Origin of the sequence: Catellatospora chokoriensis (assembly GCF_011297315.1) — a bacterium.
Taxonomy (GTDB): domain Bacteria; phylum Actinomycetota; class Actinomycetes; order Mycobacteriales; family Micromonosporaceae; genus Catellatospora; species Catellatospora citrea.
The window spans coordinates 1-55,558 of the sequence record NZ_JAAOTI010000023.1 but is presented as its reverse complement, the minus strand read 5'-3'; the positions used below and the strand labels follow the sequence as shown (position 1 = coordinate 55,558).

The 55,558-nt window shown below is 72.1% G+C and carries 60 protein-coding genes; 25 read left to right on the top strand and 35 right to left on the bottom strand.

Going from position 1 to position 55,558, the window contains the following annotated elements:
• Nucleotides 1-99: 99 nt before the first annotated feature.
• The 3 genes from HAV39_RS29465 to HAV39_RS29455 are packed head-to-tail and all read right to left on the bottom strand — an operon-like array spanning nt 100 to nt 3,942.
• Nucleotides 100-1,347, bottom strand: coding sequence for an MFS transporter (locus tag HAV39_RS29465; RefSeq protein ID WP_239120565.1), 1,248 nt, complete (start codon nt 1,345-1,347; stop codon nt 100-102).
• Nucleotides 1,348-1,355: 8 nt separating this feature from the next.
• Complete coding sequence (locus tag HAV39_RS29460) at nt 1,356-2,615, bottom strand: MDR family MFS transporter (RefSeq protein WP_191842516.1); 1,260 nt, start codon at nt 2,613-2,615, stop codon at nt 1,356-1,358.
• 40 nt (nt 2,616-2,655) lie between these two features.
• Nucleotides 2,656-3,942 carry an MDR family MFS transporter gene (locus HAV39_RS29455; RefSeq protein ID WP_373311748.1) on the bottom strand — a complete coding sequence of 429 codons (1,287 nt, stop codon included), beginning with the start codon at nt 3,940-3,942 and terminating at the stop codon, nt 2,656-2,658.
• A 133-nt stretch (nt 3,943-4,075) separates the two neighbouring features.
• Between HAV39_RS29455 and HAV39_RS29450 the strand changes: the two genes are divergently transcribed.
• The gene (locus HAV39_RS29450) at nt 4,076-4,831 is read left to right on the top strand and encodes a phosphoglyceromutase (RefSeq protein ID WP_275413925.1); all 756 of its coding nucleotides are present in this window, start codon (nt 4,076-4,078) and stop codon (nt 4,829-4,831) included.
• A 385-nt stretch (nt 4,832-5,216) separates the two neighbouring features.
• Here the strand turns inward: HAV39_RS29450 and HAV39_RS29445 are convergent, their stop codons facing one another.
• Complete coding sequence (locus tag HAV39_RS29445) at nt 5,217-6,860, bottom strand: helix-turn-helix transcriptional regulator (RefSeq protein ID WP_191842435.1); 1,644 nt, start codon at nt 6,858-6,860, stop codon at nt 5,217-5,219.
• A 163-nt stretch (nt 6,861-7,023) separates the two neighbouring features.
• Here HAV39_RS29445 and HAV39_RS43380 point away from each other — a divergent pair, with 163 nt between their 5' ends.
• From HAV39_RS43380 to HAV39_RS29425, 4 genes are all read left to right on the top strand, one after another.
• Complete coding sequence (locus HAV39_RS43380; protein ID WP_191842434.1) at nt 7,024-8,322, top strand: hypothetical protein; 1,299 nt, start codon at nt 7,024-7,026, stop codon at nt 8,320-8,322.
• Between the two features lie 219 nt (nt 8,323-8,541).
• Entirely contained in the window at nt 8,542-10,251 is a 1,710-nt protein-coding gene (locus HAV39_RS29435; protein WP_191842433.1) for an FHA domain-containing protein, read from the top strand.
• Complete coding sequence (locus tag HAV39_RS29430; protein WP_239120564.1) at nt 10,248-11,864, top strand: serine/threonine-protein kinase; 1,617 nt, start codon at nt 10,248-10,250, stop codon at nt 11,862-11,864. The genes HAV39_RS29435 and HAV39_RS29430 overlap by 4 nt, the downstream gene beginning before the upstream one ends.
• Before the next feature lie 15 nt (nt 11,865-11,879).
• Complete coding sequence (locus HAV39_RS29425; RefSeq protein ID WP_191842432.1) at nt 11,880-13,451, top strand: protein kinase family protein; 1,572 nt, start codon at nt 11,880-11,882, stop codon at nt 13,449-13,451.
• A 55-nt stretch (nt 13,452-13,506) separates the two neighbouring features.
• Here the strand turns inward: HAV39_RS29425 and HAV39_RS29420 are convergent, their stop codons facing one another.
• Both HAV39_RS29420 and HAV39_RS29415 read right to left on the bottom strand, forming a co-directional pair.
• Nucleotides 13,507-13,698 (bottom strand): hypothetical protein, encoded by a 192-nt coding sequence (locus tag HAV39_RS29420; protein ID WP_191842431.1) that lies wholly within the window; start codon nt 13,696-13,698, stop codon nt 13,507-13,509.
• Nucleotides 13,695-13,922: a hypothetical protein gene (locus HAV39_RS29415; protein ID WP_191842430.1), complete on the bottom strand. Its 228-nt coding sequence runs from the start codon at nt 13,920-13,922 to the stop codon at nt 13,695-13,697. The genes HAV39_RS29420 and HAV39_RS29415 overlap by 4 nt, the downstream gene beginning before the upstream one ends.
• Nucleotides 13,923-14,079: 157 nt before the next feature.
• Between HAV39_RS29415 and HAV39_RS29410 the strand changes: the two genes are divergently transcribed.
• From HAV39_RS29410 to HAV39_RS29400, 3 genes are read left to right on the top strand one after another with little or no spacing between them, the layout of a single operon-like run.
• The gene (locus HAV39_RS29410; protein ID WP_308440872.1) at nt 14,080-14,964 is read left to right on the top strand and encodes a helix-turn-helix domain-containing protein; all 885 of its coding nucleotides are present in this window, start codon (nt 14,080-14,082) and stop codon (nt 14,962-14,964) included.
• A gap of 2 nt (nt 14,965-14,966) precedes the next feature.
• Nucleotides 14,967-15,161 carry a DUF397 domain-containing protein gene (locus HAV39_RS29405; RefSeq protein ID WP_191842428.1) on the top strand — a complete coding sequence of 65 codons (195 nt, stop codon included), beginning with the start codon at nt 14,967-14,969 and terminating at the stop codon, nt 15,159-15,161.
• Nucleotides 15,162-15,176: 15 nt separating this feature from the next.
• Nucleotides 15,177-15,692, top strand: coding sequence for an O-acetyl-ADP-ribose deacetylase (locus HAV39_RS29400; protein WP_191842427.1), 516 nt, complete (start codon nt 15,177-15,179; stop codon nt 15,690-15,692).
• Between the two features lie 78 nt (nt 15,693-15,770).
• Here HAV39_RS29400 and HAV39_RS29395 read toward each other — a convergent pair whose 3' ends face one another.
• From HAV39_RS29395 to mshA, 7 genes are all read right to left on the bottom strand, one after another.
• A complete protein-coding gene (locus HAV39_RS29395) occupies nt 15,771-16,127 on the bottom strand; it encodes a hypothetical protein (protein ID WP_191842426.1) in 357 nt (118 codons plus the stop codon).
• Complete coding sequence (locus tag HAV39_RS29390; RefSeq protein WP_191842425.1) at nt 16,124-16,591, bottom strand: hypothetical protein; 468 nt, start codon at nt 16,589-16,591, stop codon at nt 16,124-16,126. The genes HAV39_RS29395 and HAV39_RS29390 overlap by 4 nt, the downstream gene beginning before the upstream one ends.
• A gap of 81 nt (nt 16,592-16,672) precedes the next feature.
• Nucleotides 16,673-17,365 carry a GNAT family N-acetyltransferase gene (locus HAV39_RS29385; protein WP_191842424.1) on the bottom strand — a complete coding sequence of 231 codons (693 nt, stop codon included), beginning with the start codon at nt 17,363-17,365 and terminating at the stop codon, nt 16,673-16,675.
• A 100-nt stretch (nt 17,366-17,465) separates the two neighbouring features.
• Entirely contained in the window at nt 17,466-18,494 is a 1,029-nt protein-coding gene (gene cobC, locus HAV39_RS29380) for an Rv2231c family histidinol phosphate aminotransferase CobC (RefSeq protein WP_239120562.1), read from the bottom strand.
• 5 nt (nt 18,495-18,499) lie between these two features.
• Nucleotides 18,500-19,468 carry a cobalamin biosynthesis protein gene (locus HAV39_RS29375; protein WP_191842514.1) on the bottom strand — a complete coding sequence of 323 codons (969 nt, stop codon included), beginning with the start codon at nt 19,466-19,468 and terminating at the stop codon, nt 18,500-18,502.
• 38 nt (nt 19,469-19,506) lie between these two features.
• Nucleotides 19,507-20,058 (bottom strand): type III secretion system chaperone family protein, encoded by a 552-nt coding sequence (locus tag HAV39_RS29370; RefSeq protein WP_191842422.1) that lies wholly within the window; start codon nt 20,056-20,058, stop codon nt 19,507-19,509.
• Between the two features lie 15 nt (nt 20,059-20,073).
• Nucleotides 20,074-21,363: a D-inositol-3-phosphate glycosyltransferase gene (gene mshA / locus HAV39_RS29365; RefSeq protein WP_239120561.1), complete on the bottom strand. Its 1,290-nt coding sequence runs from the start codon at nt 21,361-21,363 to the stop codon at nt 20,074-20,076.
• 100 nt (nt 21,364-21,463) lie between these two features.
• On the opposite strand from mshA, the gene HAV39_RS29360 reads away from it, so the two are divergent.
• The 3 genes from HAV39_RS29360 to HAV39_RS29350 all read left to right on the top strand — a co-directional run bounded on the left by HAV39_RS29360 (nt 21,464) and on the right by HAV39_RS29350 (nt 23,463).
• Nucleotides 21,464-22,210, top strand: coding sequence for an SDR family NAD(P)-dependent oxidoreductase (locus tag HAV39_RS29360; protein WP_191842420.1), 747 nt, complete (start codon nt 21,464-21,466; stop codon nt 22,208-22,210).
• A 165-nt stretch (nt 22,211-22,375) separates the two neighbouring features.
• The gene (locus tag HAV39_RS29355; protein ID WP_191842419.1) at nt 22,376-23,149 is read left to right on the top strand and encodes a class I SAM-dependent methyltransferase; all 774 of its coding nucleotides are present in this window, start codon (nt 22,376-22,378) and stop codon (nt 23,147-23,149) included.
• A 155-nt stretch (nt 23,150-23,304) separates the two neighbouring features.
• Entirely contained in the window at nt 23,305-23,463 is a 159-nt protein-coding gene (locus HAV39_RS29350) for a hypothetical protein (protein WP_191842418.1), read from the top strand.
• A 199-nt stretch (nt 23,464-23,662) separates the two neighbouring features.
• On the opposite strand, the gene HAV39_RS29345 is transcribed toward HAV39_RS29350, so the two are convergent.
• Entirely contained in the window at nt 23,663-24,718 is a 1,056-nt protein-coding gene (locus tag HAV39_RS29345; RefSeq protein ID WP_191842417.1) for a UDP-N-acetylmuramate dehydrogenase, read from the bottom strand.
• A gap of 67 nt (nt 24,719-24,785) precedes the next feature.
• Between HAV39_RS29345 and HAV39_RS29340 the strand changes: the two genes are divergently transcribed.
• On the top strand, nt 24,786-25,544 hold the full coding sequence (locus tag HAV39_RS29340) for a maleylpyruvate isomerase family mycothiol-dependent enzyme (RefSeq protein WP_191842416.1): 759 nt from the start codon (nt 24,786-24,788) through the stop codon (nt 25,542-25,544).
• A 12-nt stretch (nt 25,545-25,556) separates the two neighbouring features.
• Nucleotides 25,557-26,555, top strand: a complete 999-nt coding sequence (locus tag HAV39_RS29335) for a LacI family DNA-binding transcriptional regulator (RefSeq protein ID WP_191842415.1) — start codon at nt 25,557-25,559, stop codon at nt 26,553-26,555.
• A 183-nt stretch (nt 26,556-26,738) separates the two neighbouring features.
• Here HAV39_RS29335 and HAV39_RS29330 read toward each other — a convergent pair whose 3' ends face one another.
• From HAV39_RS29330 to HAV39_RS29285, 10 genes are all read right to left on the bottom strand, one after another.
• Complete coding sequence (locus HAV39_RS29330; RefSeq protein ID WP_191842414.1) at nt 26,739-28,601, bottom strand: endonuclease/exonuclease/phosphatase family protein; 1,863 nt, start codon at nt 28,599-28,601, stop codon at nt 26,739-26,741.
• Between the two features lie 11 nt (nt 28,602-28,612).
• The gene (locus HAV39_RS29325) at nt 28,613-29,377 is read right to left on the bottom strand and encodes an EI24 domain-containing protein (protein ID WP_191842413.1); all 765 of its coding nucleotides are present in this window, start codon (nt 29,375-29,377) and stop codon (nt 28,613-28,615) included.
• A gap of 81 nt (nt 29,378-29,458) precedes the next feature.
• Entirely contained in the window at nt 29,459-30,349 is an 891-nt protein-coding gene (locus HAV39_RS29320) for an alpha/beta fold hydrolase (protein ID WP_191842513.1), read from the bottom strand.
• A gap of 7 nt (nt 30,350-30,356) precedes the next feature.
• Nucleotides 30,357-30,641 (bottom strand): DUF2516 family protein, encoded by a 285-nt coding sequence (locus HAV39_RS29315; protein ID WP_191842412.1) that lies wholly within the window; start codon nt 30,639-30,641, stop codon nt 30,357-30,359.
• 111 nt (nt 30,642-30,752) lie between these two features.
• Nucleotides 30,753-31,268 carry a hypothetical protein gene (locus HAV39_RS29310; protein WP_191842411.1) on the bottom strand — a complete coding sequence of 172 codons (516 nt, stop codon included), beginning with the start codon at nt 31,266-31,268 and terminating at the stop codon, nt 30,753-30,755.
• Between the two features lie 2 nt (nt 31,269-31,270).
• Nucleotides 31,271-31,729 (bottom strand): helix-turn-helix domain-containing protein, encoded by a 459-nt coding sequence (locus tag HAV39_RS29305; protein WP_373311752.1) that lies wholly within the window; start codon nt 31,727-31,729, stop codon nt 31,271-31,273.
• A 291-nt stretch (nt 31,730-32,020) separates the two neighbouring features.
• On the bottom strand, nt 32,021-32,968 hold the full coding sequence (locus HAV39_RS29300; protein ID WP_191842409.1) for an asparaginase: 948 nt from the start codon (nt 32,966-32,968) through the stop codon (nt 32,021-32,023).
• 29 nt (nt 32,969-32,997) lie between these two features.
• Nucleotides 32,998-33,834, bottom strand: a complete 837-nt coding sequence (locus HAV39_RS29295; RefSeq protein ID WP_120317309.1) for a beta-keto acid cleavage family enzyme — start codon at nt 33,832-33,834, stop codon at nt 32,998-33,000.
• A gap of 20 nt (nt 33,835-33,854) precedes the next feature.
• Nucleotides 33,855-34,922, bottom strand: a complete 1,068-nt coding sequence (gene ygfZ / locus HAV39_RS29290) for a CAF17-like 4Fe-4S cluster assembly/insertion protein YgfZ (RefSeq protein WP_239120560.1) — start codon at nt 34,920-34,922, stop codon at nt 33,855-33,857.
• Nucleotides 34,922-35,344, bottom strand: a complete 423-nt coding sequence (locus tag HAV39_RS29285) for a Fur family transcriptional regulator (protein WP_144127817.1) — start codon at nt 35,342-35,344, stop codon at nt 34,922-34,924. Before HAV39_RS29285 ends, ygfZ begins: the two co-directional genes overlap by 1 nt.
• Nucleotides 35,345-35,540: 196 nt before the next feature.
• On the opposite strand from HAV39_RS29285, the gene HAV39_RS29280 reads away from it, so the two are divergent.
• From HAV39_RS29280 to HAV39_RS29270, 3 genes are read left to right on the top strand one after another with little or no spacing between them, the layout of a single operon-like run.
• Nucleotides 35,541-36,422, top strand: coding sequence for an aminotransferase class IV (locus tag HAV39_RS29280; RefSeq protein WP_239120559.1), 882 nt, complete (start codon nt 35,541-35,543; stop codon nt 36,420-36,422).
• Between the two features lie 31 nt (nt 36,423-36,453).
• Nucleotides 36,454-37,629, top strand: a complete 1,176-nt coding sequence (locus HAV39_RS29275; protein ID WP_191842407.1) for a thiolase family protein — start codon at nt 36,454-36,456, stop codon at nt 37,627-37,629.
• Complete coding sequence (locus HAV39_RS29270) at nt 37,619-38,200, top strand: NUDIX hydrolase (RefSeq protein ID WP_191842406.1); 582 nt, start codon at nt 37,619-37,621, stop codon at nt 38,198-38,200. Before HAV39_RS29275 ends, HAV39_RS29270 begins: the two co-directional genes overlap by 11 nt.
• A gap of 75 nt (nt 38,201-38,275) precedes the next feature.
• On the opposite strand, the gene pstB is transcribed toward HAV39_RS29270, so the two are convergent.
• The 7 genes from pstB to HAV39_RS29235 form a co-directional block, all read right to left on the bottom strand.
• Complete coding sequence (gene pstB, locus HAV39_RS29265; RefSeq protein ID WP_239120576.1) at nt 38,276-39,067, bottom strand: phosphate ABC transporter ATP-binding protein PstB; 792 nt, start codon at nt 39,065-39,067, stop codon at nt 38,276-38,278.
• 59 nt (nt 39,068-39,126) lie between these two features.
• A complete protein-coding gene (gene pstA, locus HAV39_RS29260) occupies nt 39,127-40,038 on the bottom strand; it encodes a phosphate ABC transporter permease PstA (protein ID WP_191842404.1) in 912 nt (303 codons plus the stop codon).
• A gap of 64 nt (nt 40,039-40,102) precedes the next feature.
• Nucleotides 40,103-41,089 carry a phosphate ABC transporter permease subunit PstC gene (pstC, locus tag HAV39_RS29255; RefSeq protein ID WP_191842403.1) on the bottom strand — a complete coding sequence of 329 codons (987 nt, stop codon included), beginning with the start codon at nt 41,087-41,089 and terminating at the stop codon, nt 40,103-40,105.
• A gap of 90 nt (nt 41,090-41,179) precedes the next feature.
• Nucleotides 41,180-42,256, bottom strand: a complete 1,077-nt coding sequence (gene pstS, locus HAV39_RS29250; protein WP_191842402.1) for a phosphate ABC transporter substrate-binding protein PstS — start codon at nt 42,254-42,256, stop codon at nt 41,180-41,182.
• A 166-nt stretch (nt 42,257-42,422) separates the two neighbouring features.
• Entirely contained in the window at nt 42,423-43,988 is a 1,566-nt protein-coding gene (locus HAV39_RS29245) for a hypothetical protein (RefSeq protein WP_191842401.1), read from the bottom strand.
• A gap of 70 nt (nt 43,989-44,058) precedes the next feature.
• The gene (mshD, locus tag HAV39_RS29240; RefSeq protein ID WP_191842400.1) at nt 44,059-45,000 is read right to left on the bottom strand and encodes a mycothiol synthase; all 942 of its coding nucleotides are present in this window, start codon (nt 44,998-45,000) and stop codon (nt 44,059-44,061) included.
• A gap of 102 nt (nt 45,001-45,102) precedes the next feature.
• A complete protein-coding gene (locus tag HAV39_RS29235; protein WP_191842399.1) occupies nt 45,103-45,849 on the bottom strand; it encodes a winged helix-turn-helix transcriptional regulator in 747 nt (248 codons plus the stop codon).
• 396 nt (nt 45,850-46,245) lie between these two features.
• Between HAV39_RS29235 and HAV39_RS29230 the strand changes: the two genes are divergently transcribed.
• The 6 genes from HAV39_RS29230 (at nt 46,246) to HAV39_RS29210 (ending at nt 50,216) form a co-directional block, all read left to right on the top strand.
• Nucleotides 46,246-47,229, top strand: coding sequence for a hypothetical protein (locus HAV39_RS29230; RefSeq protein ID WP_239120798.1), 984 nt, complete (start codon nt 46,246-46,248; stop codon nt 47,227-47,229).
• The gene (locus tag HAV39_RS29225) at nt 47,226-47,933 is read left to right on the top strand and encodes an LmeA family phospholipid-binding protein (RefSeq protein WP_191842398.1); all 708 of its coding nucleotides are present in this window, start codon (nt 47,226-47,228) and stop codon (nt 47,931-47,933) included. The genes HAV39_RS29230 and HAV39_RS29225 overlap by 4 nt, the downstream gene beginning before the upstream one ends.
• 105 nt (nt 47,934-48,038) lie before the next feature.
• A complete protein-coding gene (locus HAV39_RS43665) occupies nt 48,039-48,116 on the top strand; it encodes an Ms5788A family Cys-rich leader peptide (RefSeq protein WP_330164811.1) in 78 nt (25 codons plus the stop codon).
• Nucleotides 48,117-48,364: 248 nt separating this feature from the next.
• Complete coding sequence (locus HAV39_RS29220) at nt 48,365-49,213, top strand: sulfurtransferase (protein ID WP_191842397.1); 849 nt, start codon at nt 48,365-48,367, stop codon at nt 49,211-49,213.
• Between the two features lie 5 nt (nt 49,214-49,218).
• Nucleotides 49,219-49,551: a DUF1416 domain-containing protein gene (locus HAV39_RS29215; protein ID WP_155391979.1), complete on the top strand. Its 333-nt coding sequence runs from the start codon at nt 49,219-49,221 to the stop codon at nt 49,549-49,551.
• A gap of 146 nt (nt 49,552-49,697) precedes the next feature.
• On the top strand, nt 49,698-50,216 hold the full coding sequence (locus HAV39_RS29210; RefSeq protein WP_191842396.1) for a hypothetical protein: 519 nt from the start codon (nt 49,698-49,700) through the stop codon (nt 50,214-50,216).
• Between the two features lie 36 nt (nt 50,217-50,252).
• On the opposite strand, the gene HAV39_RS29205 is transcribed toward HAV39_RS29210, so the two are convergent.
• Nucleotides 50,253-50,624 (bottom strand): DsrE family protein, encoded by a 372-nt coding sequence (locus HAV39_RS29205; RefSeq protein ID WP_373311816.1) that lies wholly within the window; start codon nt 50,622-50,624, stop codon nt 50,253-50,255.
• 40 nt (nt 50,625-50,664) lie between these two features.
• Here HAV39_RS29205 and mtfM point away from each other — a divergent pair, with 40 nt between their 5' ends.
• The 3 genes from mtfM (at nt 50,665) to HAV39_RS29195 (ending at nt 52,564) form a co-directional block, all read left to right on the top strand.
• Complete coding sequence (gene mtfM, locus HAV39_RS43375) at nt 50,665-50,769, top strand: small membrane protein MtfM (protein WP_269059029.1); 105 nt, start codon at nt 50,665-50,667, stop codon at nt 50,767-50,769.
• A gap of 105 nt (nt 50,770-50,874) precedes the next feature.
• Entirely contained in the window at nt 50,875-51,468 is a 594-nt protein-coding gene (locus HAV39_RS29200; protein WP_191842394.1) for a heme-binding beta-barrel domain-containing protein, read from the top strand.
• A gap of 130 nt (nt 51,469-51,598) precedes the next feature.
• Nucleotides 51,599-52,564, top strand: a complete 966-nt coding sequence (locus HAV39_RS29195) for a Gfo/Idh/MocA family protein (protein WP_191842393.1) — start codon at nt 51,599-51,601, stop codon at nt 52,562-52,564.
• A 105-nt stretch (nt 52,565-52,669) separates the two neighbouring features.
• Here HAV39_RS29195 and HAV39_RS29190 read toward each other — a convergent pair whose 3' ends face one another.
• The 3 genes from HAV39_RS29190 to HAV39_RS29180 form a co-directional block, all read right to left on the bottom strand.
• A complete protein-coding gene (locus tag HAV39_RS29190; RefSeq protein ID WP_373311815.1) occupies nt 52,670-53,677 on the bottom strand; it encodes an inorganic phosphate transporter in 1,008 nt (335 codons plus the stop codon).
• Nucleotides 53,678-53,765: 88 nt separating this feature from the next.
• Nucleotides 53,766-54,392, bottom strand: a complete 627-nt coding sequence (locus tag HAV39_RS29185) for a DUF47 domain-containing protein (RefSeq protein ID WP_120317326.1) — start codon at nt 54,390-54,392, stop codon at nt 53,766-53,768.
• A gap of 117 nt (nt 54,393-54,509) precedes the next feature.
• Nucleotides 54,510-55,403, bottom strand: coding sequence for a PPK2 family polyphosphate kinase (locus tag HAV39_RS29180; protein WP_191842391.1), 894 nt, complete (start codon nt 55,401-55,403; stop codon nt 54,510-54,512).
• Between the last annotated feature and the right edge of the window lie 155 nt (nt 55,404-55,558).

Below are 55,558 nucleotides of genomic sequence, written 5' to 3'. Positions count from 1 at the left end.
ATGAGCTGAGCCCCTCATCAGCCATTCGGTGGAGTCGATGTCACCCGGTTATCACAGCACAGCGGCTCACTCCAGTGATGCGCCGCGATCCGGTGCGGGTCAGGCGAAAGCGGGCTCGACCGTCGCTTGTGGGGTGATTTCCGCATCGCGGATCGATGCCGCCCTCGCCTCGCGCCGGCGGGCCGTCCACAGGTGACCCGCCGCGCCGAGCAGACCCAGCGCGCCGCACGCGAGCCAGTGCCACGCGCCCAGGTGCTGCAGGCTCCAGCCGCCCACCGACGGCGCGACGAAACCCGCCGCCGGGAACACGAGGAAGAAGACACCCTGGTAGCGGCCGCGCAGCGCGGTCGGGGCGAGCTCGGCGATGATCGAGGCGTTCGGCGGCGCGGCCAGCATCTGGCCGACCGTCCACACCGACGCCGCGGCCACGTACACCCAGAGCCGGTCGGCCAGGAACACCGTGCTGTAGCCGAGCGCCAGCAGCGTGAACGCCGCCGCCAGCACGACCGCGTGGCGGCGCGCGCCGATCAGCCGGGGCACGAACAGCTGCCCCACCACGATCATCGCCCCGCCGAGCGAGACGACCAGGCCGTACGCCGACGGCCGCAGCCCGTCGCCCTCCATCGCCAGCTGCAGGATCGACTGGCCCTGCACGGTGAGCAGGGCCAGCACGAAGGTCAGCCCGACGAAGGTCAGGAACACCCGGTCCCGCAGCACGACGGGCAGCCCGCCCCGCTCGCCGGGCGCCGGAGCCGCTGCGGGCCCGCGGCGCCGCAGGGTCTCCGGCACGAGCCGCCAGACCAGCACCGCGGTCACCGCCGTCATGCCCGCGTCGATGAGGAACAGGGCGAGGAAGCTGAACTCCGCGATCACGCCCGCCAGCGCGGCGGCGATCGCGCTGCCCATGTTGAACGCCCAGAACTGCAGGTTGAAGGCGCGGGAGCGGTCGGCCTCGGGCAGCACGTCGACGATCGCGGCGACGGTGGCCGGGCCGGGCAGCGAGTGCGCCAGCCCGACGGCGGCGGCCAGCACCGCGATGAGCCAGATCGGCCGGGCCAGGCCGAGCCCGACCATCAGCGCCGCCGCCGTGCTGGTGCCCGCGAGGTACGTCGCCTTGCGCCCCCAGCGGTCGGCCAGCACCCCGCCGAGCAGCGTGCCACCCGCGCCACCGGCCCCGTACGCGCCGACCACGAGGCCGGCGACGGCGACCGACGCGCCGCGCGCGGTGGTCAGGTAGATCGGCAGCAGCAGCATGCCGAACGCGCCCACCCGGTTCACCAGCATCGCCGAGAAGAGCATCCAGAAGGTACGCGGCAGCCCGGCCACCGACTCCCGAACGAACCGCATACCTGTCCTCACGCAGCCTGTAGTGCTTCGGCCCGGCGCTCGCGGGCCGGGCCCGACCAGAGCTGACCGGCCGCCGCGACGATAGCGATCACGCCGCAGCCCAGCCACAGCGCCTCGTCGCCGAGGTGCTGCTGCACGTATCCGCCCAGCACCGGCGCGGCGAACCCGGCCACCGACCAGGACAGCGACATCACCCCCTGGTAACGACCGCGCAGCGCGGCCGGGGACAGCGCCGCGGTCAGCGTCGAGTTGGAGGGCGAGTTCAGCATCTCGCCGACCGTCCAGATCAGCACGGTCAGCGCGTAGAACGCGGCCGAGTCGGCGAACGCGGTCAGCCCGAAGCCGAGCCCGACGATCAGCGCCGCCACGGCGAGCACGCGCGAGCGGTCGTACGACTTGATCAGTTTGGGGACGAACAGCTGCCCGGCCACGATGAGCACCCCGTTGAGCGCGATGACCAGGCCGTACTGCTGCGCCGGGATGCCGTCGCCGGTCATCGCGATGGGCAGCGTGGACAGGTGCTGCATGAAGACGAACGAGATCAGCAGGTTCACCGCGACGAAGCCGAGGAAGACCCGGTCGCGCAGCACTGTGCCGATACCCGCCCGCTCGACCGGCGCGTGCGGCGCGACGGCGGGCCGCTCCCGGTGCGGCTCGCGCACCTTGAGCAGGATGAACAGGAACGGTGCGAGCGCCGTCCCCGCGTCCACCAGGAAGATCAGCTTGGGGTCGGCCGCGGCGGCCAGCCCGGCCAGCGTCGCCGCCACGGCGAAGCCCACGTTGACGGCCCAGTAGTTGAGCGTGAACGCGCGCAGCCGGTCCTTCGCGGGCACCACGTCGACCATCAACGCCTGGAACGCCGGCCGCGAGGCCTCGCCGACCAGGCCGAACAGGAACGTCAGCGGCGCGATCACCCAGAAGCCCTGGGCGAAGGCCAGCGACACGAGCAGCACCACGCCGCCCAGGTGCGCGACGAGCAGGGTGATCCGCCGCCCGATCCGGTCGGCGGCCACGCCGCCCGCCATGGTGCCGATCGCACCGCCCGCCGCCCACAGGCCCAGCACCAGACCGGCCTGCGACGGGGTGAAACCCTGCACCCGGGTCAGATAGATGGTCAGGTAGACGATGACGAAGCCGCCGGCCCGGTTGATCAGCGAACCGGTCCACAGGTACCAGTACGTCGCGGGCAGCCCGCCGACCGTCTCCGCGAACCAGCGCCGCGCGCCGCCCCGGTCGCCCGGCCCGGGTCCGGCCGAGCCGGTCGCCACCGGGACCGCGTCGGCCGGGCCGGTGGCCGGGCGGGAAGCCTCAAGCCGCGACGGGGGCAAGGTCTGCTCCTTCCACGACGGGCTTGGGCTCGGTCAGCGCACGGGCGCGGCGCTCGCGCACCGGGCCGCTGAGCAGCTGGCCGATCGCGACGACGACGCCGAGCGCGGCCAGCACCAGCCACAGCGTGGCGGGCGGGGCGTACTGCAGCAGCGCGCCGCCGGCAACCGGGGCGACGAAGTTGGCCGCGGTGAAGCCCATCGAGGCGACACCCTGGTAGCGCCCCCGCATCGCGGGCTGGGACAGGTCGGCGATCAGCGTGCCGTTGACCGGCGCGTTCAGCATCTCGCCCGCGGTCCACACCACGACGGTCAGCATCAGCAGGGGCACCGTGCCGGCGATCGCGGTCGCGCCCATGCCGACGCCGACGAGCAGCGCCGCCAGCGCCAGCACCCGGCTGCGGTTGCGTCCCGCCAGCAGCTTGGGCACGAACAGCTGGAAAGCGACGATCATGATGCCGTTGACGGCGATGACCGTGCCGTAGTCGGCCGCGTCCATGCCCCGCTGGTGCATCGCGATCGGGATCAGCTTGCAGGACTCGATGATGATCCACAGACCGAGGTTGAGCAGCACGAACATCATGAAGACCCGGTCGCGCAGCACCGTGACGATGCTGCCCTCGACCGGCACGCGGACGGCCGCGGACCGCGCCGGAGCGGAGCCTGCCGGGCTGGGCACGACGGCCCTCGGCTGGGTCTCCGGCACCCGCCAGAACACGATCGCCGCCATGATCAGCTGCGCGGTCGCGTTGAGCAGGAACACGGTCAGGTGCGGGGTGCGCGCCAGCACGCCGGCCAGCACCGCGGCGCAGGAGAAGCCCAGGTTGATGGCCCAGTAGTTGAGGTTCATGCCGCGCATGCGCAGGCTGGGGCCGAGCACGTCGACCATGGTCGCGGAGAAGGCGGGGCGGCCCAGCCCGTTCCAGAAGCCGTACACGGCAGCCAGCAGCGCGACCGCGACCGGCTGGAACACGAAGCCGAGCACCACTGCCGTCGCCGCGAGCGCGACGTTGGACAGCAGCAGCGAGGAACGGCGGCCCCAGCGGTCGGCCAGCACCCCGCCGGCCAGCGAGCCCAGCGCCATGCCGCCGCCGAACAAGCCGAGCACGAGACCGGCGAAGGTCGGCGAGAAGCCGTACTCGACCACCATGTGGATCTCGAGGTACAGCATCACGAACGCGCCGGTCCGGTTGATCAAGGTGCCGGTCCACAGATACCAGAAGATCTTCGGCAATCCGCCTGCCGTCTGCGCCAACCAGCCCCGCAACACGCACCCCTGTAATGCTCGTAAACCATCTGGTGCCTTACAACCTATGGCGCGGGTACGACGAAAGTCACCTCGGATTTCACGTGGTGGTCGTCACGTGGGGCTGGTCACAGGGCCTTGACTGCCATCGGGAAAGATGGCGGGCATGGTTGGAACACTGGTGCTGCTGCGGCACGGCTACAGCGAATGGAACGCCAAGAACCTCTTCACCGGCTGGGTCGACGTGGACCTGAACGCCCAGGGCGAGGCCGAGGCGCGCCGCGGCGGCGAGCTGCTCAAGGAACACGGACTGCTGCCCGACGTGGTGCACACCAGCGTGCTGCGGCGCGCCATCCGTACCAGCGAGATCGCGCTCAACACGGCGGACCGGTCCTGGATCCCGGTGTCGCGCAGCTGGCGGCTCAACGAGCGCCACTACGGCGCGCTGCAGGGCAAGGACAAGAAGCAGACCCTCGACACGTACGGCGAGGAGCAGTTCATGCTCTGGCGCCGCTCGTACGACACCCCGCCCCCGCCGATCGCCGACGACGACGAGTTCTCGCAGGTGGGTGACGCCCGTTACGCACTGCTGCCGGACGAGCTGAAGCCGCGCACGGAGTGCCTCAAGGACGTCGTGGGCCGGATGCTGCCGTACTGGTACGACGCGATCATCCCGGACCTGCGCGCGGGCCGCACGGTGCTCGTGGTGGCGCACGGCAACTCGCTGCGCGCCCTGGTCAAGCACCTGGACGGCATCTCCGACGAGGCGATCGCCGCCCTCAACATCCCGACCGGCATCCCCCTGCGCTACGACCTGGACGAGAACCTGCGCCCCACCGTCAAGGGCGGCACCTACCTCGACCCCGCCGCGGCCGCCGAAGCCGCCGCCGCCGTCGCCAACCAGGGCCGCTGACGCGCCGCTCTTGCTTGATCGTCGAACTTGCCTGGCACATGGGCGTATCAGTGCGCAAGATACGCACAGGTGCCAGGCAAGTCGGGCGATCTTGGGTGGCCCGGCGGCGGGTGGTAGGGGCTGGACATGCCGGTGACCGGCGGCGACGCTCACCCCCGTTAGCGTCGCCGGCCGGCCGACCGGTCTCAGGTGGCGGCCGTCCCCCAACGGCGTGGTGCCACCCATCCCCCGGCGCATCCGCTCGGCGCCACAACCGATAAATGATCGGCTGGGCCATCCCCCGGGTTTCATCGAGCGATGCGCTTGAAAGAGACGCTACGCCGCTGGTCAAGGGGCCGTCCAGTCATTTGCGAATCTCTTTCGTAACACTTCGTAACGACTACCTCTACGATGAGCTACCGTCTCCCAGCTTTCTGATCAACTCCAGCCGGGTCCGCACCCCGAGCTTGCGGTAGATGCTGGCCAGGTGGGTCTCCACGGTCCGCTCGCCGAGGACCAGCCCGCTCGCGATCTCCTTCGCGGGCGCTCCGCGCAGGGCCCACGCCAGCACCTCGCGCTCCCGCGCGGTCAGCCCGCCGGGCCCGGTGTCCGGGACCGACCAGGCCCGCAGCGCCCGATCGGCGACCTCCGCCGCGGCCGGATCGACGAGCTGCCCCGCGGCCATGGCCCGGTCGGCCGCCGCCGGATCGGGGCGGCCGCGCAGGGCGGCCAACTCCGCCACGGCCCGCAGCGCGTACCAGCGCACCAGCGCCGTGGGACGCCCCTCCCCCAGTGCCGCCGTCTGCGCCAGCAGCGCCATGGCACGGCTCTTCTCGCCCCGCCGCACCGCGTCGGCCGCCGCCAGGTCGTACGCCCGAGCCTGCAGCTCCGCGTCGCCCAGCGCGGCGGCCTCCCGTACCACCTGGTCCAGCTGACCGCCCGCGGCCAGCAGCGCCTCCGCCACGGCCCGCGGGTCGCCACCGGCGCGGGCCAGATCCAGCGCCCGCTCGGCCAGCTCGGCTTGCCCCAGCTCGTCGGCCAGCCGCGCCATGAGCCGCGCAGCGGCCGAGTGCTGCTCCGGCGGCAGCCCCGTGGCGGGCAGCGCCGCGCAGGCGTCCCGCAACGCGGCCGCCCGCACCGGATCGACCGGCACGAGACCGGCCCCGGCCAGGGCACCGGCACTCGGGCGGGAGCCCAGCCCCAGCGCGGCGGCGGCGATCAGGCCGAGGTCCCCGGCGCGCAGGCCCAGCCGCAGCGCGCCGGTCAGCGACGCCCGGCCCGCCTCACGGGCCGCCGAGCTGCCCGCACCGCGCAGCCGGGCCGCGCCGGAGGCGGCGAGCAGCCGCCCGGCCTGCGCCGGCGTCCACCCGGCCCGCCCGGCGAACAGCGCGGCCTGCGCGAAATAGCCTGCGGCCAGCTCGTAGACGCCCTCCTCGTCGGCGGCGGCCGCCGCGGTGGCCGACGCGGCGACCGCGGCGTCCAGGCGCGCGGCGCCGCCCAGCGCCGCCGCCTCGGCGGTGTGGTGCGCCAGCTCCGGCAGGGTCGCCGCGCGCGTCCCGCCGAGCGCGCCCAGCCGGGCCAGCACCCCGGCGACCCGCTCGTGCAGCGCCGCGCGGGAACGCGCGCCGAGCGTGTCGTAGCAGACCTCGCGGTCCAGCGCGCGCACGAAGCCGTACACCTGGGGGCCCTGCTCGCGGACCAGCCCGGCCGCGGCGGCGTCGTCCAGCCCGCTCAGCACGTCCAGGTCGGGACATACCCCCTCCAGGATGGACAGGTCGAACTCGCGCCCGATCACGGCGGCGGCGGTCACCGTCTCGCGCGCACCCGGCTCCAGCGACCGCAGCGCCGCGCGCACCGGCTCGGCCAGTTCCTCGGGCCAGCGCAGCGGCACCCGGTACAGCCCGTCGCCGTCGCCGTCGACCTGATCGGCGATCGCCGCCAGCACTGTCGGGTCCGCGTCCGTACGCCGCAGCAGCTGCTCCACGAGACGGGGCGCAGGTGCCCGGCCGATGCGTTCCCGCAGCAGCTCGGTGGCCTGACGACGATCCACGACGCCTCCCCTCTCCGGGTCGGTACGCAGCACCCCCGATGCAGAAGTTACGTACTCGCCGCGATGTGCGCAGTCCCCTAGCGGACCTAGCGTGAAGTCACTTCGCAACGCCCTCGCACCAACGCCCCCGCACGAACGTCCTCCCATCGAAAGGGAGCCTCCGATGTCCCAGTTCCGCGATCTCATCGCCAGGATGGCGGTGGACCCGGAGTTCGCCCGGCACGCACGGGCCAATCCGGACGCCGTCGCCGCCCAGTACGGCCTCACCCCCGACGAGACCGACCAGCTGCGCGGCCTCGCCGACGCCTCGGCAGGCGCCGGGCCCACCGCCCTGGGCGTGCGCCTGTCCAAGTCCGGCATCGGCACCGGCGGCCTCGGCAGCCTGATCTCCCCCGCCGACCTGGCCCCACAGCTGCCGGACCTGCCGGACGTGCCCGACGACGAGCCGACGGCGCCGCTGCCGCCCGCCGACCTGACCCCGGTCGAGGTGGCGCCGATCCACCTCACGCCCGCCGACCTCACGCCGGACGCCGAGGAGCCGCCGCCCCCGCCGCCGCTCCCACTGCCCGAGGAGCCGTTGCCCCCGCCGCCGCTGCCGCTGCCCGAGGTCGGCCTGCACCTGCCGGACCTCGACCTGGTGCCGCTGGACCCGGACCCCGAGCCCGTGGTCCCGCCGATCATCCACCTGCCCCCGGACTTCCAGCTGCCCCCGGACCTCGACCTGCCGCCCCTGGAACCGGACCCGGACCCGATCGTGCCGCCGATCATCCACCTGCCCCCGGACTTCCAGCTACCGCCGGACCTCGACCTGCCGCCGCTGACCCCGGATCCCGACCCGGGCCCGTGGATCCCGCCGATCCACCTGCCCCCGGACTTCGACTTCCCGCCGCTCGACCCCGACCCCGAGCCCGAACCGCCGGGCCCGTGGATCCCGCCGATCCATCTGCCGCCGGACCTCGACCTGTTCCCGCTCGACCCGGACCCGGACCCCGAGCCGGCCGAGCCTGCGGAACCGGCCGAGCCCGCGGAGCCCGCCGAGCCCGCGGAACCCGCGGAGCCTGCCGAGCCCGCGGAGCCCGCACCGCCGCCGCCGGCCCCTGGGCCCGCTCCGGCTCCCGACCCGGCTCCGGCACCGCCCGCACCGGCCCCTGCGCCGGCCGCGGACCCGGTGGTCGCGCCGGTTGAGGACGCCGGCCCGGTCGTCGTGGTCGTGCAGTCCGGCGACCCGACCGCGCCCGCTCCCGGCACGGACCCGGCCCAGGCCGGTGCCGCCCAGGCGGACGCCGTCCAGGCCGACCTGGCCGCCGCGAGCGAGAGCTCGGACGGCATCGGCGCCGAGGAGCTGATCATCGGCGGAGCCGGCCTGGCCGCGGGTGCGGTCGCGGGCGGCGTCGCCGGCGCGGTGGCGGGCAAGGCCTTCAAGTCCGGCGAGGACGGGACCGAAGCCACCGCGACGGCCTGACCGTCCGCACCAGACACCGGGCAGCAGGGGTGTGCGCCCCCGTCGCACCTCTGCTGCCCGGGCACATCGGCCGCCCACCCATCGACGAACCGCCTGAACGGATCACCGTCGTAAAGCAGTCAGCCGAGAGCGTGCAGCCGTTCGGCCGCCTATGATTCGGCTCGCCGCACGGCTCCATACCCCTTGAAAGGCCGACCGATGTTGTGCCACGCCTGCCATGTGCACCTGCGGCGGGACTACCCGTACTGCCTGCACTGCGGCACGCTGCGCAAGGGCGCCGTCGTGGACTCGTACGCGGCGCCGGAGCTGCGGTGGGCCGACGCCGCGGGTGAGCGGGTCCACCCGCTCGTCAAGCCCACCACCACGATCGGCCGCAGCCCCGACAACGACATCGTGCTCGACGACGCCAGCGTCTCGCGCCACCACGCCCGGGTCGTGCGCAACGCCGAGGGCTTCCACCTCGAAGACCTCAACTCGTTCAACGGCACCACGATCGGCAGGCGCACCTTCCACGGCGACTGGGCACCGCTGCCCGATGAGTCCAAACTGCACATCGGCGACATACCGCTGCGATTCGCCCAGCCGCGGTCGGCGGCGATCGGCTCCAAGACGATGGTGCGCGGCGTCGAGCACAGCATCCTGCTGCCCGCCCCGGAAACCGAGGAAGCCCCGACGGCCACCGGCCCGCTCACGGCGCGGCCGCGGCGGCGCAGCGGCTGGGCCCTCAAGCAGGTGCCGGACATGCGCGGCGACCAGCAGTGGGTGCTGCGCAACACCCGCACCGGCCAGTATCTGCAGCTCGACGAGCGCGACGTGTTCCTGTGGCACCAGCTCGACGGCGAGAACACCGTGCGCGACCTGCTCTTCGCGTACGCCCAGCGCTACGGCGAGCTGGCGCTGCCCCGCATCGAGCGCACCCTGCGCACGTTCGCGGCACTGGAGCTGGTGCGCGGCCTGCACGGTCAGCGCGAGGCGGAGAAGCCGCCGCTGCTCAAGCGCTTCGGACAGGCGGTGCTGAAGACGCTGCTGCGTATGGAGGTGTCGGTCAAGGGCCTCGACAGCGTGTTCGGCCGGATGTACCGGTCGTTCGGCTGGCGCTTCTTCACGCGTACCGGCGTGGTCGGGCTCTGGTTGTGCATCCTCGGCGGCATCTACGCGATGGCCGTGGCCGGCGCCCACCAGAACCTGTTCGACATCAACGGCGCGGGCGTCTGGGGCGCGGTCGTCATCGCCGCCGGCTACCTGGTCGCGCTGATCGTGCACGAGTCGGCGCACGCGCTGGCCGTCAAGTCCTACGGCCGCACCGTCACCCGCGGCGGGTTCATGCTGATGATGGGCATGCCGTTCGCCTTCGTGGACACCTCCGACATGTGGTTCGGCAGCCGCTGGTCGCGCATCGTCGTGACGCTGTCCGGGCCGCTGTCGACCGCGGCCATCGCCGGGATGCTCGCCGCGGTCGCCGCCTGGGTGCCCGCGCCGCAGGTGTCCGGCATCGCCTACCAGCTGGCCTTCGGCCTCTACCTGAACACGCTGTACAACCTCAACCCGCTGATGCCGCTCGACGGATACCAGGCGCTCGCGGATGCGCTGCGGCTGCCGCGCCTGCGCGAGGAGGCGTCGGCGTACTTCACCAAGGGCATCTGGTCCGACATCAAGGCCGGTCGCAAGCCCGGCATCAAGCAGATAGGCATGGCGGCGTACGGCTTCACCGCCGTCGTCGGCACCGGCCTGTTCGTGCTGCTGGGCTTCCTCGCCTGGCGCGACCGGCTCGGCGGGCTCGTCGAGGAGTACCTGCCGCCCGGCATCGACGTGCTGGTCATCGTGCTCGGCATCGGCCTGATCATGTTCCCGATCTGGTACCGGCTGTTCCGCAAGCTGACCGGCTTCATCAAGTCCCGTAAGGCCGCAACGGCGGAGGTGGCGGCATGAGCCAGCCCATGTGGACCGTTCCTGGATACGTCGAGATCCGCGAGCTGGGGCGCGGCGCGTCCGGGCTGGTGGTGCTCGCCGAGCACGAGGCGACCCAGGTCAAGGTCGCCATCAAGTACCTGGCCGAGCAACTGCGCGACGACGAGACCTTCATCCGGGCGTTCCGGGCCGAGGCCCGGGTCATGGCCGAGGTGGAGTCGCCGCAGGTCGCGCGGTTGTACGAGTACATCGAAGCGCCCGGCGGCGCGGCGATCGTGATGGAGCTCGTCGACGGCGTCGCGCTGCGCGCGATCCTGCGCGAGCAGGGCCCCACCGAGCCCGAGGCGGCCCTGGTGGTGCTGAAAGGCTCGCTGCTCGGCCTGGCCGCCGCCCACGACCGCGGCGTCGTGCACCGCGACTACAAGCCCGAGAACGTGCTCGTCAACGGCGAGGGCCAGAGCAAGCTGGCCGACTTCGGCATCTCCGCGCGCAGCGGCCGCCAAGGCCCGCTCGCGGGCACGCCGTCGTACATGGCGCCCGAGCAGTGGGCCGGCGCTCCGGCCAGCCCGTCGACCGACATCTACGCGGCCACCGCCACGTTCTTCGAGTGCCTGGCCGGGCAGCCGCCCTTCCGCGCCCCCGGCGACATCCAGGGCCTGCGCCGCCAGCACGAGCAGGCACCGGTCCCGGTGGAGCTGGTGCCCGAAGCGGTACGCGGCCTGGTGCGACGGGGCCTGGCCAAGGACGCCAAGCAGCGCCCCAAGGACGCCGCGACGTTCCTGCGCGAACTGGAGGCCGTCGCCGGAGCCGGATACGGGGCCGAGTGGGAGGAGGAGGGCCGCAGCAAGCTGGCCCGCCGCGCCCTGCTGCTGGCGCTGCTGTTCCCGCTGGCCGCGGTGCAGGCCAACGCCACCGCCATCGGCACCACGATCCTCGGCATGTCCCGCAAGGCGTTCACCCTGGCGGCCAGCATCACCGCACTGGTGCTGATCCTGGGCGGCGCCGGAGCCGCGGCCCTGTGGCCGACGAGCACCAGCCCGACGCCACTGCCCAGCGTGAGCGCAGCAGCGGACGCATCACCGTCGCCGAGCGAGTCGCCGTCACCCTCCCCGTCGCCGAGCGAGTCGCCGTCGGAGAGCCCTTCCCCGTCGCCCTCCCCGTCCGACGAGCCGGAGCCGAGCCCCAGCAAGAAGCCGTCCCCCAAACCTTCGCCGTCTCCGTCGGCCTCACCGGTGACCCCGGCCGCCCCGATCGTCGCGTTCCTGCGCCCCAGCACATGCTGGCTGGTCAAGGGAATCTGCAACGGCACCTCGGCGGCCAGCGCGGGCAAGGAGTCCCGCACCACGGTCATCGTCAACACCGAGAACGCCGGTCGATACAACTACACGCTGCGGTTCACCGTGATCGACTACAACAACCAACCGATCGGCACCATCTCGCAGAAGACCCATGCCGTCCAGGGCATCACCGATGGGACCAGCACGACGGTCTCCACCAGCGTCGACATGAGCGGCCTTCTGCAGTGCAACACCCAGATCCGGGTGACCATCGAGACGACGCGGGGCGGCCCCGCTATTCCCACGAAGGTCTACTCTGCTCCCATCATTCAGAACGCCAACTGCATCATCGGCTGAGAAGGACGCGCTGCGGTGACCGACACCATCGGTGGCAAGTACACCCTGCTGGATGCGGGGCGGGCCGGACGGCTCGGCACGTGGCACACGGTGTCCACAGCGGAGGGCAAGCAGCGCGGCGCGCTGCGCCTGGAGGACCGGGGCCTGACCGACCCGGCGGCGGCACAGCGGCTCGCCGACGCGGTCAGCGCCCAGGCCCGCCTGCGCGTGCCCGGCCTGCTCAACGTCATCGACCAGGTGACCGAGGGCAGGCACAGCTGGCTGATCACCAACGCGGCACCGTCGCCGACGGTGGCGCAGGCGCTGGCGGCCGGGGTGACCCTGCCGCCCGCCGTCGCCGCGCTGATCGCCACCGACACCGCGCAGACGCTGCTCCGACTGCACCAGGCGAGCCTCGCGCACGGCGAGCTGAACACGCACGGCGTGGTGGTCAGCGCCGGAGGCGCGGCCCTGCTGTCCGAGGCCGGTTACGGGCACGCGGTGCTCGGCACGACCCCCGGCCCCGGCCATGACGCGGCAGGCTGGTCCCGGCTGCTGGCCGAGCTCGCCGACGCCTGCCGTGACGCCGAGACCCGGCAACTGCTGCGCCAGGCCGGGCAGCAGGCCGAGGCGGTCGGCGGCAGCGCCGGCCTGACCGCCGCGTTGAACACGCTGAGCGCTGCGGCGCAGCAGATCACCGGCTTCGGCGACCGCGCCGCGCTGAAGGCGCTCGCCGCACAGATGCACCCGATGTCCGCCGCGCCGGTCTCGGCACCGCCTGTCTCCGCGCCGCCCGCCGCCACCACGCCCGTATCGGCTCCTCCCGTCTCCGCGCCGCCCGCCGCTCCGGCGGGCGGGATGCCCGGTGGCGTCCCGGCGGCCGAGGAGACGGTGCAGCTGCCCGGCGGCTCCCACTCCGGGCCGCCGGTGCCGCAGCAGACGCCGCGGGCCGCACCCCCGACCGCGGTGATGCCGGTGGTGCCGCCGGACGGGGCGACCCGGCTCGGCAACCGTGCCGCCGAGGAGCAGCGCAAGTCCGGGGCGTACCAGGTCGGCCGGGCCGTCCCGCCCCCGGTGCACCAGCCGCAGCCGGACGTGAACCTGCGGTTCGGGCAGGGTGTGCCGCCCGCGCCGCCCGCCTGGCAGATCGCCGCCGCGCAGGCCGCCCCGCCGCCCCGCCGCAAGAAGTCGGTCGGCAAGCGCATCGCCGCGTTCTTCAGCGCGCTGACCACGGTCGCGCTGCTGGTCATCGCGGGCTATGTCGCCTGGACCTGGTGGCAGGAGAACAACAACGCCGTCCAGGTCACCAAGGTCACCGTCACGCCGGTCATCCCGCCGACCACCGCCGAATGCGACGTGAACGTCGACGTGGTGGGCCTCATCGAGACCGACGGCCAGGCCGGGAAGATCACGTACGAGTGGCTGCGCAACGACGGAGAGACCTCCGGCGCGCTGGAGCAGGCCGTCAAGAAGGGCCAGCGCAGCGTCCAGGTGCACCTGTTCTGGCGCTTCCAGGGCAAGGGCACCCGGGACGCCGAGGCCACCCTGCGCATCCTGAAGCCCACCGTGAGCCAGGGTTCGTCGAAGTTCACGTACTCCTGCAAGTGACGCACGGACACTGAGCCCACCCGCTGTCCGGCGGGTGGGCTCAGACGTGCGGCGATCAGGTGTCTCTGTCCAACAGGTCAGCCAGGATCAACTGCTCCACGGCGTACGCCCATTCCGGGCAGCGATGCCGTCGGCAGTGCACGCACATGTCGGTGGCCGGGTCGTCGCCGTGGACGGCGACGGCCTGCCAGTAACGTCTTGCCAGCTCATCCGGGATCGGGGCGTGACCCTGCGGAATGGTGCTCACGCCGACACCGCCTCGGCGTCCGCCCGGTGCCGGACGAGCCGGGGCGAGTGGGTGCGCAAGACCTGCTCACGCGCCACGCGATGGGTGCACGCGCCGCAGACCGAACCGACCGCGCCGCCGCAGGACGAACACCAGCTCGCCGCATGTCCGCGCAGCGCCCAACCGGCCAGCATCGCCAGCACGACGACCGCGCCGAGCCCGGCGACGGCCAAGTAGACTGCCATGAACCACCTCCGATGGAGTTGTGGGGGAGGCGGGGCACCGGGGACCAACCAGTGAGCCCCGCCTCCGGCTTTGGCCGCCCGTTCTCCAGGCAGCCCTTCGAGCGATCAATCGGTCGACATTCTGCCCGACGCAATCTGCGCCCGGCACGATTCATTCATGAGCCACCTTTACAGCCCGGTCCGATCACGACAGACTGGCTCAATGCCTGCGAGCCCCACCGCGATCCGGCGACGTATCGGATACAGATTGCGCGAGCTTCGAAACCGTGCTGGCATCACGACAGTTGAAGCAGCCGCCACAATCGGCGCCTCGGACGCAAAGATCAGCCGACTGGAACGGGGGTTGACCCCACTCCGACCTGGCGATGTAAGGCTGTTGCTCGACAGCTACGGCGGGCTCGACGAATCCGAGCGCGATCTTCTTGTACGCCTCGCAGCAGAGTCTGGCCGACGCGGCTGGTGGCAGGACTACGACCTGCCGGAATGGTTCAACGCCTACGTAGGCCTCGAAAGTGCGGCCTCCACCGTGGCCAACTTCGAGACCCACCTGATCCCAGGCTTGCTGCAAACCCCGGCATACGCGCAGGCGCTCATCCATCACGCTCAGCCGACCATGGCCGCCGAGCGAGTAGATCTCCTGGTCAGGGCTCGACTGGTCAGGCAGAAGAGGCTTGTCAACGACGACCCGCTGCGTCTGCGAGCCTTGATCGGTGAAGCAGCCCTGCACTGCGTCGTCGGCACTCCCGACGAGATGCAGGAGCAGTTCACGCACCTCGCAACCATGAGCCGGGCTGCCAATGTCGAGATCCGCGTCGTGCCGTTCACCTCGCCCGCTTACGCCGTACACGGTCGCTCGGTGGTCATCCTCGACTTCCCCGGAACTGGAGATCCCGGGCTGGCTTACTTTGACCACCTCGGCAAGGGATCATATGTTGAGGACGACGCCCAAGTCGCCGCACACCGTATGGCGTTCGAACTGCTTGTCGGATCTGCGCTGAGCGTCGAGGAATCCGCCAAGCTGTTCTTGGATCGGGGGAAGTGACCATGTTCGACAACGCCGTCTGGGTGAAGAGCAGCCGCAGTGACAGTCAGGGCGGCCAGTGCGTCGAGGTGGCTGTTACCCCGACGGCCGTCGGTATCCGCGACAGCAAGGACCGGGACGGCGCGGTACTCACCTTCGCCACCGACGACTGGACGGCATTCCTGACCGGCGTCAAAGCCGGCGAGTTCGACCGCTGACCGCTGGAGCACGCCATGCAGGTGAACCTCGTACAGGGCGACATCACGCGCCAGGAAGTGGACGCGATCGTCAATGCGGCCAACTCGTCGCTGCTCGGCGGCGGTGGCGTCGACGGCGCGATCCATCGCAAGGGCGGTCCGGAGATCCTTGCCGAATGCCGTGCGCTGCGGGCGTCCCACTACGGCCGAGGCCTGCCCACCGGCCAGGCCGTCGCCACCACCGCAGGCAAGCTGCCCGCGCGCTGGGTGGTGCACACCGTGGGACCCGTGTACAGCGCCACCGAGGACCGCGCCGAGCTGCTGCGCGACTGCTACCGCAACGCGCTGCGGGTGGCGGGCGAGCTGGGGGCGCGTACCGTCGCGTTCCCGCTGATCTCGTCGGGCATCTTCGGCTGGCCCATCGACGACGCCGTACGCCAGGCCCTGGCAGTGCTGGACAGCGCCGAGACGACGGTCGAGCAGGCCACCTTGGTCCTCTTCGACGCCGCCACCTACCAGTCCGCCCTGTCCGTGCGCGGCGCCCCAGCATAATCGCCGTCCGCGGTCAGGATGTCAGGTGACACCACGTCTTCTGACCACAAACGGCGATCATGAACAAGGGTTACCCGGCTAGCGGTCCGTGACTTTGGGGTGACCGGTGCCAGCATGTTTGATCCAGCAGATGCGGGCCTCATGGTCGACCACGTACCAGATGCGGCCACCCGCAGTCACCTCGTATTGCCACTGCTCAAGGCGTTCGCCGTCGTGGCTCGCCCAGGCTAGGTCGTACTTGGGACGGTGCTGCCGGTCGGTCTCGGGTTTGGGGCAGGGACTGTCGCGTAACGCCTCATACGCCGTCCGGGTGTTGCCGGCCGCTTGGCGGCACAGCTCCTCCCAGCCTTTCGCGGCGTCGTTGGCCGCGAACCTGATCGAGTACTCCCCTGGCAGCGCGGGTGGCGCGGCACGGTCGCCGCGCTTGGGCGTCATGCGGCCTCCGGCATCGGCACCGGGCCGTAGTCGCCGCTGGTCTCACCGGCGAGGATCGTGTGCAGGTCGGGGTCGGAGTGAGCCTCGGCCGTGTGCCGCCACGCGGTGAGCAGCACCGACACCGCGGCCATGTTCCCGAGTGCGCTGGCAGCGCCAGCCGTGGCGACGAACTCCTGGGCGAATTCATCAACGGCCGGGGCCGGGAGGAAACGCACCCACGGCAGCACGCGGGGCAGCACCTCGGCGATCACCTGCGGCTCGCGGCGGGCGATCTCCGCCAGCAGACGGGCGGTCATGTCGATGACCTGGCCCTCTTGCTCGGCGCGCGCGGCGGTCATGAGCACGAGGTCGTCCGCGTCGCGTCGGCGCAGCCGCACCGCACGCACCCGCGAGAGCCGGTCCGCCGTCGCCGACGGCTCCCGCAGCAACTCGGAGAACGGCACGCTCTCCACTGGAACAGTCATACTTCAACACTACTTCAGTAGTCGGCTCGACAACAGCATCCGGCCAGGAAACGCCGTAGCGGCTTCCGACGGCCCAGGACGTCACCGCGACGAGTAAAGGGGCGGCTCCGGTTCGGGTACGTAGGCGGCAGCGATGGGGGTCCGCACCGTCCAGCCGAGGGTGCTGTACAGCTGGCGTCCGTCGTCGGTGGCGACCAGGGCGCCGGTACGCATGCCGAGTCGAACTGCATGGTGCCCGAGCAGGCGCATCACTACCCTGCCGAGCCCGCGTCGCCGGTGCGCGGGGTCCGTCTCGACCTGGTCGATCACTCCGACCTCCCCGGCCGGCCCGAGCCTGCCGGAGGCCACGGGCGTGCCCGTCGCGTCGAGGACCGTCGCGACGACGACGTCGTCGGTCGTGGTTCGGATGGTGTACGGCGTGGGCGGCTGGTCGGCTTCGCCGGTGAACGTCGTGGTCATGAGGTAGCCGGTGTCGGCCATCGTCCACTGGGGCGGGAGGGCCGCGCGCAGGTACGCCGGGTCCGCGGCGACCTTGATCCACGTTCCGGGTGCGTCCTGCCGCTCGCCCAGCCGCGACAGCGACCGCTCATCGGGGGTGTGCAGGACGTAGCGCAGCCGATGGCCGGGAGCTCCGACGTCGATGCGCCATCCCTGCGGCACTGCCACCGGCACGGATGCGGCACGCGAGACAGCCCAGCCGTGGACCCAGCCGGCCATGAGGTCCGGCAGGTCGCGACGCCCGGCGGCAATGGTCCGGTCGTGCTGCTGCGTCATTTCCGCCTCCGTGAGCCGCCTTGTTGCAAGCTTATGGCAATAAGGACGGCGGCGGTCGGCGGGCACCATCATGGGACCGCCGTGCCGGAGCCCTCGGCGGTCAGCGAATCACCGCAGTCAGCGCCGCAACGAAGGCATCCGTGGTGCGTTCGTCCCGGACGGCGACGCGCAGCCAGTCCGGGCCCAGGCCCGGGAAGGTGTCGGCGCGGCGCACGGCGTAGCCCGCGTCGCGCAGGCGGCTGCGTACGCCCAGGCCGTCCGCGACCTTGAGCAGCACGAACGAGCTGGCCGGCGTGCCCGCGACGACCGCCTCGGGCAGTTGCCGCAGCGCCGCGAGGAGGTGCTCGCGGCGCGCGGTCAGCTCGTGGGCGATCTGCTCCTCGGCCGCGACAGCCGCGGGTGTCGCGCAGGCTGCCGCGGCGGCGAGCGCGGGCGTCGACACAGGCCACAGCGGTTGTACGGCGGCCAGCCGGCGCACCAGCTCCGGCGCGGCCAGCAGGTAGCCGACGCGCAGCCCGGCCAGGGCCCAGGTCTTGGTGAGGCTGCGCACCACCACCAGGCCGGGCAGGTCGCGCCGCGCAGCGAGCGAGTGCGGCTCGCCGGGGACGGTGTCGGCGAACGCCTCGTCGACCACCAGCACCCGGCCCGGCCGGGCCAGGCTCACGACCGCGTGCGCGGGGTGGGCGACCGAGGTCGGGTTGGTCGGGTTCCCGAGCAGCACCAGGTCTGCGTCGTCCGGGACGGCGGCCGGGTCCAGCGTGAACGGCTCGGGCAGCAGCACCCGGCCCACCCGGTGCCCAGCGGCGAGCAGCGCCGCCTCCGGCTCGGTGAACTGCGGATGCACCACGACCGGCCGCCGGGAGTCGCGTAACCCCTGGGCAAGCAGCGTGAACGCCTGGGCCGCACCGGCGGTGAGCAGCACCTCGTCCGGGTCCCGGCCGTGCCGGGCGGCGATCGCGGCGCGTGCCACCGTGCCGTCGGGGTAGGCGTCCAGGCGGCTCAGTGACGCCAGGATCGGCTCGGCGAGCCAGTCCGGCAGCGGGGCCTGCCGCACGTTCACCGCGAGGTCGACCAGACCGGCGCCGACCTCGACATCACCGTGATGCCCGAGGTCATTCCCGTCCACCACGCCGCTCACCCGCGCTGCCCGTTAACAAGGGCACCTTCCTCTACGGAATCCGATAAGAAGGTGCCCTTCCTTCGCCCCAGCCGGACGAGGACGGCGAGGGTGGCGGTGAGCAGACCGACGGCGGCGGAGAGGGTGGCGGCGCGGCGGATGTCGGGGGTGCGGGGTGCGGAGCCGTCGCCGAGGAACGGGCGGGTCTCCGCGCGGCCGAAGTAGATGTTCGTGCCGCCGAGGCGTACGCCGAGGGCGCCGGCGAAGGCCGACTCGCACTGGCCGGAGTTGGGGCTGGGATGGGCGTCGCCGTCCCGGCGCCAGATGTGCGCGGTACGGGCGGGCGAGCCGGACACCAGCGGCGCGGAGACCGTCGCCAGGGCGGCGGTGAGGCGGGACGGGAGCAGGTTGGCGGCGTCGTCGAGCCGGGCCGAGGCCGTGCCGAACCGGGCGTAGCGCGGCGAGCGGTGGCCGACCATGGCGTCGAGGGTGTTCACGGCGCGGTAGCCGACGATGCCGGGCAGCCCGGCCAGCGCGCCCCAGACCAGCGGCGCGACCTCGGCGTCGGCGGAGTTCTCCGCGATCGACTCGACCGTCGCGCGGGCCAGGCCTGGTTCGTCGAGTGCGGACGGGTCGCGGCCGCACAGGTGCGACAGCCGGGCGCGGGCCGCGGCCAGGTCGCCGCGTTCCAGCGCCCCGGCCATCAGGCCGCCCTCGCGGCGCAGGCTGCGCCCGCCGAGCGCGGCCCAGGTCCCGGCCGCCACCAGCACGGTACGCAGCACCGGCCGCCCCCGCGTGGCCCGCTGTGCCAGCACCGCGGCCGCCACCGGCACCCCGACGGCGAGCGCGGTGAACGCGGCCCCGGCCCGGCGCGAGTCGGCGTACGTGTACCGCTCCACGACCTTCGCGAAGTTGCCGAACCCGGCGACCGGGTGCAGCCGCCGCGGATCGCCGAAGGCCGCGTCGAGCGCCACTCCCGCCAGCATGCCCAGCGCGTCGGCCCGGCGGGCCGCCCGCCGGGCCGTCACCGGCCGGGCTCCGGCAGCACGTCGGTGCCGGTGTCGAGAATGGCCTCGCCGTCGGGTGTCAGCGGCTCGTCCATGAGGTGGCGGAAGGCGCGCAGGTTGTCGGTGGGCTCGCCGCGGCTGATCCGCCAGCGCCACTCCCGCTTGATCGCGGTGCTGAAGCCCAGCTCCAGCAGAGTGTCGAAGGACTCGTCGGCGGCCGCCAGCACCGCGCCGAGCAGCCGGTCCAGTTCCTGCGGCGAGACGGCGGCCAGCGGCAGGCGGCCGGTCAGGTAGACGTCGCCGACGGCGTCGACGGTGAACGCGACCCCGTACAGCTTCGCGTTGCGGCGCAGCAGCCAGGCCCAGACGGCCTCGCGGTTCTCGTCGGGCTGGCGCACCACGAACGCCTCGACGCGCAGCGCGTGCTCGCCGACGATCAGGTTCACGTTCGTCTTGAGCTTGTGCGTGCCGGGCAGGGTCACCACGTACGACTGGGGGCCGGTGCGGTCCAGGGGCAGCTCGGCGCAGGCCTGCTCGATGAGGGCGCAGGCCTGCTCGACCGTGGTCATGAGGCTCCTAGCGGGTCACCACCGGGCGCAGCCGGCGAGTTCGAGCTGCCGGCGGGACCGGTGCTCGGTCATCGCCTCACGATAGACGTCGAGCAGCCGGGTGGTCGTGTGGTCCCAGGAGAAGTCGTACGCGTGCTTGACCGCGCCCGCGGCCAGCTCCTCGCGGCGGCCGGGCTCGGCGAGCAGCCGGTCCAGCACCCGCGCCCAGTCGGCGGCGGCGTGCCCGTCGACCAGCACGCCGCTGACCTCGTCGCGCACTGCGGTGACCAGTCCGCCGACGGCGGCCGCCACCACGGGCGTGCCGCAGGCCTGCGCCTCCAGCGCGACCAGGCCGAACGACTCGTTGTGCGACGGCACGGCGACCAGGTCGGCCGCCCGGTACACGTCGGCGAGCCGGTCCCCGGCCTGCGGCGGCAGGAACCGCACCCGATCGCGTACGCCCAGCGTGTCGGCCAGCTCGATCAGCGCCGTCGGCCGGTCCAGGCCGGAACCGCTGGGGCCGCCGACGATCAGCGCGATCGCGTCGGGGTCGTGCAGCTCAGCCAGGGCGCGGATGAGCACGTCGGGAGCCTTCAGGGGCTGGATCCGGCCGACGAAAGCCATGATCTTCGCGCGGGGCGGCAGGCCGAGGCGGGCGCGGGCCGCGGCACGGTCGCCGGGGCGGAAGCGCTCCAGGTCGACGCCGGGGGCGACGACGGCGACCCGCTCCAGCGGCGCGCGGTAGAGGTCGATCAGCTCGCGGGCCTCGGTCGGGGTGTTCGCGACGAGCCGGTCGGACTGCTCGACGACCTGCTCCTCGCCGACCACGCGGCCCATCGGCTCGGCCCGGTCGCCCTCGGCCAGCTGCAGGTTCTTGACCTTGGCGAGGGTGTGCGCGGTGTGCACCAGCGGCACGCCCCAGCGGTCCTTGGCCAGCCAGCCGACCTGGCCCGACAGCCAGTAGTGGGAGGCCAGCAGGTCGTAGTGGCCGGGCGGGCGGGCCGCCTCGATGCCGAGCACGCCGTGCGTGAACGCGCACAGCTGCGCGGGCAGGTCTTCCTTGGCCAGGCCCTCGTACGGGCCCGCGCTGATGTGCCGGACGGTCACGCCGGGCGCGAGTTCCGCGCGCGGGGGCAGGTCGCCGCCGGTGGTCCGGGTGAAGACCTCGATCTCGATCCCGGCCCTGGCCAGGCGTTTGGACACCTCGACGATGTACACGTTCATGCCGCCCGCGTCCCCGGTGCCCGGTTGGTGCAGCGGGGACGTGTGCACGGAGAGCGTGGCGATCCGCCTGGGCAGCCCCTGGGGGAGGGAACGAGAGTTCACAGGTCGATCAACATCCGGGGGGCCGGGTGTCTTCCCGATCCGGGCGTGACGATCGTCGCAGCCCGGATGATGGGACGTCACGGCGCTTAGGATGCTGCTCATGTCGTACCAGAAGATCGCCGTCGTCTCCGGGGCGTCCAGCGGCATCGGCGCCGCCACCGCCCGACACCTCGCGGCCGCGGGCTACCACGTGCATGCGCTCGCCCGCCGCACCGAGCGGGTCGAAGCGCTCGCCAAGGAGATCAACGGCACCGCCGTGACCTGCGACGTCACCGACGACTACGCGGTCGCGGCGTACGCGGCGACGCTGGACCGGGTGGACCTGCTGGTGAACAACGCGGGCGGCGCGGTCGGCGCGGACCCGGTCGCGACCGCGAGCGTCGCCGACTGGCAGGCGATGTACGACGTGAACGTGCTCGGCACCCTGCGCCTGACCAAGGGCCTGCTGCCCGCCCTGATCGCCTCCGGCGCGGGCACCGTGGTCACCATCAGCTCCACCGCCGGGCTCATCGTGTACGAGGGCGGCGGCGGGTACGCGGCGGCCAAGCACGCCCAGACGGCCCTGGTCGAGACCCTGCGCCTGGAGCTGTGCGGCGAGCCGGTCCGCGTCGTCGAGATCGACCCCGGCATGGTCAAGACCGACGAGTTCGCCCTGAACCGCTTCGCCGGCGACGCCGCCCGCGCCGCCTCCGTCTACGCGGGTGTCGCCGAGCCCCTCACCGCGGACGACATCGCCTCCTGCGTCACCTGGTGCGCCACCCTCCCCCACCACATCAACATCGACCGCCTGGTAGTCCGCCCCCTCGCCCAAGCCGCCCAACACAAGGTCCACCGCGTCGGCGTGTGAGCCCCCGGTTCTGGGTTGATCATGAACCTACGGACGTGCTCGCCGGCGTGTCGCTCCCCCCGGACCGTGATCGCCAGCCGCCCACCCGGCGATCACGGCGTGGGGGTGGTGACACGCCGTCGAACACGTCCTTAAGTTCATGATCAACGCGGAGGGGAGGGGGCGGTGAAGCCGCAGGGGGAGATCACTCGGGGGACGACCAATCCGAACCGGCTGCGGCGGGTGGATCGGTGGATCGCGTGGTGGTGTGGGCGGGCGCTGGGGGATGCGGCGGATCCGCTGGTGGTGGACCTGGGTTATGGGGCCACGCCGATCACGGCGGTGGAGCTGCGGGGGCGGCTGTTGCGGGTGCGGCCCGACGTCAGGGTGACCGGGTTGGAGATCGATCCGGCGCGGGTCGCGGCGGCGCAGGCGGCCGCGGACCCGCCGGGCCTGACCTTCGCGCGGGGTGGGTTCGAGCTGGCCGGCCTGCGGCCCGTCGTGGTCCGGGCCTTCAACGTGCTGCGGCAGTACGACGAGAGCGCCGTCCCCGCCGCCTGGACCACGATGACCGCCGGCCTGGCCCCGGGCGGCTGGCTGGTCGAGGGCACCTGTGACGAGCTGGGCCGCCTGGCCGCCTGGGCGGCGCTGCCCGCCGGCGCGTCCGCCCCGGCCACGCTGACGCTGGCGGCGAAGCTGTCCGCACTGGAGTCCCCGGCGACATTCGCCGAGCGGCTGCCCAAGGCGCTGATCCACCGCAACGTGCCGGGCGAGCCGGTGTACGACCTGCTGCGCATGCTCGACGAGGCCTGGCGGCACGCCGCCCCGCTGGCCGTCTTCGGCCCCCGCCAGCGCTGGCTGGACGCGGTCTCCCGGCTCAAGGCGGCCGGGTGGCCGGTCCTGGACCGCCCGTCCCGCTGGCGCCTCGGCGAGGTCACCCTCTCCTGGCCCACGCGCTGACCGGCGTGATCGCTCGACTTGCCTGGCAACCGGGCGAAAGGCCGGTCCAGTCACGCACAGGTGCCGGGCAAATCGAGTGATCTTGTCTTGATCTGCACGCGCTCATGATCCGAGAAGGATGATCCCTTCCGGTCCAGCCGGTCGTTACGTCCGTTATGAACCTCATTGGGGAGTTTGTCGCTCTGTCGGCGCACGGCCGCCAGCAGCTCGCCGTGCAGACCAGCCCGCCGTTCCTGCTCGGGGTCGGCCTGCTGCTGCTCGGCGTCGTACTGCTGGTCGTCGCGTTCTTGCTGGCCCGCCGGTCCGCGGAGTGAACCGCGGCGACCTGATCCGCCTCGCCGTGCTGTTCGTGGTCTGCGGCGGCCTCGGCTGGCTGGCCGGGGGCCGGCGACGCCCGCACCACTGATCGCGCCACCCGCCACCGGTCCGACCTGCGGCGGCCTGGCCCGCGGCCTGCGCCGCCGACCGCGCCACCGGCCCGGCCGACGCCGCACCGGCCCGGCCGGCGCCGCCTCAGAGCTCGCAGCCGACCAGGACCGGTTCCGGGCGCAGGGTCACCCCGAGCCGCTCGTGCACCGTGTCACGGATCTCCGAAGCGAGTTCCAGCAGCTCCCCGGTGGTGCCGCCGCCCCGGTGCGTCAGCGCGAGGATGTGCTTGGACGAGATGCCGACCGCGCCGCGCGTGTAGCCGCGTGTGAAGCCGGCCCGCTCGATCAGCCACGCCGCGCTCACCTTCATCACCCCGTCCGCGCCCGGCCAGGCCGGCGGCTCCGTGCCGTCCAGCCGCCGGCGCAGCTCGGTGTACGCCGCCGCGCTGAGCACCGGGTTGGTGAAGAACGAGCCGACCGAGTCGGTGTCCGGGTCACCCGGGTCCAGCACCATGCCCTTGCTCCGGCGCAGCTCCAGCACGGACGCGCGGGCGTCGGCCGACGGCACCCGGTCGCCGTCGGCGACCCCGAGCAGGCGGGCCAGCTCGGCGTGTCCCACGGGGCCGGACAGCGGGTCCCGGCGCAGCCGGAACGTCACGTCGAGCACGACCCAGCGGTCGGTGTACTTGAACAGGCTGTTGCGGTACTCGAAGCGGCAGTCGGCGGGGCCGAAGACGTCGATCTCGCCCTCGGTGCGGTCGTACACCGTCACCGACTCGATCGTCTGCGACACGTCCTGGCCGTACGCGCCGACGTTCTGGATGGGTGTGGAGCCGGCCGCCCCCGGGATGCCGGACAGGCACTCGATGCCGGAAAGTCCGTCGGCGACGGTCTGGGCGACACAGTCATCCCACGGATGACCTGCGGCGACGCGTACGGACACCTCGTCGCCGTGCTCACCGACCACCTCGATCCCACTGGACCGGATCAGCAGCACGGTGCCGGGGAAGCCGACGTCGCCGATGACCACGTTGCTGCCCCCGCCGAGGACCAGCAGCGGCTCGTCGGCCCGGGCGGCCTCCTGCACGGCCGACACGATGTCGTCCGCGGACTCGGCCGTGACCAGCCGTCCGGCCGGGCCTCCCAGCCCTAGGGTGGTCAGGTCGGCGAGCGCGTGGCGGGCGGGACTATTGTCAGACACGTCACCACACTAGTGCCGCCACTGATCCCGAATGACCAGGTGGGGAAGACGCGATGAGGACGAGGCCATGAGAGCTCACGGCAGCAAGGAACTCTGGCTGGACTCGCTGCGCGCGGACGCGGCCGCGTTCCGCGCCGTCGCCGGCGAGGCCGAACTGACCGCGATCGTGCCCACGTGTCCGGACTGGACCGTGTTGAACCTGGTGCACCACCTGGGTGGGGTCTACCGCTGGGTGCGCAGCTTCGCCAGCCGCGGCATCACCAGCGCGCCCGATCCGGCGTCGCGCCGGCACGACTACCCGGGCGCGGACGACACGCTGACCTGGTTCGACGAGGAGTGCAAGAGCCTGCTGGAGCTGCTCGACGCGCTTGACCCGCACATGCCCGCCTGGAACTGGGCCCCGCAGGCGAAGACGGCCGACTTCTGGCACCGCCGGATGGCGCACGAGACCGCCGTGCACCGCTGGGACATGCAGATGTCGCAGGGCATGGCCGAGCCGCTCGACGACCGCCTGGCTGTCGACGGCATCACCGAGGTGCTGGACAGCTGGCTGCCCGCGGGCCGCCGCAAGGGCCCCACCGACCGGTTCGGCGTCGTGCAGCTCACCGCGCCCGAGGAGGGCCAGGAGTGGTTCGTCCGGCTGCGCGGCGAGGGCATCGCGCTGCTCGACACCGACACCCTGCTCGACGCCGACGGCCCGGAGACCCGCGTGCACGCGGCCGGCCCGGCCAGCGACCTGATGCTCGCCCTGTGGGGCCGGATCGGTTTCGACACGCTTGAGGTGAGCGGCGACGAGTCGCTGCTGGCCTGCCTGCGTACCGGCTGAGCGGCGGCGTCGATGCCCCGGCCGACCCTCGAACAGGTCGCGCAGCGGGCCGGGGTGTCCCGGGCCACCGTGTCGCGCGTCGTCAACGACTCCCCCACCGTCGCCGAGTCCATCCGCACCGCGGTGCGCCGGGCCATCGACGAGCTGGGGTACGTGCCGAACCAGGCCGCGCGCAGCCTCGTCACCCAGCGCACCGACTCGTACGCGCTGATCCTGCCGGAGAGCCCGTCCCGGGTCTTCTCCGACGACCAGTTCTTCCCCGGCATCATCCGCGGCGTCAGCCAGGAGCTCGACTCCGCGGACAAGCAGCTGGTGCTGATGGTGGCGGGCTCGCAGGCCAGCCACGACCGCATCGAGCGGTACGCGCTGGCCCGGCACATCGACGGCGTGCTCATCGCCTCGATGCACGGCGCCGACCCGCTGCCCGGCACGCTGGCCCGGATGGGCATCCCGGTGCTGTGCGGCGGGCGCCCGCTCGGCCAGACCCGGGTGCCGTACGTCGAGGTCGACAACGTCAACGGCGGCCGGATGGCCGTGCGCCACCTGCTGGAGACCGGGCGCACCCGGATCGCCACCATCGCCGGCCCGCAGGACATGGTGGCCGGCATCGACCGGCTCACCGGCTACCGAGAGGAGCTGCGCGGCAGCGACCGGCGCTCGATCGTGGCGGTCGGCGACTTCACCCGCGACTCCGGCGCGGTGGCCATGCGCCAGCTGCTGGAGGACGACCCCGACCTCGACGCCGTCTTCGTCGCCTCCGACCTGATGGCCCACGGCGCGCTGCAGGCATTGCAGGCCGCGGGCCGCCGCGTCCCCGACGACGTCGCCGTGATCGGCTTCGACGACATCGCGCTGGCCCGCTACACCGAGCCCCCGCTGAGCACGGTCCGCCAGCCCATCGTCGGCCAGGGCCGCGAGATGGCCCGCCAGCTGCTCCGCCTCGCCGCCGGCGAAGCCATCGCCGACAGCGTCATCCTCCCCACCGAACTCGTCATCCGCGGCACGACCTGAGTGCGAGGAAGGGCACCTTCTACATCGCTCCGCGATGTAGAAGGTGCCCTTCTTAACGCCAGACGAGCGTGGCGGTCGCTGTACCCGTCGTGGGCGCTGCAGTTTCGGGGAAACTGCGGCATCGCCCAGCCGCATGGGTGCAGTTTCCCCGAAACTGCAGCCAAGCGTCCGGACCGGCGCGTTTCAGCGCAGGGTGACGGTGGCGAGGACCGGGAAGTGGTCGCTGGCGGTGACCTGGTCGAGGACCGCGAAGTCGGTGAAGGCCACCTGGGGCGAGCCGAACACCCAGTCCACCCGGTTCGTCGGGCGGTCGGTCGGGGAGGTCCAGGCGGCGCCGTGGCCGGTGACGTCCTGCGCCGAGACCCAGCCCGCAGCCGTGAACTCGCGCTGCTCGGGCCAGCTCGGCCAGAAGTTGAAGTCGCCCGCGACCAGGGTCGGCACGGCCGGGTCCACCTTCGCCAGCAGCTCGTCGATCTGCGCGAGCCGGGTCGGCGTGTTCGGCTTGCGGTGCGTCAGGTGCGCGGTGACCACATCGAGGCTGCGGCCGCCGTGCAGGCCCACCGTCGCCTTCAGATACGACCGGCCCATCGGCCCCTGCCCGTACGGCAGTGGGCCCGTGCGCACCCCGCTGACCGGCAGCCGGGTCAGCAGCAGATTGCCGAACTGGCCGTCCGCGGCCGGTGACCACACGAACGGCATGCCCAGCTCGCGGGACAGGTACTCGGCCACGTCCACCCCGCCGCCGATGGCCCAGCCCCGGCTGACCTCCTGCAGCACCACCACGTCCGGGTGCACGGCCTGGATCGCCTCGGCCAGCTGGCGCGGGTCCGCCTGCCCGGTGGCGTCGTCCCGGCCGTACTTGACGTTCCAGCTCAGCACCTGCACGTCCACGGCGCTGGCGACGACGGGGTCGGTGACGGGACGGGTCGCGTACATCAGCGCGGGCGCCAGCAGTGCCAGCGCGAGCACGCCGGTGACCGGCGCGGGCCGGGCCACGACCGCGCGCAGGTCGACCCGCCAGCCGCCCGGGTGGAAGGGCCGCCGGCCCGTCCCGGCCAGCCCGACGGCGACCGCGAGCGCGATCAGCAGCCACCGGTTGTCGAACGGCAGCGGCATGTCGTAGTGCACCTGGAAGAGCAGCACAGGCAGGACCCAGACCAGCCCGTACGCCCATGAGCCGGAGTTGCCGGGGGCCGCGACCGCCCGCGCGACGGCGACCGCCGCGGACAGTTGGGTGAGGGCGATGCCGAGCAGCACCCACGGCCCGGTCCCCCACCAGGCCAGGGCGAGGCCGCCGGCCATCCCGGCGAGCGCCGCCGAGCCCGCGACCCAGTGGTCGGGCTCCGGGATCGCGTTCGTGCCGCCATGCAGCGTCAGCCGGCGCACCAGCTCGATCGCGACCAGCAGCACCACGATCACGACGGCCAGGCACAGCTGCAGCGCGACCCCCGACTGCGACGCGGCGAACGCCGGGTTGCCCAGCGTCGTCGTCCACAGCGCGAGGTAACCGCCCAGCGCCCAGGTGCGCCCGGTGCCTGCCGGCGCGGGCTCGTCCGTGCCGCGCAGCGCCAGGATGAAGATCGCAACGACCAGTGCGGTCATGCCGATGCGGTGCGGCAGCTGCCCCCACGTCGGGTCCCAGGTGACCGTCAGCGAGCGGACGGCCAGGTCGACGACGCCACCGGCGAGCAGGCCGACGGTCGCGGTGACCCCGTCGGCCGCCTGCCGCACGACCAGTGCCAGCGCGGTCATGCCGAACACCGCACCGGCTGCCGTCAGCGCCAGGGACGGCCCGACGGCCGTCGTGGCCCACCAGGCCAGGGCCAGCCCGGTCGTCATCGCGACCAGCACCGGGACCCGGCCCAGCGCCCGGGGCAGGACCAACAGCAGCACACCGGGCACGGCGAAGATCGCGAGTGCGATCAGGGCCGCGTTGACGATGCCGACCGGTCCCGCCACCTGGTCCAGCAGCGGCCCGCAGGCGCGCAGCAGTTGGGCGGTGCCGGCGAACAGCAGCGCGACGAGGGCGAGGGTCTTCCGCGACACGGGGTGGGGTCCTACTTCTCGATGGGCAGGCCGAGCGAGCGGCGGGCGAGCAGCGTACCGCCCGCCACCGCGGCCGGCATGATCAGCACGGCGCCGAACGGGATCAGGAAGCAGCAGAACACCGCGACACCGAAGCCCAGCGCGCTCGCCCGGTGCTTGCGCAGCGCCACCCGGCGGTCGGGCAGCCGCCGACCGCGGCGGTTGAACGCGACCGCGACGAGTTCCAGCGCCAGGAACCAGCCGCCGACGAACGCGCCGAGCACGGGGATCACCGTCTGCCCGACGACCGGGATGAAGCCGCCCGCGAACAGCGGGATCGCGATCATCAACGACACCGCCAGCAGCCGCAGCGCGTCGAAGACGCTGCGCCGCAGCTCCTGGTGCCAGGGCAGGTCGACCGCGTCGGGCACGCCGCCGAAGTCGTCCTCCACGGCCTTGCTGATCGCCTCGTAGAACGGGTCACCGATGAGCAGCGTCACCGCCGTGAACGACAGCACCGCGAACAACCCGCTGACCCCGACCAGGGCGATGCCGGCGAACAGCCGCACCGAGGAGCGCAGGCTCTCCGCCCAGTCGTCGGCGAACCAGGTCACCGTCGCCGACAGCTCGTCGACGTAGTAGAAGAGCAGCGTGAACAACCCGCCGAACAGCAGCAGGCTGAGCACCGCGGGGATCAGCCCCAGCAGGATCAGTTTCGGGCTGCGCACATAGCGCCCGACGCCGCGCAGGAGCAGGCGTACGCCGGTGAAGAATTCGGATACCACGTGACCAGCCACGACCCGGGAGCCTAGTGGACTCGGGTGCGCAGCCGTAAGGGCCGCCGCTGCGGCGAACCCGGGACGAGCCACTGGCGCAGGTCAGCCGTTCAGGAAGCCGGAGATCCGTTCCCGCAGGTCGGCGCGCTCGTGCCAGAGCACCGAGGGTCGGTTGTAGATGTGCAGGGTCGCCTCCGGCAGCACGCTGGCCAGTTCCTCGGCGACCGACGCCGGGTGCAGGTCGTCCCCGATGCAGCCGATGACCAGCACCTGCGCGCTGACGTCCCGGAGCAGGTTCACGTCCGGCACCGGCACCTGGTCGGGCAGGGTGAGCAGGCCGCTGCTCAGGCCGGTGTTCATCAGGGTGTTCAGCCGCTGCCGCACGTACGCCCAGCCGGAGGCGCCGTTGCGGGCCGACGGCGGGATCTCCTCGACCACGGCGTTGGCGACGGTCGGCAGGTCACCGCTGTTGATCGCCTCAAGGAGGTTGACCAGCCGGCGGCGGGCCGCCTCCGGCCGCGGGCGGTCGAGCACCGCGGGCAGGAACAGCACGACCTTCTCGAACCGGTCCGGCGTCTCGGCCAGCAGCCGGCACAGCGCGCCCGCCCCGAGGCTCACCCCGAGGGCGCGGGTGGCACCCGTCATGTCGGCGATGGCGCGCAGGTCACGGGCCAGGTCGCCGTAGTCCCAGGAGCCGCGCGGCGAGCTGGACTCGCCGTGGCCGCGGAACTGGAAGAAGACCCGCTTGCCGGCGACGGCGCTGCCCAGCGGCCGGGTCTCGGCGATGCCGTGGCCGAGCCCGTGCGCGAAGACGGTGACCGGCTCGCCGACACCCGTGCTGAGGCGTTCCAACTGCACGCCGTGCGGGGTGTCGACGATCTCGGTGGGCAGCGCGGGCGGGGCGGGGCGGCCGGTGTTCGGAGCGGAGTTGCGCGGCTTGCCGAGGCGTCGGGGGAATCCGTCCGGCGGGGGCGGCCAGCGCAGATCGTTGATCACTGAGTCACCAGGGTCCCTCGGCGGCCTCACGCAGGCCGCGGCGCACGTCCAGCAGGTAGTACGCGCCGAGGCCGGCGCCGATGTAGGCGAAGAGGCCGAAGCCGGTGAAGACGGTCAGCAGGGCCATCAGCCCGATCACCAGCATCCAGCCGACCTTGGGCATGGTGCCGATCGCCGGGAACGCATCCTTGCGGCGGATCACGCAGTCCGCGAAGGCCCAGAGCAGGACCCCGAGGATGACGATCCACAGGATGAGATTGATCCAGCCCTGAATAGCGAACGCAACCATGGGTCACAGCTTAGAACCATCGAGCCCGGCATCCCAGCGGTGACGACGCCGGATACGTCTCGTCGCGGCGTGCCGACCGGTCGATCGGCGCGCCGCGACGAGTACGCGCGGTCACTTGGCGGCGCGCGGCGGCTTCTTCGCGGCGGGCTTGGCGGCCGGCGGCACGTCCTCGGACGGCTTGGCCTTCGCCTCAGCCTTGGCCTCCGCCGTGTGGGCGGACGCGGTCTCGGCCTTCGGCTCGAAGCCCGGCGTCGCCGGCTGCTCCGTGAACGCCTGCTCGCCGCGGGCGACCAGCGCGTCGTAGAGCTTGGTGGCCTTCTCCGCCGCGGTCTGCGTGCCGGCGACGATGCTGTCGCGGATCTGCGCCGCGTCGACCTTCGAGGTGAGCTCGGCGGCCTTGCTGGTGGCGAAGGCGCCGTACTCGTTGGCCTTGGCCTTCCACTGCGGCACGTCGGCCTTGGCCGCCTGGTCGGCGAACTCGGCCGCCTTGTCGCGCAGCTTGTCGGCCAGCTCGGGCAGCTTGCGGAGCTGCTCGTAGGCCATGTCGCCCACGCCCGCGGCGGCGTAGAACGCGCTCGGGTAGGTGCGGTCGTCGGTCTTGCCCGACTTGCTCGACGTCTGGGTCATGGTCACTGTTCCTCCTGTGCCTGCTGGCGCACGGCCTTCTTGACCGCCTTCTTGACCGTCGGCTTCTTCGCCGTGGCGACGGGCGGCTCCGCCGGAGCGGACTCCGTGGCGGCGGCCTCTTCGGCGCGCGCGTTCTCGCGTACGAACGTCTCGTAGATCTGCGTGAGTGACTGTTTCTGCGCGACCGTCAGCAGCGGGTCGGCCGCTATCGCGGTCGGCACGCCCTGGTGGTCGTCAGAGCCGAGCAGCCCGGCCTTGAGGTACATGGCCGGGGTGGAGACCCGCAGCGCCGCAGCCAGCTGGGCCAGGACCTCGGCGGACGGCTTGCGCAGCCCGCGTTCGATCTGGCTGAGGTACGGATTGCTGATGTTGGCCTGCTCGGCCAGCTGCCGCAGGGAAATGCGGGCGTTCTCCCGCAGATCCTTGATGAAGGCGCCGATGTCGGGACTCTGCACGCCCACCAAGCTACCCACGACCGCTAGCAAGAGCAAGCATATTGCTAACTACCCGCTAGCGACCTACGCCACGCCACAAACCACCCATTCCCGACCCACCCCAGCCCACCCCCGGTTCAGTCGATCATGAACCTGAGGACGTGATGGACGGCGTGTCGCAACCCACGCGCCGTGATCAAGAGCGCTGGCGCCGATCGACGGGATCGATCACGGCAGCAGGGTGGTGACACGCCGCCGAACACGTCCATAGGTTCATGATCGACGCGGCAGAGGTGGGGCGGTGGTGGGAGGGGTCGGTTACCAGAGGGGGTGGAGGGCGCCTACCGGGCGGCCGCCGCCGAGGAGGGTGGGTTCGGCGAGGGTGGGGACGTGGGCGGGGATGCCGAGGCGGTGCAGGGCGGTGATCATGATGGGGCCGCGGGCGCGGGCGGTGCCGTCGTCGATCTTGATGGCTACCGCGCCCTTGCCGGGGACCGCCGCGGCCCAGACGCCTTCCGCGCCGACCTTGCAGACCAGGCCGGGCACGGCGCGCATGAGCTGGGCGTCCTCGCGGTTGGTGCCGCTGACCAGCTCCGGATACGCCCGCATGGCGTCGGCGACCGAGCGCTCCAGCGAGCCGGGCACGCCCTCGGCGAGCCGGCGGAACGCGGTGGCCAGACCGGTCAGCGACAGCGCGAGCACGGGCGCGCCGCAGCCGTCGACGCCCATCGCGGCCGCGGACTCGCCCGCGAACTCCTCGATGGTCTCGTTGAGGCGCTGCTGCAGCGGGTGGTCGGGCTGGAAGTAGTCCTCCACGGCCCAGCCGGCGGCGCGGCAGGTCAGCAGCATGCCGGAGTGCTTGCCGGAGCAGTTCATGTAGACGCGCTGCGGGGTGCCCCCGCTGGCGATCTTCGCGGCGTCGTCGAGCGGCAGGTCGGGCGGGCAGCGCAGGGCGGCCTCGGTGAGCCCGCCGCTGCGCAGCAGTGCGCGCACCCGGGCGATGTGGAAGTCCTCGCCGTAGTGGCTGGCCGCGACCAGCGCCAGGTCGGCGGGATCGGCCAGCCGCAGCCCCGCCCGCAGCATGCCGATGGCCTGCATGGGCTTGTTGGACGAGCGCGCGAAAATCGGCCCGGTGACGTCACCGGCGGACGCGACGGGGTTTCCGGCGGCGTCCAGGACGATCACCGACCCGCGGTGGCCACCCTCGACGAAACCGCTGCGCTCCACCTCGACGAGCGGTACGCCGCCCTCGTAAACCTTGCCCATGGTAAGGAACGCTACCGGGGTTTCACATTTCAGCGCGGCGGGATCCCCAGGAGGTTGCGTGCCTCACCCGGGGTCAGCGCGGGGCGCTGCGCCAACCGGGCGAATGCGGACGCACGGGCGACCAGCTGGGTGTTGGACTCGACCGGCTGGCCCTTGGCGTAGGTGACCGTGTCCTCCATGCCGACCCGCAGGTGGCCGCCCGCGCCGAGCGCGGTGAGCAGCACCGGCAGGGTGAACCGGCCGATGCCGGTGGCCGAGAACGTGGTGCCCTCGGGCAGCTCGCGCAGGGCCTGCTGGCAGGCGACGAGCGCGGCCGGGGTGCCGGGCATGCCGCCGGGCACGCCCATCACGAAGTCGACGTGCACGTGGCCGCCGGCGGGCAGGCCGTACTTGTCGAGCAGGCGCTGCAGGGCCCACAGGTGGCCCAGGTCGAAGATCTCGTACTCCGGCACGACGCCGCGCTCCTGCATGCGGGTGTGCAGGTCGACGATGAACTCCCAGCGGTTCATGAACACGTCGTCGCCGAAGTTGACGGTGCCCATGGTGCAGCTGGCCATGTCCGGGCCGGCGTCGAGCACGGCCAGGCGGGCGGACTCCGGGTCGTGCACGGAGCCGCCGCTGGACAGCTGCACGATCAGGTCGGTGCTGGAACGCAGCGCGGCGACGGTCTCGCGCAGGCGGACGGGGTCCAGGCTCGGCTTGGCCTCGTCGTCGCGGATGTGCACATGGATCACGCTCGCGCCGACGGCCTCGCACTCCTTGGCGGTGGCGACCAGCTCGTCCAGCGTCACCGGCAGGGCGGGGACGTCAGCCTTGGCGGATTCCGCGCCGGTGGGCGCGACGGTGATCAGAGTGCCGTTCGTCATGCGCGCATCCTGTCATATTTCTAGTCAGGGTCGATAGAGGCCGTAGATTCTCCCGCGGTGAGGGGGGTGTCGCCGGAAATATTGCGCTTGATGACCGCGAGCGCGATCGGCCCGAGTTCCGCATGCCGGGCCGCGGTGCCGATGAATCCGACGGTACGGCCATTCGCCGTGATCTCGGTGCCACGCGCCGGGAGCTCGTCCGTGGCGATGCCGTCCAGGTGCAGCAGGCGCAGCGCACGCGGCGGCTTGCCGAGGTGGTGCACCCGGGCCACCGTCTCCTGGCCCCGGTAGCAGCCCTTCTCCAGGTGCACCGCGGCTGCGGTCAGGTCCACCTCCGACGGCAGCGTCCGGTGATCGGTGTCGACGCCGACGCGGGCCTGCTTCGCGGCGGCTCGCACGGCTTCGTACGCCCACAGCCCGGCGGGCGGCACGTCCAGCGCGGCCAGCGTCGCCGCGGCGGTCTCCGCGGGCAGCAGCAGGTCGAGGACCGGCACGTCGCCGAGGGAGTGCCTGCGGACGAAACCGCCGCCGGGCAGCGGGGTCAGCGCGTACACCGTGGTCGGGCGGGGCAGCAGGGCGCCGGTGGCGAACTTGGGGCCCGGCACGTCGAGCACGTCCGGCTCGGCGGGCACGGCGACGCCCAGTTTCGCGGCGGCGGCCAGTGCGCCGGGGCCGACCAGGCTGTGTACGACCAGGTCGGCGGGTTTGATCTCGACCTGGGTGAAGAAGCGCATCCGGGTCAGGAAGGTCACCAGGGCGTCCACGGTGCCGGGCTCGACGTCCACCCAGAGCGTGCCGTCGAGCTCGGACACCCACAGCTCGTGCTCGATGTGCCCGTGCGGGGACAGCACCAGGGTCCGGGTGCCCTGGCCGTCGGCGAGCGCGGTCAGGTGCTGCGAGGTGAGGTTGTGCAGGAAGCTCAGCCGATCCGGGCCGGTCAGCGCCAGCACCCCGCGGTGCGAGCGGTCCACGATGCCGGCCGCGGTCAGCAGGGTGCGCTGCTCACGGTTCGGGTCGCCGTGGTGCGCCGCGACGGCGGCGTCGGCGGAGTCGGGGTCGAAATGGCCCATCAGCACGGTCGTACCCATCACGCACAGCTCCCGCATAGTCCGAACAAGGCCACGTGCCCGATGTCCATCCGGAAGCCGCGCTGCGACAGCAGCCGCTCCGCGAGCGGGGCCAGCTCGCTCTGCTCCAGCTCGGTGACCGTGTCGCAGTTGCGGCAGACCAGGTGCACGTGCTGCACGACCGCCGCGTCGTGGTACGTCGGCGCGCCGTGGGACAGGTGCACGTGGGTCACCAGCCCGAGTTCCTCCAGCAGCTCCAGCGTCCGGTACACGGTGGTGATGTTCACCCCGGAGGCCACCTCGCACACGGCGGCGTGCACCTGTTCCGGGGTCGCGTGCACGAGCTGGCGCACGGCGTCGAGCACCAGTTGCCGCTGGGGGGTGAGCCGCAGGCCGCGATCGCGGAGGAGTTCGGCGAGCTCGGCGGAGCCTTGTTCGGGCATCGTCCGATCATAGTTCGGCGCCTCGATCATCGGACTTGCCAGGCAGTCGTGCGTATCTTGGACCGCCTTTCGCCCGGTTGCCAGGCAAGTCGGACGATCAAGGGCGGGCGGATCGGGCGGGCGGGCGAGGGCGGTGAGGGCGCAGGGCGGTGGGACGGCGGTGGGGGTGATCGCGGGGACGCGTAGCATTCCGGCCGTGGTGCAGCCTGTTCTCGTGGTCCAGGGCCGTGGCGTGGTGCCGGCCGACACTCCCGTGCTCCGTGCCGACGATCTCGGCGTGCTGCGCGGCGACGGGGTCTTCGAGACCATGCACGTGCGGCCCGACGGCCACGGCGGCGTGCAGCCGTGGCTGGTCGACGAGCACCTGGCCCGGATGGCCCGCTCGGCCGCCCGGATGGAGCTGGCCCTGCCCGCCGAGTCCGCGCTGCGCGAGCTGGCCGCGCTGGCCTGCGCGCAGTGGCCCGTCGCGGCCGAGGGCGCGCTGCGCCTGGTGTGCACCCGCGGTGCGGAGGCGACCGCGGCCACCGGCGGCCCGGTCACCTGCTTCGCCACCGTGAACCCGATCGGCGCGGCCACCCTGGCCGCACGGCGCGACGGCATCACCGTCACCACGATCTCGCTGGGCTACCCGGCCGACGCGCGCACCTCGGCCCCGTGGCTGCTGGGCGGTGTGAAGTCGCTGTCGTACGCGATCAACATGGCCTCGCAGCGCTGGGCGCTCGCGCAGGGCGTGGACGACGCGCTGTGGGTCTCCGCGGACGGCTACGCGCTGGAGGGCCCGACCTCGACGCTGGTCTGGCTGAGCGGGGACACGCTGTGCACGGTGCCCGTGGAGACCACCGGCATCCTGCCCGGCACGACCGCCCGGCACCTGCTCGACAACGCGGGCGACCTCGGCTGGACCGCCGCCGAGCGGATGGTCACCCCGGCGGAGCTCGCCGCGGCCGACGGCGTGTGGCTGCTGTCCAGCGTGCGCGGCATCGCCGAGCTGCGGGCGATCGACGGCACGGCGACGGCCCCGTCCGAGCACACCGAGAAGCTGCGCGCCTACCTGGGCTTCACGAACCTGGGTTGCTGAACGATCACTCAGGTGACGTAGCCTGCGGAGCATGACCTCGCAGGCGTTTCTCATCGACGCGGTCCGCACCCCGTTCGGCCGCCACAAGGGCGAGCTCTCCGGCGTACGCACCGACGACCTCGCGGCCGCGCCCCTGGTCGCGCTGCTCAAGCGGCACCCCGACCTGGACCCCGCACTGATCGAGGACGTGATCCTCGGTGACGCCAACGGCGCCGGCGAAGACAACCGCAACGTGGCCCGCATGGCGGCGCTGCTGGCCGGCCTGCCCGCGACGGTGCCCGGAGTGACCGTCAACCGCCTGTGCGCGGCCGGCGCGGAGGCGATCGTGCAGGGCTCGCGGGCCGTCCGCGCGGGCGACGTCGACCTGGTCATCGCCGGTGGCGTGGAGAGCATGAGCCGCGCCCCGTTCGTGATGGCCAAGCCCGACACGGCCTTCCCCGGCGAGGCGAAGCTGTGGAACACCCAGCTCGGCTGGCGCATGGTCAACCCGCTGATGCCCGACGCGTGGACGGTGCCGCTCGGCGTCGCCGCCCAGCAGGTGGCCCACGAGTTCGGCATCGGCCGCGAGGCCCAGGACGCCTGGGCGCTGCGCTCGCAGCAGCGCGCCGCCGCCGCCTGGGCGCAGGGCCGCTTCGACGACCGGGTGTTCGAGGTCGCCGGGGTGGCCCGCGACGAGTCGGTGCGCCCCGACACGAGCGCTGCGGCGCTGGCCAAGCTGCGCCCCGCGTTCACCCCGGACGGCACGGTCACGGCGGGCAACTCCTCCCCCGTCAACGACGGCGCCGCCGCCACCCTGGTCGGCTCGGCGGCGGCCGTCGAGCGCCTCGGCGTGCAGCCGCTCGGCCGGATCGTGGCCAGCACCGTCGCGGGCGTGTCACCGGAGCGCTTCTCCACCGGCCCGGTCCCCGCGATCCGCGCCCTGCTGGCCAAGGCGAAGCTCGGCTTCGACGACATCGCGGCCTGGGAGCTGAACGAGGCGTTCGCCGCGATGGTGCTCAGCTGCCTGCACGAGCTGCCGGAGATCGACCCGGAGCTGGTCAACGTCGACGGCGGCGCGATCGCATACGGCCACCCGCTGGGCGCGTCCGCGCCCCGGGTCGTCATGGACCTGTGCCACACGCTGCGCCGCCGGGGCGGCGGCTACGGCATCGCGGCGGCCTGCATCGGCGTCGGCCAGGGACAGGCGGTGCTGGTCCATGTCGAGTAACCCGTTCGACCTGCTGCCGCCCGAGCAGCGGGCCCGCTTCGAGGCCCTGGCCCGGGAATTCGCCGAGTCGGGCCGCGAGCCCGCGACGCCCCGCGAGGCGTCCACGGTGGTGCTGATCCGCCCGGACCGCACGATCTTCCTGATCCGCCGGATGCGGGCGATGGCGTTCGGCGGCATGTGGGCGTTCCCCGGCGGCTCGCTGGAGGCCGGCGAGACCCCGGCCGAAGCGGCGGTCCGCGAGATCGCGGAGGAGACGGGGGTGACCCTGCTCCCGGCCGCGCTGACCCCGTGGCATCGCTGGCTGACCCCGGTCTTCGAGCCGCGCCGGTTCGACACCTGGTTCTTCCTGGCCGCCATGCCCGACGGCCAGGACGCCGCGCTGCCCGAGTTCGAGGCCGACCGGGCCCGCTGGCTGACGCCCGAGGACGCGATCGCCGAGCACGAGGCGGGCGAGCTGCCCATGCTGCCACCGACCCTGGTCACGCTGCGCGAGCTGGCGGCGTACCCCGCGGTGGCGGACATGCTCACCACCCACCGCGACGTGAGCACGCCCTACATGCCCTCGCTCTGACCCACGACGAAACGCCCGGTCGCCGCGGTAGCGGCAGGCCGGGCGTTTCGCCTTATGGAGAGAGGAAAGTCTCGATCAGCCGAAGCGGCCGGTGATGTAGTCCTCTGTGCGCTTGTCGGCCGGGTTGGTGAAGATGCGGCCGGTGTCGTTGAACTCGACCAGGCGGCCGTGCCGCACACCGGCCTCGTCCAGCTCCGCGGTGAAGAACGCGGTGTGGTGGCTGACGCGGGCGGCCTGCTGCATGTTGTGGGTGACGATCACGATGGTGTACGTGCCCGCCAGGTCGTGCATCAGGTCCTCGATCTTGCCGGTGGCGATCGGGTCGAGCGCGGAGCACGGCTCGTCCATGAGGATCACCTCGGGCTTGACCGCGATCGCCCGCGCGATGCACAGGCGCTGCTGCTGGCCACCGGACAGGGCCAGGCCGCTGGTCTTCAGCTTGCCCTTGACCTCGTCCCACAGGGCCGCGCCGCGCAGTGCCTGCTCGACGCGGTCGTCCATGTTGTCCTTGATGCCGTTGATCTTCAGGCCGTAGGCCACGTTCTCGTAGATCGACTTCGGGAACGGGTTCGGCTTCTGGAAGACCATGCCGATGCGGCGGCGCACCTGGATCGGGTCGACGTCCGGGGCGTACAGGTCCTGGCCGTGGAACGTGATCTTCCCGGCCACCCGGGCACCCGCCACCAGGTCGTTCATCCGGTTGAGCGAGCGCAGCACGGTGCTCTTGCCGCAGCCCGAAGGGCCGATCAGCGCGGTGATCTGGTGCTCGCGGACCGCCATGCTCGTCCCGCGTACGGCCTCGTAGTTGCCGTAGAAGACGCTGACGTTCTCCAGCTGCATCACCGGCGTTGCGGACGCGACGGGCATGGCGGGCACGGCTCCCGGAAGAAGGGTGGACAGGGTGAAGTCGGTGCTCATGGTCATCCTCAACGTTCCTTGATGGCGAAGCGACTGGAGATCAGGCGGGCCGCGACGGTGAACACGAGCACGATCACCATCAGCGTGAGCGCCGCGCCCCAGGCACGTTCCTGTGCCGCCGGGAACGGCTCTCCGGCATTCTTGAAGATCTGCGCGGCCAGGGTGGTGTTGTCCCCTGCCAGCGTCCAGTTGGCGACGAAGGTCGTGCCGGCGACCAGCACGACCGGCGCGGTCTCACCCGCGGCACGCGCGATGGCGAGCATCACGCCGCTCACGATGCCGGAGATCGCCGCGGGCAGCACCACGGAGATGGTCGTCTTCCAGCGCCGGGCGCCCAGCGCGGCGCTGGCCTGGCGCAGCTCGTCCGGCACCAGGCGGAGCATCTCCTCGGAGCTGCGGATGATCACCGGAAGCATCAGGCAGCCCAGGGAGAGCGCGGCCGCGAAGCCGGACTGCTCCTTGACGATCAGCACGTACGAGACATAGACGAACAGACCCATGACGACCGAGGGCACGCCAGTCATGACGTCGGACATGGTCCGGATGAGCCGGGCCAGCGCGTTCTGCTTGCCGTACTCGTTGAGGTAGATCGCGCCGAGCACGCCGAGCGGGATCGCCATGGCGGCCGCGGCACCGGTGATCAGCAGGGTGCCCGCGACCGCGGGGCCCATGCCGCCGCCGGCCCGGCGGGCCGAGTTGGGGATGTCATCGATGAGGAAGTCCCAGTCGAGCACGGCCATGCCCCGGCTGGACACGTGGTAGATGACCAGGCCCAGCGGGATGAGCGCGATCAGCAGCGCGAGCCCCATGAGGCCCTTGCTGAAGCCGTCGGTCAGCCGGCGGCGCAGCGGCAGCGCCGAGCGGCGCAGATCCGCCGGCACCGGAGCCGCCGCCGCGGGGCGCGTAGCTGTCGTGGTCATGGCTTCTCCTCGCCTCGCTCGTCGGCGCCGGTGCGCGGCGTCGTGATTCGCTCGCTGAGCCCGTTCATGCCGAGGCTCCCCTCATCCGGATCTCCGCCCGGCGTACGACGAATCGGGCGATCAGGTTGACCAGCACCGTGATGACGAACAGCACCACACCCATGCCGATCAGGGCGGCGGTGAACTCACCGGTGGACTCGCCCCACTGGTCGACGATGATGGCCGGCAGCGCGTAGCCGCTCTCGAAGAGGTTCGCGGTGATCTGCACCGAGCTGCCGATGACCAGGGCGACCGCGATGGTCTCGCCCATCGCGCGGCCGAGGCCCAGGATCACCGCGCCGACCACGCCGCCGAAGCTGTGCGGCAGCACCGCACCCTTGATCATCTCCCAGCGGGTGGCGCCGAGCGCCCAGGCCGCGTTCTTGTCGGAGTCGGGCACGGTGGCGAAGACCTCGCGGGCGATCGACGTGATGATCGGGACGATCATGATCGCGAGGATCAGACCCGCCGTCATGAGGCTGCGGCCGCTGCTGCGCGGCTCGCCGAACAGCGACCCGAGCACCGGAATACCGCCCAGCACGTCGTGCAGCCACTGGTAGACCGGCACCATCGCGGGCGCGACGACGAGGATGGCCCAGAGCCCGAAGACGACCGACGGCACTGCGGCCAGCAGGTCGATGAGGGTGACGATGGCAGTGCGGATGCGGCGCGGCGCCAGCTCGGTCAGGAAGAGCGCGATGCCGAGCGAGACCGGGACCGCGATGATCACGGCGATCGTGGAGACGATCAGCGTGCCGTAGAGGAAGGCCAGGGTGCCGTAGACCGGTTTGGCCGGGCCGTCGCCGTCGGGGTCGTTGGGGATCCAGGTCGAGCTGGTGAAGAACTCGGACGAGAAGGCCGGGTAGGCCTCCTTCACCATGGTGATCAGGATCAACGCCAGGATCACCAGCACCGCGAAGCCCGCGGAGACGCACAAGGCCCAGAAGAGCCGGTCGGCGTGCCTGCCGCGGTCCTTCCGGGTCAGCTGGGCGGATTTGTCTAGGACTGTCATCTCTTCTCCGAGGGGTGGCCTGGCGAGGCCCGGTGCGGTGGGTCCGGGGGGACCCACCGCACCGGGGGTGGTGCTCAGGTCAGCTCAGCTTCAGCTGACCTTGTCCAGCTGGGCGAGCGCCTTGGCCTGCAGCTCCGCCGGCAGCACGGCGTAGTTGACCTCGGCGGCGATGGCCTTGCCGTCGGTCAGCACGTACTTGACGAAAGCCTTGACCAGCTCGGCCTTCTTCGGGTCGTCGTACTTCGGCTTGACCAGCAGGTAGGTCGGCGCGGTGATCGGGTAGGTGGCCGCACCGGCCGCGTTCAGCGGGTTGAAGGTCAGGTCGTCCTTGATCTCGGCACCGGCGAGCGCGGCGGTGGCACCCTCCAGCGTCGGGAGCACGTACTGGCCGTCCTTGTTCTTGATCGCGGCGAACGGCAGGCCCGAGTCCTTCGCGTCGCTCAGGTCGATGTAGCCGATCGCGCCGTCAGCGCCCTTGACGAGCTGCGCCACACCGGTGTTCTTGGCACCGGCCTGGGTGTCGGCCGGCCACGCGACGGTGTCGCCGCTGCCCAGCTTCCAGTCGGTGGGGGCCGCGGCGGCCAGGTACTTGGTGAAGTTGTTGGTGGTGCCCGAGCCGTCCGAGCGGTGCGCCACGGAGATGGCGGTGGCCGGCAGGGTCACGCCCGGGTTGTCGGCGGCGATCTCCGGCGCGTTCCAGGTCTTGACGGTGCGCTGGAAGATCTTGGCCAGGGTGGCCGGGCTCAGCTGCAGCTTGTCGACGCCCTTGACGTTGTACGCCACGGTGATCGGCGCGGCGACGGTCGGGACGTAGAGGTAGGAGCCGGCGGTCACGCCGTCGGTGTCCTTGACCGTGCTGTCGGTGCCGGCGAAGTCGACCAGGCCGGAGCCGTACTCCTTCTTGCCCGCGCCCGAACCGATCGAGTTGTAGGTCACCTTGAAGTTCGGAGCGGCATCCTTCAGGGAGAGGATGACCTCCTGGTAGTAGGTGTTCGGGAAGCTGGCGCCCGAACCCTTCAGCTCACCGGTGATGGAGGCCAGACCGCCGGCGGCGGCGCTGGCGGAGGGGTCGGTGCCCGGGTCGCCCTTCGAGGAGCAACCAGCAAGAGCAAGCGCCGCGACCGCGACGCCCACAAAGACGCGCCGAGAGAGCACGTTACGGTTCACTTCAGGGGTGCCTTCCTAGTCAGGGATAACGGCCGTCACCGGCCTGACCCCGACATTGCACGGCTGAGGTAGACGGTTCTCCCGTCTCAGGTGAACGCAGGGTGAACAGGCAAAACAGGACCGGTGACGGCTCCCTCAGCAAGGTGTGGCCGGGAAGTGAACGCGGTCACACCGCCCCGTCCAGGTCGGCCAGCGACAGCTCGCCGGCCGAGGCCACCGTCGCCACCAGCGCGAGGCTGCCGTCACGTACGTCCCACACCAGCACCCGCTGATCCACCCCGGGCGTCGCGCCCGACCCGCCCGCGCAGCGCAGCAGCACCCGCCGCCGGTCCAGCCAGCCGAGCAGCGTCACGGCGCCGGTCACGTCCGCGTCGGCGGCCAGCATCCGCCGCACCCTGGCCGCGCCGGGATCCAGCACGACCACCGCCGCCCCGGGCCGCCAGTCCGGCCGCACCGCCAGCCCCGCCGGCTCGCACATCCGCGCGACCAGGTCGCCGCCCACGACCGCGAACCCCGGTCCGAGGAACTGACCCAGCCGCCCCGCGCCCGGCCCGGTCACCGCGACCGTGCCCTCGCTCTGGTTGCGCCCGTCGAACTCCCAGCGGCGCACCCGCGGCGGCGCGGTGATCGGGTCCCCGGCGGAGAGCAGTTCCAGCACCGTCGTCGGCGTGTCGGCACCGGCCGCGCGGCGGGGCGCGATCGCGTCGCGTACGCCCACGGGCACCGCCAGCAGCCGGCCGGTGGTGACATCGAGCAGCTGGTCGACCGCGATCAGCAGGTGCCGCGGCCCGAGCCAGACGACGACGGGCGACTGCGGCGTGACGTCGTACCGCCGCGCCCGGCCGGTGGCCGACTCGACCACCCACAGCTCGTCGGCCGTGACCACCGCCGTACGGGTGCCGTCCGGGGCCAGCGCGCCCGGCGACAGCAGTGCGGCGGCCTCCGCCGGAAGCTTGTCGACCCGGCGCCAGCCGCCGTCCTCGCCCAGCACCAGCAGCGGGCCGGTGGCGGCCGGGCCCGTGGCGGCGTCGAGCACGGCGAGCGCCCGCGGCGTCGGCCGGGCGCTCAGCGCGGGCAGCCGCGCCGGATCACCGGGCGCGAGTTCTCGCGGCAGCTTCGCCACCAGCGCCACGGGCAGCGCGAGCTGCCGCGCCACCGGTGGCACCTCGTCCACCCCTTCCGTCCCGGGCGAGCCGGAGGGCAGGACGGGCAGCGGCCGCAGGCCCTCGTCGCGCCCGGCGGTGAGCGCCCTGATCCCGGTCGCGCCCAGCGCGGCCGCGCCGACGGCCCCGGCGATCAGCAGCCGGCGGCGCGTGGTGGCCCGGCCGCGCCGCCACAGGGCGGCCGCCTCCTCCTCGGCGGTCGGCGGCAGCGTGCGGCCGGGACGGCGTGCCGGCGGGACGCGGTCCAGGTCCAGCCGGACCCGGTGCTGTGGCATCGCGTCGGCGACCTCCCGGGCGAAGAGCCGCTGCAGGAGCCGGTCGGCGGCCGCGCCGGGCGGGGCGTGATGCTCCGCGTCGTTGCCGCGCAGCCGCGGCCACCGCATCGCGACAAGGCCGAGCAGTTCCCGGGCCAGTGCGGTGGCCTGCGCGTCGTCGCCGGTGAGCTGCCGGGCGGCATGCTCCAGCGGCGGCAGGCGGCGGGCCACCCAGTCGGTGAAGTCGGCGGGCGCGGCGGCCGGGCTCGCCGGCTCCCGCTGCGACAGCACGTCGGGTGGCTCCTGCTCCATCACGCCGCGCCTCCTACCGCCACCGTCCGTCCTTAGATGGTGATGGATCTCACAGGATTGCGGAAGAGGTCGTTCAGGTGCGCTGGAAGAGCACGTCCGTGGACCACCGGGCGAAACCCAGTCGCTGGTAGAGGGCGGTCGCGGCGGTGTTCGACTCGTCGACGTACAGCATCACCTGGTCGAGGCCCTGGGCCCGCAGGTGGCGCAGCCCCGCCGCGGTCAGCGCGCGGCCCAGGCCGGAGCCGTGCGCGGCCGGGTCGACGCCGAGCACGTACACCTCGCCGATCGGATCGTGGTGGTGCGCGTCCTGCGCGTCGCGGCGCAGCTCACCGTGCACCTTGGTCCAGTGGAACCCGGCCAGCACGCCGTCGCGCTCGGCCAGCAGGAAGCCCGCCGGATCGAACCACGGCTCGGCCATCCGCACGTGCAGGTCGCGCAGGGTCCACCGGCCCTGCTCCGGGTGGTCGGCGAAGGCGCGGGCGTTGAGCGCCAGCCAGGGTTCGTCGTCCTCGCCCGGCCGGAACGGGCGCAGCACCACACCCGCGGGCAGGTCGGGCTGCGGCACCTCGGCGAACAGCGAGCGCCGCATCTGCCACAGCACCCGGGCCCGGCGGAAGCCCAGCGACAGCGCCAGCGCGCTCGCCGACGGGTGGTCGCCGTGCGCCCAGAGCCGCAGCCGGCCGTCCGGGTCGGCCTCGGCCGCCGCCGCGATGGCCGCCTTCACCAGCGCCCGGCCCAGGCCGTGACGGCGGCGCAGCGGGTGCACGACCAGCTCTGCAGCGGGTCCGTCCACGGCGTCGGTGGTGTCGACATGGGCGTAGCCGGCGAGTTCGCCGTCGGGGGTGCGGGCGATGAGGTGCACCGCGGGGGCGTCGCCGCCGTGCCGCAGGTGCAGCACCGTGTGCTCGGACAGCGGGTACGCGCCGTCGGTGTCCCCCGCCGCGCGGGCCAGCTCGACCACTGCGGATACCTCGTCCGGTGTGAGCCGGTCGCGCCGCTCGGCATACCCGATCATGGCGTCAGCGTAGCCGGAGCCGATGAAATCGCTTCGCGTAGCGCGGTGAACGAGTCGCGCCCGTGGCGGTTGCCACGGGCGCGACTGTCGAAAACCGTCGGGTCAGATCGAGGGCAGGTCGGCGAGCAGCTGCTCGGCGGCGTCGCTGAGCGAGTCGCGCTCGGCCAGCTGCTGGCGCGAGGACGGCACCACGAACTTGTAGCCGACCTGGCGCACGGTGCCGATCATGGCTTCGTACTCGGAGCCGAGCTTGGCGCGCAGGCGCCGCACGTGCACGTCGACCGTGCGGGTGCCGCCGAAGTAGTCGTAGCCCCACACCTCGCGCAGCAGCTGGTCGCGGGTGAACACCCGGCCCGGGTGCTGGGCCAGGAACTTCAGCAGCTCGAACTCCTTGTAGGTGAGGTCGAGCGGGCGTCCCTTGAGCTTCGCCGCGTACGTGTCCGGGTCGATGGTCAGCTCGCCGCCGCGGATGAGGCCGCCGGCGGCGGCGGTCGCGGAGTTCAGGCGGCCGACGGCCAGGCGCAGCCGGGCCTCGACCTCGGCCGGACCGGCCGCGGCGAGGATGACGTCGTCGACGCCCCAGTCCGCGTTGATGGCGACCAGACCGGCCTCGGTGACCACCGCGATCAGCGGCACGCCGATGCCGGTGGCGTGCAGCATGCGGCAGGTGGCCCGGGCCTCGGAGAGTTCGGTGCGCGCGTCGACCAGAACCGCGTCGGGGCTGGGGGCCGACACCAGGGTGCGCACGTCGCGGGGGGCGGTGCGCACGGTGTGCGGCAGCAGGTCGAGCGCGGGAAGCACGGCGGATGGTTCACCAGCACGTGCGGTTACCAGGAGCAGGATTTCCACGGATCGCCTCCGTCCTCGCGGCAAGGGCCGCGCGAGCAGCACATGGGGGGCGTGGCTGGCCTCACGTCGGTCCCGGCGTCGCTGACGGGCGGGTAAAGCATGAGCATAGTCGAGAACATAAGAAATACCAGCACCTCATGCGTTTGTCACTCACCGCCCGTGATCGCGAGGCTGTGTTTCGGTCATCTTTCGCGCGTGTTTCGCGCGCCGCGCCCACGTCCGGCAGGTTCCCACCCCGGTGAGGTGCGCTCTTGGGGGGTGAGGTGGCACGATCGTTGCGTGCTCGGTTCCCCTCCCGACGACAGCGTCCGTAATCGCAGGTCATCCGGCCCCCAGTTCGACGGGCCGCACCGGCCCGGCCCTGGCCCGGCCGGCCGTGGCCCTGCGCCCGTTCCCGTGCCCGCGAGCCGCGGCGCGGCCGAACGCGGCGCCGAGCCCGGCCCGCGTTCCCGGCGCGACGAGGCGGTGAAGAGCAAGGACCGGCGGCGTGCCCGAGGCGGCGACGAACCCGAGCCCGAGGGCGAGGACGGCCCCCCGGTCGAGATCGTCCCGGTGCGGCGGCTGCTGTCGGCGGCCGTGGCCGGTTTCGCGCTGCTGCTCGGCGTCGGCCTCGTGATGGGCGCGCAGACCGCCGGCGTGGGTGCGGGCCGCATCCCCTACGCCGTGGTGATCCTCGGCGCCCAGCTGCTGTACGTCTTCGCCACCACCATGGCCATCCGCCCGCCCGCCGTGAAGGTCGTCGCCACGGTGGGCGTGCTGGCCGCGCTCAGCGCCGACGTCGCGGCGATCACGAGTGACGTCGCCTCGGTGGCCCCCCTAGGCCTCATCGCGGCCGGCGGTCTGGTCGCGGGCGTCGTCGGCCAGATGGTGCGCCCCGAGGGGCGGATGCACGTCTCCGAGTCGCTCGGCTCGACGGTGGTCATCGTGCTCGGCGTCGTCTCGTTCGCCACGCTCATTGTTTTGACCCGCCTCCCGGCGGGCACACAGGCCATTGTGGTCTGTCTCATCGCCAGCGGCATCGCCTTGAGCGTCGCCCGGCTCACCGACGTCTTCGCGCCGTATCCGCGCCTGGCCGACCAGGTCCCGCGCGGCTCGGCGGGCATCGTGATCGGCGCGATGCTCGGCACCGGCGTGGCCGCCGTCATCGGCCGCTACCTGGTGCCGTTCACGCCCAGCCAGGCCGCGATCATCGGCATGGCCGCGGCCGGGGCCGCCGTGCTGGCCGACCTCACCATCGGCTTCGCCGAAGCGGGGCGGGAGCAGTCCGGTGAGGCGCCCACCATGTGGCTGGCCCGCCACATGCAGGGCCCGCTGGCCGGCTTCGCGCTGGCCGCGCCGGTCGCCTACGTCATCAGCGTGTTCTTCCTGGTGCCCGCATGAGGAAATTCCTCACGGTCACCGCGGTGGTGCTCGTCGCCCTCGGGATGCTGGTCGTGGTCGCCGACCGGGTCGGCGCGCACTACGCGGAACGTGAGATCGCCGCGCGGGTCTCCGCGCGGATGCAGGAGCAGGGCATCACCTCGACCCCACCCGAGGTGGAGATCCAGGGCTTCCCGTTCCTGACCCAGGTCGCGGCCGGCCGGTACACCCAGATCGACATCACCATGCGCGACCTCAAGGGCGGCACGCTGCCCCTGCCCCTGCTCAGCGTGGCGGCGCAGGATGTCGAGGCGCCGCTGTCACAGCTCATGGACGGCACCGCGCGGCCGGTCGCGGCCCGGGTCGACGGCACCGCCACCGTGTCGTACGCCAGCCTGGTCGAGGCCAGCGGCCTGGCCGGGATCACCCTGAGCTCGGCCGGCCCGAACACGGTCCGGATCAGCGGCAAGGTGCCGATCATCGGCGAAGTCAGCGGCACCGCCGAGGTCACCGTCGTGGACGGTGGCCGGGTCCGGCTGCGCGCCACCTCGCTCAAGGGCGCGGCCGGCTCGGTCAGCCAGGCGATCATCGACGCCTACAAGGATCGGCTCGCGGTCACGCTGTCCCTGCCCAAGCTGCCGTTCCACCTCGAACTGAAGGACGTCCAGACGGAGGCCACCGGCCTGGTCGTGTCCTTCACCGCCAAGGACGTCGAGCTGGCCTGACGGCCGGGTGGATCATCTTCCGGGCTCCCGGATGGTGATCCACCGTTCCCGGATGGTGGACGACACATTCCCGAAATCAGAGCGCTGCTGGTAGGGTCACGAACTATGAGTCCGCTGCTTACCAAGCGGCGCGCGGTCGACCTGTGCCGCGTGGCCACGTGCCTGTGTTGCCCCGTCCTCTGACGGCGGCACAGTTTGCGCACCTCGATCGCGCTTCCGTGATCGTTTAGCAGCTCTGTCAACTGACTCGCATCGCCCGCTCATCGCTGAGCCGGCCGCCCCCGCAAGTCAGCCAGCCGCCGTCGCCCTGTACCCGGTGAACCCCCTGTGGACCCGTACGCGGCGACGTTTTTCTTTCTCCCGCTCGCGCTCCCGGTGGCGTCACCCGCATCAGACGTTCATCCACCAGCCATATCTCAAGGGAGAACTCCATGAGTCGCGAATCCGCCCTCGTCTCGGCCGACTGGGCCGAGAAGAACATCGCCGCACCCGGCGTCGTGTTCGTCGAGGTAGACGAGGACACCACCGCCTACGACGGTGGCCACATCGCCGGCGCGGTCAAGCTGGACTGGCGCACCGACCTGCAGGACCCGGTGCGCCGTGACTTCGTGAACAAGGAGCAGTTCGAGGCGCTGCTGTCGTCGCGGGGCATCGGCAACGACGACACCGTCGTGCTGTACGGCGGCAACAACAACTGGTTCGCCGCGTACGCGTACTGGTACTTCAAGCTCTACGGCCACGGCGACGTGAAGCTGCTCGACGGCGGCCGCAAGAAGTGGGAGCTCGACGCCCGCCCGCTGGTCAAGGACGAGGTCAATCGCCCCGCGACCCAGTACGTCGCGCAGGAGCAGGACCTGTCCATCCGCGCCTTCCGCGACGACGTCGTCAAGGCGATCGGCGTGCAGAACCTGGTCGACGTGCGCTCGCCCGACGAGTACGCGGGCCGCCTGCTCGCCCCCGCCCACCTGCCGCAGGAGCAGGCGCAGCGGGCCGGCCACATCCCGACCGCGATCAGCGTGCCGTGGTCCAAGGCCGCGAACGAGGACGGCACCTTCAAGTCCGACGCCGAGCTGACCGAGCTGTACGCGGCCGCAGGCATCGACGACAGCAAGGACACGATCGCGTACTGCCGCATCGGCGAGCGCTCCTCGCACACCTGGTTCGTGCTGCAGGAGATCCTCGGCAAGGCGAACGTGAAGAACTACGACGGATCCTGGACCGAGTACGGCTCGCTGGTCGGCGTGCCGGTGGCACTGGGCGACGAGCCCGGGAAGGCGTGATCACCATGACCGCACAGACTGCTTCCACTGTCGCGGCCGGTTGCGCCGCGCCCGACCAGGCCGCCCCGCTGCCGCTCAGCGTCGACCTGGAGAAGGAGACCGTCATCACCGGCACCGTGCAGGCCGCCGGTGGCGACCCGGTCGCGGGGGCGTACGTGCGCCTGCTCGACCGCAGCGGCGAGTTCACCGCCGAGGTCGTGACCTCGCCGGCGGGCCAGTTCCGCTTCTTCGCCGCGCCCGGCACCTGGCAGCTGCGCGCCCTGTCGCGCTTCGGCAACGGTGACGCCACCGTCACCGCCGACCGCGGCGTCAACGAGGTCTCCCTCGCCGTCGCCTAGCGTCCAAAGGAAGGGCACCTTCTTAACGCTCCGCGTTATGGAAGGTGCCCTTCTCGACACCCCGTGCCGCGCTGCGCCGCCGGGCCCGGCACCGCATCCGGCCCACCGCGACACGCCCGGCGGCACCCGCGTGGCAGCATGAACGCGTGACCATCGACGCGCCCGCACCCGAGGCCGCCCCGCAGCCTCAGCCGACGCCGCCCGCCCGCCGCTACCTGTGGCCCGCGCTCGTCGCCGCCTGGGCCGTGCTGCTGGTCGTGCTGGCCGTCTGGTCCGCCCGCAACGACCCGCCGTCGCTGCGCGACCAGACCACCGCCGCCTCGGCCAAGGCCACCATCGACGAGGTCGTCGGGCAGGTCACGGCCCGCGTCCCGGCCGGCGCGACGATCCAGGACAAGGGGTACGCCGAGAAGGCCTGCAGCCTGTCCGCGGCCCGCCACGGCGTCTCGCTCGTCCGCACGCTGACCGTCTCCGGCCCGGTGGGCGGCGAGTCCGACACGATCACGTCGCTGGCCGCGGCGCTGCCCGACGCCGTCACCCGCCCCGCCGACGGCCCCAAGGAGGGCTTCTACTACGACGCGGGCAACTACGTGGCGGCACGCGGCAAGATCACCGGCGAGGGCACCGTGACCGTCGACCTCAGCTCCGGCTGCCGCGTCCCCTGACCGGCCGGTTCCACAGTCAGTAGACGAGGGCCTGCGTCAGTAGACGAGGGCCTGGGTGTCGTCGGAGAGGGCTTCTTCGACGAAGACGGCGGCGCCGGCGATGCGGATGCCGGGGATGACGTCGGCCGGGGTGATCTCGCGGCGGGCGGCGCACTGGGTGCACAGGGTGACGGTGCCGGCGGCGAGGACGGCGTCGAGCAGGTCGGGCAGCGGCGCGGAGTGCGGCAGCTCGAACTCGGCGGCCCGGCCGGGCAGGGCGAACCAGCTGGCCTCGCCGGTCAGCCACAGGGACACCTGGGCGCCGGCCGCCACGGCGGTCGCGGCCACGGTGAACGCCTGCGCGCACCGCTCCGGCGCGTCGGCCCCGGCGGTCGTCTTCACGATGAGTTTGCGTGCCACGTCCGACAGCTTATGCACGCGTGCCGGGCGCGCCTCATAGGATCTACCCGTGGTCACCGAGATCGGGTTCGTCAGCCTGCTGGTCGCCGGATTCGGCGCGCTCGCCGGCGGCCTGGCCTACGTGGCCGTCAAGATATCGCGCGGCCGCTGGTGAGCGTGCCTGCCCGCACACGGGCGGGCGGGGCCGCGCCGGTGCGACACCGGTGTGGCGGGCCAGCGTCAGCGAGTTCCGCAGTCGTGAACGAAGAGGGTTGAAACGGTGAGTACTGAAGAGAATCCGCTGCAGCCGCCGCCGTGGCTGAACGCGCCGCCGGTCGACCCGTACCCGTACGAGGAGACCCACGACCTGCGCAGCGGGCCGGACCTGCACGGCGACCTGCTGGACCTGCTGCCCTTCGTCGGGGTGTGGCGGGGCCGCGGCCGGGGCGGCTATCCGTCCATCGAGGACTTCGACTACGCGCAGGAGATCCGGATCAGCCACGACGGCCGGCCGTTCCTGTTCTACGAGTCGAAGGCGTGGATCCTCGACGCGGAGTCCAAGCCGGTGCGGCCCGGCGGCCGCGAGGTCGGCTGGTGGCGTCCGGCGGGCAAGGACGGCGACGAGCTGGAAGCGATCATGACCAACCCGACCGGGATCATGGAGCTCTACCTCGGCAAGGTCGAGGCGAACCCGCCCCGGATCGAGATGGTCACCGACTTCGTGGCGCGCACGTCCACCGCCAAGGAGGTCACCGCCGGGCACCGGCTCTACGGCATCGTCGAGGGCGCGCTGCTGTACGCCCAGGACATGGCCGCGGTCGGCGAGGGCCTGACCCCGCACCTGAGCGCCCGCCTGATCCGCGTCGCCGGCTGAGATAAGCGGAGCTGCACCATGCGGAGCCCGCTCCGCGGCCTTAATCGGTCGTCCATCCTGCGCTTCGCTCCGGATGGACACCGAGCGGCCGCTGCGACGGGCTCCTGCTTAACCGGTGTAGCTTCGGGTCGTGACTGATCAGATTCGTTGGGGCGTTCTCGCCACGGGCGGGATCGCCGCACGCTTCGCGCGCGAGCTGGGCCAGGTGCCCGGCACCGAACTGGCGGCCGTGGGCTCGCGGACAGCGTCGTCCGCACAGGCCTTCGCCGCCGAGCACGGCGCGGCGCGCAGCCACGGCTCGTGGGAGGCGCTGGCCGCCGACCCGGACGTGGACATCATCTACATCGCGACCCCGCACTCCCACCACCACGCGGCGGCCTCGCTGTGCCTGCGGGCCGGCAAGCCGCTGCTGGTGGAGAAGGCCTTCACGCTGGACCTCGCGTCGACCCAGGACCTCGTCACCATGGCCCGGGAACGCGAGCTGTTCCTGATGGAGGCGTTCTGGACGCGCACCCTGCCGTCGACCCTGAAGATCCAGGAGCTGATCGCGGACGGCGCGATCGGCGAGGTGGTCGCGGTGCAGGCGGCGTTCGGCATCGGGCTGGACCCGGAGCCGTCGCACCGGCTGCGCAACCCGGAGCTGGGCGGCGGCGCGCTGCTGGACCTCGGCGTCTACCCGATCGGCTTCGCGCAGTTGCTGCTCGGCGAGCCGGACCAGGTCCGGGCGTGGGCGCAGCTGTTCCCCGAGGGCACCGACGCCCGCACCAGCATCTCCCTGGGCTTCCCGTCGGGCGCGGTGGCGTCGCTGTACTGCGGCATCAACGGCGACGTGCGCAACGCGACCATCGTCGGCACGCAGGGCCGGATCGAGCTGCCGTGGGGCTTCCACGCGGCGGAGCGCTTCGTCCTGCACCGCCACGGCGCCGACCCGGAGGAGTTCGAGACCGCCCCCGCCGGCCTGCACTTCGAAGCCGCCGAAGCAACCCGCTGCCTACGCGCGGGCAAACTCGAATCCGACCTGGTCCCCCTGTCCTCGACCCTGTCCGTGATGCGCACCATGGACGCCGTCCGCGCCCAGATCGGCGTCACCTACTGAAAACCAAAGCGACGATCTTGCGCGTACGGCGGGTACGACACGCCCTTTCCGGGCACATCGGCAACCGTTCGCGCAAGATCGTCGCGATCTTGTCCGGGGGGACTGTCAGAAGATGGGGCGGACCAGGACGTAGGTGATCAGGGCGGCGATGGCGGCGCCGGGGAAGGTGAGGACCCAGGCGGTCATGATGTTGCCGGCGACGCCCCAGCGGACGGCCGAGAACTTCTTCGTGGCGCCGACGCCCATGATCGCCGAGGTGATGGTGTGCGTCGTGGAGATCGGCAGGCCGTAGGCGGCCGCGGTGAACAGCACGCTGCTGGCCACGGTCTCGGCGGCGAAGCCGGCCATCGGGTCCAGGTGGATCACCCGGCGGCCGAGCGTGCGGATGATGCGCCAGCCGCCCGCGTACGTGCCCAGCGCCAGCACCGTCGCCGAGGTCCAGAACACCCACTCCGGGATGGTCTCGTTCGAGCTCTGGAACCCGCCCGTGTAGAGCGCCAGCACGATGATGCCCATGGTCTTCGCGGCGTCCTGCATGCCGTGGCCGACCGACATCGCGATCGCCGACAGCGACTGCATGAACCGGAAGAACCGGTTGAGCGGCGTCGGCTGCAGCAGCCGCCCCGACTTGCGCTTGGACAGCCACTTGGCCAGCAGGTACACCGCCCACAGCAGGAACAGCATGAACGCCGCGCCCAGGATGAAGCCGGTGGCCGGCGACACGATCATCGGGAGGACGACCTTCTCCAGGATGCCGCCCCAGAGCACCTCGCCCTTGACGCCGAACGCGAGCGCGGCCAGCATCGCCCCGACCAGGCCGCCGATCAGCGCGTGCGAGGACGACGAGGGAATGCCGTAGTACCAGGTCAGCAGGTTCCAGGCGATGGCGCCGACGACGCCGGCGAACACGATGCCCAGCCCGACCTCGCCCTCCGGGGGCGTGATGATGCCACTGCCGACGGTCTTGGCCACCTGGGCGCCGAAGTGCGCGCCGACGAAGTTGCCGAGCGCGGCGATGCCCAGCGCGATCCGCGGGGTGAGGGCCCGGGTCGAGACGCTGGTGGCAATGGCGTTCGCGGCGTCGTGGAAGCCGTTGGTGTAGTCGAACACCATGGCCGCGATGATGACCGCGAGCACCGGGATGAGGAGCTCGTTCACGTCACGCTCCCCCGGCCGGGGGAGCCGGCGATGAGGCCGCGCATCAGGACTCCTTGACGGCGATGGTCTCGACGGTGTTCGCCACGTGCTCGAAGGCGTCGCAGGCGGCCTCCAGCTCGTCGGCGACCTCCTTCATCTTCAGCACGGTCAGCGCGTCGTACTCGCCGCTGAACAGCCGGACCAGCAGCATGCGGTAGGTGCGGTCGCCGTCGTTCTCCAGGCGGTTGCACTCGACCCAGTAGTCCTTGAGGCCCTTCATCTGCTTGAGCCGGGGCATGGCCAGGGCGGTGACCTTGGCCTGCTGGTCCAGCACGTCGATCAGCTCGATCATCTCGCGCGGCAGGGCCGGGAGCTTGGTCAGGCCGTACAGGTAGACCAGGTTGCCCACGGCCTCCAGGTGGTCCATGACGTCGTCGAGCCCGGAGCCGAGGCGGTAGATGTCCTCGCGGTCGAACGGCGTGATGAACGTAGAGTTGATCTTGTTGTACAGCTCGTGCGTGATCTGGTCGCTGTCGTGCTCGACGTCGGCCAGCCGTTCGCTGACCGACTGCACGTCAGCGCCGGGCAGCGCCAGCTCGGAGAGCAGCTCCGTGCCGCGCACCAGGTTCTGGGCGGCACGGGAGAACATCTCGTAGAAGGCGCCCTCTTGGGGGCGGAGTGAAAACTTCACCGCAAGCACCTTTGGTTTGGTGGTGTCATCCGGACGGTCTGGTCGGGGGAATGCTAAGCACTGTTACCCGGCGTTCGTGACCCGGTCACCCAGCGCCTTCTTCCCTTCATGGCCCGTTCACCTGTCGTTCATCTTCGCCGCGCTGCCCGTTTCCTCACGTTCCAGGCGCTTCGTCTCTGATTTGGGGTCGAAGGCAGCCGGCGGATAACTCAGATCCAGGCGTTTCAGGGCATCGAGGATGAGGTGCGCCACGGCCCAATCGCGGTACCACTTCCGGTCCGCCGGAACCACATGCCAGGGGGCGTGATCAGTCCCACACCGCCGGAGGACGTCCTGATAAGCCTGCTGGTACGCGGGCCAGTAGGCGCGGTTGTCGACGTCGTCGGGGTTGTACTTCCAGTACTTCGTGGGGTCGCGCAGGCGCTCCAGCAGGCGGCGGCGCTGCTCGTCGTACGAGATGTGCAGCATCACCTTGACCAGCGAGAACCCGCTGTCGACCAGCTCACGTTCAAATGTGTTGATCATCTCGTAGCGGGGTTTCCACACCCGCGGCGGCACCAGCTCGCGCACCCGCACCACGAGCACGTCCTCGTAGTGCGAGCGGTTGAAGATGCCGAGGTATCCCGGCAGCGGCAGCGCCCGGCGGATCCGCCACAGGAAGTCGTGCCGGCGCTCCTCCGCCGTCGGCGGCCCGAACGCGGTGATCCGCAGACCCTCCGGGTTCATCGTGCCGGCCACCTTCTTGACCGTGCCGTCCTTGCCCCCGCAGTCCATCGCCTGCAGCACCAGCAGCACCCGGCGCTGGTCGGCCGGGTTGACCTTGGCGTTGGCGAACAGCATCTCCTGCTGCCGCGCCAGCTCCGCCCCCAGCATCACCAGCTCGGCCCGCGCCCACCCCTTCGGATCCCGTCGCACCGCCTTGCGATCGGGCAGCCCCGGCGTCCCCGCCGGATCGATCGCGCCGAGATCCACCCCCGACCCGACCTGCAGCAATTCGGACACGTCCGCCACATCCCGATCATTGCGCACAACCCGCCCCCTCGCCGGTCATCCCCAACTTCCGACCCACGCCCGACCGCGTTGATCATGAACTTATGGACGTGTTCGACGGAGTGTCGCTACCCCACGACCGTGATCAACTACCGGGGCGGGGCGGGGTGGGGCGG

Bases quoted from the DNA above. Each gene is read 5' to 3' on its own strand.
- HAV39_RS29350 (WP_191842418.1), top strand. From the start codon at position 23,305: ATGAACCTCATTGGGGAGTTTGTCGCTCTGTCGGCGCACGGCCGCCAG.
- HAV39_RS29430 (WP_239120564.1), top strand. From the start codon at position 10,248: ATGAGCCAGCCCATGTGGACCGTTCCTGGATACGTCGAGATCCGCGAG.
- ygfZ (WP_239120560.1), bottom strand. From the start codon at position 34,922: ATGGGTACGACCGTGCTGATGGGCCATTTCGACCCCGACTCCGCCGAC.
- HAV39_RS29190 (WP_373311815.1), bottom strand. From the start codon at position 53,677: ATGGTGTTCGACTACACCAACGGCTTCCACGACGCCGCGAACGCCATT.
- HAV39_RS29450 (WP_275413925.1), top strand. From the start codon at position 4,076: ATGGCGGGCATGGTTGGAACACTGGTGCTGCTGCGGCACGGCTACAGC.
- HAV39_RS29225 (WP_191842398.1), top strand. From the start codon at position 47,226: ATGAGGAAATTCCTCACGGTCACCGCGGTGGTGCTCGTCGCCCTCGGG.
- HAV39_RS29370 (WP_191842422.1), bottom strand. From the start codon at position 20,058: ATGACCACGGTCGAGCAGGCCTGCGCCCTCATCGAGCAGGCCTGCGCC.
- pstC (WP_191842403.1), bottom strand. From the start codon at position 41,089: ATGACAGTCCTAGACAAATCCGCCCAGCTGACCCGGAAGGACCGCGGC.
- HAV39_RS29400 (WP_191842427.1), top strand. From the start codon at position 15,177: ATGCAGGTGAACCTCGTACAGGGCGACATCACGCGCCAGGAAGTGGAC.
- HAV39_RS29385 (WP_191842424.1), bottom strand. From the start codon at position 17,365: ATGACGCAGCAGCACGACCGGACCATTGCCGCCGGGCGTCGCGACCTG.
- HAV39_RS29395 (WP_191842426.1), bottom strand. From the start codon at position 16,127: ATGACGCCCAAGCGCGGCGACCGTGCCGCGCCACCCGCGCTGCCAGGG.
- HAV39_RS29215 (WP_155391979.1), top strand. From the start codon at position 49,219: ATGACCGCACAGACTGCTTCCACTGTCGCGGCCGGTTGCGCCGCGCCC.
- HAV39_RS29405 (WP_191842428.1), top strand. From the start codon at position 14,967: ATGTTCGACAACGCCGTCTGGGTGAAGAGCAGCCGCAGTGACAGTCAG.
- HAV39_RS29310 (WP_191842411.1), bottom strand. From the start codon at position 31,268: ATGACCCAGACGTCGAGCAAGTCGGGCAAGACCGACGACCGCACCTAC.
- mshD (WP_191842400.1), bottom strand. From the start codon at position 45,000: ATGATCGGGTATGCCGAGCGGCGCGACCGGCTCACACCGGACGAGGTA.
- HAV39_RS43665 (WP_330164811.1), top strand. From the start codon at position 48,039: ATGAGTCCGCTGCTTACCAAGCGGCGCGCGGTCGACCTGTGCCGCGTG.
- HAV39_RS29300 (WP_191842409.1), bottom strand. From the start codon at position 32,968: ATGGGCAAGGTTTACGAGGGCGGCGTACCGCTCGTCGAGGTGGAGCGC.
- HAV39_RS43380 (WP_191842434.1), top strand. From the start codon at position 7,024: ATGTCCCAGTTCCGCGATCTCATCGCCAGGATGGCGGTGGACCCGGAG.
- HAV39_RS29335 (WP_191842415.1), top strand. From the start codon at position 25,557: ATGCCCCGGCCGACCCTCGAACAGGTCGCGCAGCGGGCCGGGGTGTCC.
- HAV39_RS29315 (WP_191842412.1), bottom strand. From the start codon at position 30,641: ATGGTTGCGTTCGCTATTCAGGGCTGGATCAATCTCATCCTGTGGATC.
- HAV39_RS29360 (WP_191842420.1), top strand. From the start codon at position 21,464: ATGTCGTACCAGAAGATCGCCGTCGTCTCCGGGGCGTCCAGCGGCATC.
- HAV39_RS29410 (WP_308440872.1), top strand. From the start codon at position 14,080: ATGAGCCACCTTTACAGCCCGGTCCGATCACGACAGACTGGCTCAATG.
- HAV39_RS29375 (WP_191842514.1), bottom strand. From the start codon at position 19,468: ATGCTGGCGGGAGTGGCGCTCGACGCGGCCTTCGGCGATCCGCGGCGG.
- HAV39_RS29390 (WP_191842425.1), bottom strand. From the start codon at position 16,591: ATGACTGTTCCAGTGGAGAGCGTGCCGTTCTCCGAGTTGCTGCGGGAG.
- HAV39_RS29465 (WP_239120565.1), bottom strand. From the start codon at position 1,347: ATGCGGTTCGTTCGGGAGTCGGTGGCCGGGCTGCCGCGTACCTTCTGG.
- HAV39_RS29270 (WP_191842406.1), top strand. From the start codon at position 37,619: ATGTCGAGTAACCCGTTCGACCTGCTGCCGCCCGAGCAGCGGGCCCGC.
- HAV39_RS29285 (WP_144127817.1), bottom strand. From the start codon at position 35,344: ATGCCCGAACAAGGCTCCGCCGAGCTCGCCGAACTCCTCCGCGATCGC.
- HAV39_RS29340 (WP_191842416.1), top strand. From the start codon at position 24,786: ATGAGAGCTCACGGCAGCAAGGAACTCTGGCTGGACTCGCTGCGCGCG.
- pstA (WP_191842404.1), bottom strand. From the start codon at position 40,038: ATGACCACGACAGCTACGCGCCCCGCGGCGGCGGCTCCGGTGCCGGCG.
- HAV39_RS29415 (WP_191842430.1), bottom strand. From the start codon at position 13,922: ATGGCAGTCTACTTGGCCGTCGCCGGGCTCGGCGCGGTCGTCGTGCTG.
- HAV39_RS29275 (WP_191842407.1), top strand. From the start codon at position 36,454: ATGACCTCGCAGGCGTTTCTCATCGACGCGGTCCGCACCCCGTTCGGC.
- HAV39_RS29220 (WP_191842397.1), top strand. From the start codon at position 48,365: ATGAGTCGCGAATCCGCCCTCGTCTCGGCCGACTGGGCCGAGAAGAAC.
- pstB (WP_239120576.1), bottom strand. From the start codon at position 39,067: ATGCCCGTCGCGTCCGCAACGCCGGTGATGCAGCTGGAGAACGTCAGC.
- HAV39_RS29295 (WP_120317309.1), bottom strand. From the start codon at position 33,834: ATGACGAACGGCACTCTGATCACCGTCGCGCCCACCGGCGCGGAATCC.